The sequence below is a fragment of the Myxococcota bacterium genome, from assembly GCA_041389495.1.
Lineage (GTDB): Bacteria > Myxococcota_A > UBA9160 > UBA9160 > UBA4427 > JAWKRT01.
Genome location: JAWKRT010000001.1, coordinates 1,197,905 through 1,254,647, shown reverse-complemented (window position 1 = coordinate 1,254,647; position 56,743 = coordinate 1,197,905). Strand labels below are relative to the sequence as shown.

Here is a 56,743-nt window from a genome sequence, read left to right as displayed (position 1 = left end):
GGCGCGGGCCGGGCTCGAGCGCGAGCTCGCGCGCCTCGTCGACGAGCCCGTCGGCGAGGACGAGCTCGCGCGCGCGAAGCGGTTCCTCACGGGCAACCACGCGATCGACCGCCAGCGCAGCGCCGCGCGCGCCGCGCACCTCGCACTCGACGCGCGCTACGGCCTCGGCCCGCTCGCCGCGCTCGCCTACCCCGAGCACGTCGCGGCGCTGTCGAGCGCCGACGTGCAGCGCGTCGCGCGCCGCATCCTCGACTGGAACGCGCGCGTCGAGGCGCTCGTCCACCCCGACGCACCCGCGGCGCCGGACGTCGCCTGAGGCCGGCGGCGTCTCCGCCGCCGGTGCTCGCCTAACGAGCCGCCGCCGACGCCTGCGGCGAGTACCCGAGCGCGAGCCCGTCGCGGCGCGGGTCGCTCCCGCCGAAGTGGATGCCGGTGCGCGGGTCGATCACGATCGCCTCGGCCGCCGACCACGTCGACGCGGACCGCTCGACGTCGTGGCCGCGCGCCTCGAGCCCCTCGACCACGTCCTGCGGCGTCTCGGGCTCGACGTAGAGCGTGTCGGGAACCCACTGGTGGTGGAAGCGCGGCGCCGACACGGCGGCCTGCACGTCCATGCCGTAGTCGACGACGTCGAGGATCGTGAGCAGCGTCGTCGAGATGATGCGCGGGCCGCCCGGGCTCCCCGTCACCATGAAGGGCTTCCCGTCGCGCAGCAGGAGGGTCGGCGTCATGCTCGACAGCGGACGCTTGCCGGGCGCGATCGCGTTCGCGCCGCGCACGTCGATGAGCCCGTAGGCGTTCGGGGCGTCGGGCGCCTTCGCGAAGTCGTCCATCTCGTTGTTGAGCACGATGCCGGTGCCGGGGACGGTGACGCCCGAGCCGTACGGCGTGTTGATCGTCTTCGTCAGCGCGACGGCGTTGCCGCGCGCGTCCGTCGTCGAGAGGTGCGTCGTGCCCGCGTCGTCCTGCGGGAGCCCCGGCGCCTCGACGCGGATCGCGCTCTCGTCGCGCAGCCACGTCCAGGGCGCGCGGCGCCAGCGCGGCGGCAGGATGCGCGCGCGCTGCGCGTCGGCGTGCGCGGGCGAGAGGAGACGCTCGACCGGCACGTCGACGAAGTCCGGGTCGCCGAGGAAGACGGCGCGGTCCGCGAACGCGAGCTTCATCGCCTCGGCGATCACGTGGATCGACGCGCTGCCGTGCGCGGGCCGCGCAGCGAGATCGAAGCCCTCGAGGACGTTCAGGATCTCCTGCAGCACGACGCCGCCCGACGACGGCGGCGGGAAGCTCGCCACCTCGAGGCCGCGGTAGTGGCCGCGCGTCGGCTCGCGCTCGACGACCGCATAGCGCGCCAGGTCCTCCTCCGTGACGAGCCCGCCGTGCGCGCGCATCGTCGCGGCGATCGCGCGCGCGGGCGCGCCGTCGTAGAACGCGCGCGCACCGCCCCGCGCGACGAGCTCGAGCGTCGCCGCGAGCTCGGGCTGCGCGAGCCGCCAGCCGGGCGCGGCCGCCTCGCCCGGCGGCGGGAACTGGATGCGCGCCGTCTCCGCGAAGCGCGGGTCGTCGGCGGGCATGCGCGCGCGCATCGCCTCGATCATGGCCGCGTGGTAGGGCCCGATCGCGAACCCGTCGCGCGCGAGCGCGATCGCCGGGGCCATCACGGTCGCGAGCGGCAGCGCGCCGTAGGCCTCCTGCAGGTGCACGAGGCCCGCCACGAGCCCGGGTGTCGCCACCGCGAGCGCACCCGCGACGGATGCGCGCGCGTCGACGCCCGGCTGCACGTACATGTCGCGCGTCGCGGCGGCGGGCGCCGTCTCGCGCGCGTCGATCGCGACGATGCGCGCGGGGGTAGCGCCGTCGGCGGCGATGCGGACGAGCGCGAAGCAGCCACCGCCGAGCCCGCTCGAGAACGGCTGCGTCACCGACAGCGCGAACGCCGATGCCACGGCCGCGTCGATCGCGTTCCCGCCCGCCTCGAGCATCGCGTGCCCGGCGCGCGTCGCGTCCACCTGCGAGGTCACGACCATCCCCGCCTCGCCGCGCGCCGGGCTCGGCGTCGCCGCGCGCACACCGGGCGCGCCGGACGCGAGCAGGACGGCGAGGACGAGCGCGGCCGGGCGGCGTCGCCGCCCCTCTCGGCCGGAGGCGCCGCGCAGCACGGTGGCGCGGCGGGAGGTGGGAAGCGGAACGGAGCAGGACGACGCGGCTCGGGTGCGGGGCATGGCGGCGGAGTCTACGGGCGCGCGGTCGCGCGATCGACCGCCGAGCGGGCGCCCGACCACCGGCAGAAGCGGGGCTTCGGCCCCGTCGCCGCTCGCAGATCGGCCGCCCGCGCGTTCAACCGATCGACCTCGCGTGCCGATGGCGCCGACGGCCGGCCCGCAGCCACGGCTTCCCGGGCCCGCGCGACGACGCGAAGGAGGGAGCGATGGACGAGCTCGAAGCCAGCCTTCCCGGCGAGCGCCTCCGACGGGCGCTCGAGCGCGCGTTCGAGCGCTGGGCCTCGCCGGGCGTCCGCCACTTCGCGCACGCCTCGGCGAGCGCGCGCGCCGCGCTCGCCGACGCGATCGACCGCGCCTCCGCCGCCGACACCTTCGCGCGCGCGCAGGAATGGCTCGGAGCGGTCGCGGGAGGCCTCGCACTGCTCGGTCTGCTCGCGCTCGGCACGGGCTGCGGCGTCGACGCGAATCCCGACAAGGGCGCGAACCGCGTCTTCGCCAACCTCCGCGGCACGGGCGCCGAGCCCGCGCCGGCCGCGCGCGAGCCGGTCGACGCGAGCACGTGGGAGTGGCCGCCCGGTCCGCATCCGCACGCGACGCTCGCCGTCGCCGGCCGCGGCGAGATCGAGATCGAGCTCTTCCCCGAGCTCGCGCCGAAGACCGTCGCGAACTTCCTCGAGCTCGCGGGCCGCGGGTTCTACGACGGCGTCGCCTTCCACCGCGTGATCGCGGGCTTCATGGTGCAGACGGGCGACCCGAACACGCGCGACGACCTGCCCGACGACGACGGCATGGGCGGTCCCGGATACACGATCGAGGACGAGTTCGGCGACGCGCCGCACGTGCGCGGCGTGGTGTCGATGGCGAACACCGGTCGGCCCGACAGCGGCGGCAGCCAGTTCTTCATCGTGCAGCGCGATCGCCAGGCGCTCGACGGCAAGTACGCCGTGTTCGGGCGCGTGGTGCGCGGGATGGACGTCGTCGACGCGATCGCCGAAGCGCCCACGGACCTGCACGGGCGCTGGGGGCCGCGCGACCGGCCGCTCGAGGCGATCCGCATCGCGGGCGTGCACGTCGCGACGCCGACCGCGGACACGCACGCGGCGGCCGCTCCCGCGCACTGACGCGGCGAGGCCGCCTAGCCACCCCTGGGTCGACGGGCTAGAGTGCGCGCCCCGTGGCCCGGTAGCTCAGTTGGTAGAGCACCGCACTGAAAATGCGGGTGTCGCCAGTTCGACTCTGGCCTGGGCCACCACTTCCGCACCGCCGATGTCCGCCCCCGCCCGGGAGGCGCCCGCGTGACGAACGACGCCACCCGCCGCCCCGGAGCGGCCTTCGTACTCGGCCTCGCGATGCTCGTCGCGGGCGTCGCCGCCTTCCTCGTCCCGCTCCGCCACGCGGGCCCGTACGGCATCCCCGGTCGCGGACTCGTCGGCGGGCTGCTCGGCTTCGGGCTCGCCGCCGTGCTGCTCGCGCCGCGCATCCCGCGCGCGGCGCGCGTCGCGGCGATGGCCGCCTCGCCCGTCGTCCTCTTCCTCGCGCTCTACGGCGCGCTCGCCGAGCTCGAGGAGGTCGTCGTGCTGCACGCGCCCGACGCCGAGCTGCGGCTGTGGATCGTCGACCACGACGGAACGGAATGGGTGTCGATGTCGCGCGAGAAGGCGCGCGCGCACGGTCTCGACGGCGCGCGCCTCGAGCTGCTGCGCGCCGGCGTCACGCGCTGCGTCGTTCCGCGCATCGTCGACGACGCCGTCGCGAACCGCCGCACGTTCGACCTCCGCCAGGAGAAGTACGCCGTGCAGCGCCTCGGCGGGTGGATCGGCATGTTCGGCGACGGACCGGGTCCCGACACGATCACGTTGCGGCTCGATCCGTGCGACGCCGCGCCCGCGCGCTGAGCGTGCGCGCGCTCGCGGCGCGCGCGGCGAGCGCGAGGAGCGAGACGCCGGCGAGAACGCGCCACGGCGCGGGCGCAGCGGGAACGGCGGGCCGCGTGACCGCCTCGATCGCCTCCCGGTAGTCGGCGAGCTGCACCGCGTAGGTCGCGGTTCCGAAGACCACCGTGTCGGCCGGCTGCCCGATCCAGAGCCCGACCGTGAACATCGCTCCGGCGAGCTCCCAGACGCCGTCGCCCGCGCGCTGCGCGAACACCGCGCCGCCGGAGTCCCCCTGCACGGCCTGTGCTTCGTCGGCCGAGACGCCCTCGTCGAAGGTCGTCGCGAAGCTCGTCGTCGTGCGCCCGCCGAGGACGACCTCGTCATCGACGACGACGACCTCGTTCGTGCCCCAGCGCAGCGCGCGCCCGACGCCGCGCTCGAAGCCCGCGTGCGCCGCCATCGCCGGCGTCGTGGGCTGCCACGCGGCATCCCAGTACGCCGGCGACGCGAGCCGGGTCCAGCCCTGCCCCACCATGACGACGGGCTCGCCGACGACGGGCGGCGACGACGCGATCTCGAGCCACGGGAGGCCCGGGTCGCCTTCGATGCGGTAGAGCGCGAGGTCGGCGGGAACGCCGGGCGCCGTCTCGAGGACGATGCGCGAGCCGGGAACGGCCGCGTACGTCACGCCGAGGATCACGGCGTCGCGGTCGGGCGGGACGTGGTCGGCGGTGAGGATCCAGCCGCCGCCGAGGTACACGCCGGTGAGGTCGCCGAGCGCGGCGACGTGCGCGAAGCCCGGATCGTTCGCGGGCGGCGTCGCGTGGCCCGTGCCGTCGCCGCCCGCGGCGACGACCGCGCGCGCCGGCGCCGCCGCCGCGAGTGCGGACAGCGCGAGGACGACCGCGAGGGCGCGCACGTCTCAGCCCTTGTCGAGCTCCGGGATGACGTGCTTCCCGAGCAGCTCGAGCGACGACATCACCTGCTCGTGCGTCATGTCGTACGGGTTCGCGAGGCAGAACAGGAGGTCGCAGCCGGCGGCCTCGTAGCGCTTCGCGATCTCGATGCAGCGGTCGGGGTCGCCCACCATCGCGGCGCCGGCGTCGCGGATGTAGTCGAACGTGAGCGCGTCGGTCACGCGCTCGTCCTGCATCCGCTTCATGTCGCCCGTGTAGTGATAGGTGCCGAGATCCTTCTGGAACGTGCGCGCGTAGTCGGCCGTGGCGCCGATCAGCTCCGGCCCCTTCTTCGGGTACCAGACCATCGAGGTCTCGGCCTCGGCGAACGCCTTCGCGTTCGTCGCCGCGCAGTGCGCCATCGTGAACGTGACGACCTGGTCGTTGCGGAAGAGGCCCTTCGGCTTCTCGCAGTCGGCCTGGCCGCGTCGATAGGCCGCGATGCGCGGGATCATGTCCTCGGGCGGCACGCCGACCGCGAACGAGAGCAGGCCGACGCCCATCCTGCCGACCTCGTAGTGACCGTCCTCGCTCGTCGTCGCCGTCCAGATCGGCGGGTGCGGGCTCTGCACGGGCTTCGGCAGCACGCGGCGACGCGGCATGTCCCAGTACTTCCCGTGGAACTCGTACTCGTCGTTCGTCCAGCAGCCGACGACGTGGTCGATCGCCTCCGAGAGCATCTCGCGCGTCTCGTGGGGGTTGATGCCGAAGCCCTCGAGCTCGAGCCGCGTCGCCGAGCGCCCGGTGCCCCACTCGACGCGCCCGTCCGACAGGCAGTCGAGCGTCGCGACGCTCTCGGCCGTGCGGATCGGGTGGTTGTACGGCTTCGGCGTGAGGCGCACGCCGTAGCCGATGCGCAGCGTCGACGTGCGCGTGGCGACCGCGCCGTACAGCACCTCCGGGTTGCTGCAGTGCGAGAACTCGTCGAGGAAGTGGTGCTCGACGGTCCAGAACGAGTGGAAGCCCATCTGCTCGGCGAACACGGCCTGCTCGACCGTGTTGCGCAGCGCGGCGGCCTCCTTGCCCGGCGTCCACGGACGGGGCACCGGGATCTCGGCGAACAGGGCGAACTTCACGGCGGACTCCTTCGCTAGGCGCGACGGGCGGGAACCGACGCGCGGCGCGGCGGGCGGCCGCGCGCCGGCATTCTAGACGCGCGCGCGCCGAGCGCGGAAGCGTTCGGGCTTGCCGCGCGCACGGCCGATCGCGGAGACTCGCCGCATGCGATGCACACCGCCCTCGCGCCCGCGCGGCTCCGTGCGCGCGGCGCGCCCAGGACCGCTGCCGTTCCTGCTGCTCGCGCTCGCCGCCTGCGCGACGCCGCCGCCGCCCGACGCGCCGGCGAGCCCGCCGTTCGCGCTCCCAGCCGCGGAGCGCGCGGCGGGCTTCGAGGTGCTCTTCGACGGCGGCGGCCTCGATGCCTTCCGCGGCCATCGCAGCGACGTCGTGCCGCCCGGCTGGCAGGTGGCCGCGGGCGCGATCTACTTCGACGGGCGCCGCTTCGCACCCGATCTCCTCACGCGCGAACGCTATGCGAGCTTCGAGCTCGTGCTCGAGTGGCGCGCGGCGCCCGACGCGAACAGCGGCATCCTCTTCCACGTGACCGAGGACCACCGCGACACCTGGGAGTCGGGGCCCGAGTTCCAGATCCTCGACGACGAGTCGGACCCGCTGCACCGCACCGGCGCGAACTACGCGCTGCACCCGCCCGCGCTCGAGGCCGCGCCCGCCGGCGGCGACGGCTGGAACGAGGCGCGCATCGTCGTGCGCGGCCCGCGCGTCGAGCACTGGCACAACGGGACGCGCGTCGTCGTCTACGAGCTCGGGAGCGCGGACTGGGAGGCGCGCGTCGCGCGCAGCAAGTTCGACTGGATGCCGGACTACGGGCGCGCCGCCGAGGGCCACGTCGCGCTGCAGGCGCACGGCTCGCCCGTGTGGTTCCGCAACGTCCGCATCCGCAGGCTCGCGCCGTGACGCGCCCGATCACGCGGCGCGAGCTGCTCGCGCGCGGGGCGCTCGGCGCGGCGGCGCTCGCGGCGCCCGGGTGCGCGACGCCGTGGCTCTGGGAGGAGCGCCCGCTCCCGCCGGGCGAAGCGCCGCGCGTCGCGTGCATCGGCGTCGGCATGCAGGGCTGGATCGACTCGCAGCGCATCGCGGCCGCGGGCGCGCGCGTGACCGCGCTCTGCGACGTCGACGCGACGCCGCCGAAGTGGGTGTTCCTGCTGCGCGACGTGCGCAGGGCGTTCCCCGACGCGCGCTTCCACCGCGACTACCGCGAGATGCTCGCGGCGCACGCCGACGACTTCGACGCGGTCGTGATCTCGACGCCCGACCACACGCACGCGCACGCCGCGCTGCTCGCGATGCAGGCCGGGAAGCACGTCTTCTGCCAGAAGCCGCTCACGTGGTCGATCGACGAGGCGCGCGCGCTCGCGCGCGCGGCGCGCGCGTCGGGCGTCGTCACGCAGATGGGCAACCAGGGCCACGCGCGCGACCACCTGCGCCGCGCGGTCGAGCTCGTGCGCGGCGGCGCGATCGGCCGCGTGCAGGAGGTGCACTGCTTCACGAACCGCCCGATCTGGCCGCAGGGCCTGCGCGAGCGCCCGCCCGCGCGTCCCGTACCGGACGATCTCGACTGGGATCTCTGGCTCGGCCCCGCGCCCGAGCGGCCCTACGCCGACGGCTACCACCCGTTCGATTGGCGCGGCTTCTGGGACTTCGGCACCGGCGCGCTCGGCGACATGGGCTGCCACATCCTCGACATGCCGCTCTTCGCGCTCGACGCGGGCGCGCCGCTCGCCGTCGAGGCCGAATGCGAGGACGCGACCGACGAATCGCCGCCGACGGCGTCGACCGTGCGCTACCGCTTCGCGGCGGGCGCGCAGAACGACGAGCTCGACGTCGTCTGGACCGACGGCGGGCGCCTCCCTCCGGAGGACGTGCACCGCCGCCTCGGCATCTCGCAGCGGCGCCTGCGCGCGCACGACTGCGTCGTCTTCGGCAGCGAAGGGGCGCTGCTGTTCGACCACCTCGAGACGCTCGAGCTGCGCGCGGGCGCGCGCACCGACGCGCTGCACGACGTGCCGACGACACTCCCGCGCGTCGTCAACAACGCGGTCGAGTGGATCGACGCGATCCGCGGCGGGCCGCCGCCGCTCTCGCGCTTCGAGCTCTCGGGACCGTTCACCGAGACCGTGCTCGCGGGCAACCTCGCGATCCGCGCCGGACGGCGCGTCGCGTGGGAGGAGACGCTCGGCGGCGCGGGGCGCGCCGCCGACCTCGCGCCGTGGCTCGCGCGCGCGCCGCGCGCGGGCTGGGCGCTGCCGGAGCTCGCCGCCGATCGCGCGCCCGCCCGGGCGGCGCGCGCCTAACCTCGCTGCGCGGGCGCGACGGGCTCGAGCAGCACCACCGGGATCGTGCGCTCCGTGCGCGACCGGTACTCGTCGAAGAACTCGTACGCCGCGGTGAGCCGGGGCCAGAGATGCTCGACCTCTGCGGGCGTCGCCTCGCGCGCGACGACGTCGCAGTGACGGCGGCCCGCCTGCACGTGCGCGCGCGGCTCGGCCTGCAGGTTGCGCCACCACGCGGGCACGCGCTCGGTGCCGCCGTTCGACGCGACGACGATCCGCCGCTCGCCGTCCTCCACGTAGAGGAGCGGCGTCGTGCGGGGCTCGCCCGAGCGCCGGCCGGTGGTCGTGAGGAGCAGGATCTTCGACCCGCCGGTGCTCGCGACGAAGCGACCGTCGAGCGCCTGGTAGGCCCAGCGGTGGACGCGCGTGATCGCCGGGACGACCCAGGGGTTCGCCGCGATGAAGCGGCGCAGCGGGCGCGGCGAGAGGGACGGCACGGCGGCCGCACGGTACGCGCGCGACCGCGCGCGAGCAACCACACGCGGGCGCGGCGCGCGTGTACGATGCGCGCGCTCGCGACCGCGAAGCCCTCGAGGAGCACCCGTGTGACCCCCGCGACCGACGCTGCCGCCCCTTCCGACGCGATGGATCGCAGCGCGCTCGACGAGCGCTGGCAGCGCGGCTTCCGCTGGGTCGAGGAGCAGCTCGGCGGCACGATCACGCGCTTCGAGAGCCAGGCCCGCTGGCGGCCGGCGTGGTTCCTCGAGCTTCGCCGCGCGAGCGACGGCGCGACGCTCCCGCTCTACTGGCGCGGCGCGCGCGGCGAGTTCCACCGCAGCACGGCGCCGCTCGAGCGCGAGGGCCGCATCCTCGAGGTGCTCGAGCGCAACGGCGTGCCCGTGCCGCACCCCTACGGCGTCTGCGAGGATCCGCCCGGCCTGCTGCTCGCGCAGCTCCCGGGGCGCTTCAACCTCGCGACCGAGCCCGACCCCGCGCTGCGCGCGCGCACGCTCGACGACTACCTCCACGTGCTCGTGCGCATGCACGCGATCGATGCGCAGGAGTTCGCGCGCGAAGGCATCCGCATGCCGGCCGACCCCGTCGAGTCGTGCCTCGGCGAGCTGCCGAGCTTCGTGCGCGAGTACCGCCGCGCCAAGAACCAGCCCGACCCGATGATCGAGTTCGCCGTCGACTGGTGCCTGCGCAACGTCCCGCGCGACCGCGCGCACGTCGGCTTCGTGCACTGCGACTGCGGACAGTTCCTGTTCGACGAAGGGCGCGTCACGGGCGTGATCGACTTCGAGCTCGCCTACCTCGGCGACTCGGCCGCCGCCGACCTCGCCGGCATCCGCAGCCGCCAGCTCTCGGAGCCGCTCGGCGACATGCGGAAGATCGTCGCGCGCTACGAGGAGATCTCGGGCGCCGCGGTCGACCGGCGCGCGATCGACTACCACACGGTGCGCTTCGGCCTCACGAACCCGCTCGGCCTCGCGCCCGTGCTGGGCCGGCCCGTCCCGGAGATGAACTACGCGCAGTACCTCGCCTGGTACGTCGTGTACTCGCGCTGTCCGCTCGAGGTGATGGCGCACATCCTGGGCGTCGCGCTCGACCCGCCCGACGTGCCCGAGCCGGAGCCGACGTCGTCGCACACGGCGACGACGTTCCTCGCGAACGCGCTCGAGCGCCTGCGCGACGGGCGCGCGGGCGAGGAGCGCTACGAGATGGATCGCCTCTACCGCGTCGCGCAGTACCTCGAGCGCTCGGATCGCTTCCGTGCGGCGCTCGACGCCGACGACCTCGCCGAGGCGGCCGCGCTGCTCGGCCGCCGGCCGCGCGACCGCGCGGAGGCCGACGTCGCGCTCGAGGAGCTCGTCGCGCGCAACGCCGCGACGGGCGAACGCGACGCCGAGCTCCTGCGCTTCTTCCACCGGCGCCTGTGCCGCGAGGAGGCGCTGCTGCAGCCCACGCTCCGCGAGCTCGAGGGCGCGCGCATGGAGCCGATCGACTGACGACGATCCGCGGCCGCCGCGAGACGGCCGTGCTGTGAGGACGAGGACCCCGATGCTGACGAAGTTCGACGACTACCCGATCCACCAGACGTCGCGCCCGCTCGCCGTTCCGGCGACGGCCGATCGCAACGCGTACGACCGCTACTGGTTCAACGGCTACGACGCGGGAGGCGCGTTCTACATCGGCGTCGGCGCGGCCGTGTACCCGAACCTCGGCATCGTCGACGGCGGCGTCTCGCTCGTGATCGACGGCGAGCAGCACGCCTTCCACTGCTCGCGCCGCGCGGGCGCCGAGCGCAGCGAGATCGCGGTCGGGCCGTTCCGCATCGACATCCTCGAGCCGATGAAGTCGCTCCGCATCACGGTCGACGACAACGAGACGGGCTTCGCGGGCGAGCTCACGTGGATTCCGCGCACGTCGAGCTTCGCCGAGGCGCACCAGCACTCGATCGCGCCCGGCGGCCGCACGATGGAGGCGACGCGCTTCAACCAGTTCGGCTACTGGAGCGGCGAGCTGCGCTACGACGGGCGCACGCTGAAGATCGACCCGAAGACGACCTACGGAACGAAGGACCGCTCGTGGGGCGTGCGCCCGGTCGGCGACCGCGACCCGGGCGGCGCGCCGCCGAACGCGATGCCGCAGGTCTTCTTCCTGTGGGCGCCGCTGCAGTGGCGCGACCGCTGCACGCACGCGGGCATCTTCGAGAACCAGCACGGCATCCAGTGGCACTGGGACGGGATGGTGCTGCCGACGTACGAGGACCCGAACGCGATCCCGATGGTCGAGGACCCGAGAATGGAGCCGCTGCGCGCGGTCGACCACGAGATCGAGTACATCCCCGGCACGCGCCGCGCGCGGCGCGCCGTCGTGACGAAGACGGAGCTCTCCGGCAAGGTGAACCGCATCGAGCTCGATCCCGTGCTCTGCTTCCGCATGAAGGGCATCGGCTACTCGCACCCGACGTGGGGCCACGGCATGTGGAAGGGCGAGCTCGCGATCTCTGGCGAGAAGTGGAAGACGGCCGACGTCGACGAGCTCGCGCTCGAGAACCAGCACATCCAGCAGGTGGTGATGGCGACGTGCGACGGTGAGAAGGGCGTCGGCGTGCTCGAGCAGATCTGCTTCGGGCCGCACGCGAAGTACGGCTTCCGCGACTTCCTCGACCCGGCTCGCTAGAGGGGCGGTGCGGAGCGGTCGCGCGCGAGCAGCGGGTCGACCCAGCGCGGGTCGAGCCAGCGCATGCGCCCGAGAGTCGCGCGACGTCCCTTCTGGTTGCGCTCGGGGTTCCAGAACTCCCAGACGATCTCGCCCTCCGGCGTGATCTCGAACGCCTGGCCCTCGCCCGAGTTCGAGACGAGCGTGTTGCCGTTCGGGAGGCGCTGCGCGGAGCCGCGGCTCGCGGTGTAGAAGCTCTCCGGAGGCGATCCGCGGTACTCCCAGACGATCTCGCGGGTCTGCGGATCGACCTCGACGACGCGCGACCAGTTGCGCCCGAGGCCGTTGTCGAACACGAGCAGACGACCGTTCGCGAGCCAGCTCGCGTCGTGCGGGCCGTCTAGCACGCCGCGCCCCCACGCGAAGCGCAGGCCGCCGCCCTCCGCGCCGACGATCGCGATCGTGTCCTGGTGCCGCGACGTGAGGAGCCAGGAGTCGGCGCGGTGGAGCGGGCTCGTGCCGACGAGCGAGGGAAGCTCGATCGGATCGATCGAGTTCGTGTGCAGGAGGTCGACGTAGTCGCGCACCCCGTCGCGGCGTTCGGCGTTCGTCGCCTCGAGGTGCGCAGCGACGTCGCCGAACGCGAACGCGGCCGGGCCGCCGGCGAGCCAGTCGTGGATCGAGTGGCGCGCGAGCTCGCGCCCGTCGCCGTCGAGCTCGACGACGAAGTCGTCGCGCACGTCGACGTCGGGATCGACCGCCGGAATGCGGCGCGGCTCCATCACGAGCGCCAGGATGCGCCCGTCGGACAGCACCTCGACGTCGTGGTGCGCGCCGATCGACCGCTTCCAGCGCAGCCCTCCATCCCACGCGAAGCGAGCGACGTAGCGATCCTCGTCCTCGATCTCGGAGCGGCGCTCGCCCCGATTCGCCGCGCCGACGGCCAGCACGTCGCCACCGGGGAGCAGCTCCGCGCGCGCCCAGTACGTCCCGTCCACGTCCTCGACGCGGTGGAGCACGCGGCCGTCGGCGTCGATCAGCACGGCGGCGGCGCGGTTCTGCTCGTTGTACCAGCGATACCCGGGCTGCGTCCGCGCGCGGTCGTGGCGCACGACGCCCGAGCGCGCGGCTCCCGCGGCGTCGTTCCCCTCGGCGAACACGAGGTAGCCGAGCGAGCGCAGCCGATCGATCCTTGCGTGCGACGACTCGCGCGCGCGCGTCGTCGGCGCGCGGTAGGGAGCCGGCGCGCCGTCGTCGCCGCAGGAGATCGCGGATGCGGCGAGGGTCGCGAGGAGGCTCGCGGCCGCCCTCACGCGCGCGTCGCCGCGTCGCGGCCGCGCACGAGCACGTCGTAGGCCTGCTTGCTGTCCCAGTACTCCTGGAAGCGCGCGATCTTCCCGCCTTCGAGCTTCACGAGGAAGAGGTAGTCGTTCACGTAGTCGCGCCCGAGCTTCGTCGTGCAGCGCATCGTGAACTGGTAGACGACGTGGTCGTCCTCGGCCTCGAGGAAGAGCTCGTGCGGGTGCGACATCGTCTCGGGCCGGTAGCCCGAGTCGATCTTCTTGCCGCTGTCGGCGACGTTGCGGACGGCCTCGAAGCCGACGTGCCGGATCGTGCCCTCGTTGCCCGGGATGGGCATCGAGCGCGTCGTGATCCACGTGACGTCGTCGGTGGCGAGCGCGCGGGCCGTCTCCGGGTCGGACCACAGCGTGCGGAAGAACGTGCGGACGACGTCCTTGTTGTGGCTCATCGCGCACCTCCATCCTTATAATGCGCCGACCGGACAGCTTACCAGGAAGGAACCCCGCCATGGCGACGAACGGCGCACGGATCGACTCCGACGACCTGATCCACCCGCACCACTACGGCACGAAGGGCGTTCCGCACGACGTCTGGACGGAGCTGCGCGCGCACGCGCCGGTGTACCGCTGCGAGCCCTCGGAGCACGAGCCGTTCTGGGCGATCACGAAGCACGCGGACATCATGGACATCTCGGGCCGGCCCGACGTGTTCTCGAACACCGCAGGGCCCGTGATCCTGAGCCGCCAGCAGCTGGCCGATCGCCGCAATCCCGAGAATCCGCTCGCGACGCTGCGCACGATCATCGAGATGGATCCGCCCGAGCACCGCGACTTCCGCAAGGTGGCGAGCGGGATGTTCACGCCGCGCGGCGTGCAGCACCTCGAGCGGCTGGCCGCGGAGAGTGCGCGCGCGCTGATCGACGCGCTCGGCGCGGAAGGCGAGTGCGACTTCGTCGAGAAGATCGCGCAGCGCCACCCGCTGCGGATCCTCGCGCAGCTGCTCGGCATCGACCGCGACGACGAGGAGCGCGTGCTCGAGCTGACGCAGCAGCTCTTCGCGGGGGACGACCCCGACCTGCAGCGCAAGGGCGAGGATCGCAGCGAGGCGCAGAAGCAGCTCGGCATCGAGTTCTACCAGCTCTTCGATCGCATCGTGCAGGACCGCCGCGCGAACCCGCGCGACGACCTCGCGACCAAGCTCGCGACGGGCGTGCTCCCGGACGGAAGCGCGATGGGGCCGCTCGAGACGTTCGGCTACTACCTGATCGTCTTCACCGCGGGCCACGACACGACGCGCAACGCGCTCGCCGGCGGCCTCGCCGCGCTGATCGAGAACCCCGACCAGCTCGCCGCGCTCCGAGGGCACCCCGAGCGGGCGAAGGCCGCGGTCGAGGAGGTCGTGCGCTGGGTCTCGCCCGTCAACTACATGCGCCGCCTGCTGCTGCGCGACGTCGAGCTGCACGGCCAGAAGCTCGCGAAGGGCGACAGCCTCGTGATGTTCTACGCGTCGGCCAACCGCGACGAGGACGTGTTCGACGCCCCGTTCCGCTTCGACATCTCGCGCCACCCGAACCGCCACCTCGGCTTCGGAACCGGCGAGCACTTCTGCCTGGGTGCCCACGTCGCGCGCATGAGCTCGCGCAAGCTGCTCGAGGAGATCGCCAACCGCGTCGAGGTGCTCGAGCCCGCGGCGTCGCCGTCGCAGATCGAGTCGAGCTTCGTGGTCGGGCTCAAGAGCCTGCCGGTCCGCTACCGCTTCCGCCCCGCGACGGCCGCCTGAGCCGCGCGCGCCCGCCGCGGCTCAGTCGAGCCGCTTGCGGAAGCGCGCGATCGCGAGCGAGAGCGTGATCGCGAAGAAGACCGCGAGCGGCCAGATCTCGCGCGCGAGCTCGTGGAGCGGCGCGGCGCGCAGCAGCACGCCGCGCGCGAGCCGCACGAAGTGCGTGAGCGGCATCGCCTCCGCGAGCACGCGCGCGGGCCGCGGCATGCCGTCGAACGGGAACATGAACCCGCTCATCAGGATCTGCGGCAGGAACGACATGAAGGTGAGCTGGAACGCCTGCATCTGCGTCGACACGAGCGTCGAGAACAGCAGCCCGAGCGCGAGCGCGGCCGCCACGAAGACGAGCGCCGCGACGTAGAGGTCGACGAGCGCGCCGCGCACCGGCACCTCGAAGGCGATGCGCCCGAGCAGCAGGATGAGCGACGTCTGCACCATCCCGATCGCGACGTAGGGCGCGATCTTCCCGAGCATGAGCTCCGTCGTGCGCACGGGCGTGTTGATGAGCAGCTCGAGGTTGCCGCGCTCGCGCTCGCGCACGATCGCGACCGCCGTGAAGAGCACCATCGTCATCGTGAGGATCACACCGATGAGCCCGGGCACGATCTGCACGGCCGAGCGGCGCTCCGGGTTGTAGAACGGTCGCACGGAGAACGTCGCGGGCGGCTCGCGCAGGCCGGGCGGCACCGCCCGCGCGTCGAGCGGCAGCCGCGCGAGGCCGCTCGCCGCCTGCTGGAGCGCGGGATCCGAGCCGTCGACGAGCAGCTGCGCGGGCGGGCGATCGCGCCGCGCCACGCGGCGCTCGAAGTCGGCCGGGATCGCGACGCCGATCGACACGCGCCCCTCGCGCAGCAGGTCCTGGAGCTCGCGCGCGGTCGCGACCTCGGCGACGACGTCGACCACCTGGCTCGCGCCCGCGTCGGCCACGAGACGCCGCGACAGCTGCGTGCCCGCCTCGTCGGCGACCGCCGCGCGCAGGTGGCGCACGTCGGTGTTGATCGCATAGCCGAAGAGCAGCAGCTGGATCACGGGCAGCCCGACGATCATGCCGGCCGTGAACCGGTCGCGGCGCAGCTGCCGCACCTCCTTGCGCGCGATGGCGAGCGAGCGACGCGCGAAGCTCATGCGGCGACTCCGCGGCCGACGGTCGCCGCGACGAAGACGTCCTCGAGGCTCGGCGCCGCGATGCGCGCCGTCGCCGGCACGCCGCGCTCGTCGAGCGCGCGCTGCACCTGCGCGTCGCGGCCGGTGCCCTCGACGAGCGCGCGCAGGCGCGTGCCGAGCTGCGCGACGCTGCGCACGAAGTCGAGCGGCTCGAGCGCGGCGCGCGCGCCGCGCAGCTCGTCGCCCTCGATCTCGACGACGAGGCCCGCGAGCTCGTCCATCAGCGCGCGCGGCGCGCCGTTCGCGACGAGCACGCCCCGGTCGAGGATCGCGAGGGCGTGGCAGCGCTCGGCCTCGTCCATGTAGTGCGTCGAGACCAGGATCGTCGTGCCGGCGTCGGCGAGCCGGAACAGCGACTCCCAGAAGTCGCGCCGGCTCTCCGGGTCGACGGCGCTCGTCGGCTCGTCGAGGAACAGGAGGTCGGGGTGGTGGATCACGGCGCCGGCGAGCGCGAGCCGCTGGCGCTGCCCGCCGGAGAGCGTGCCGGCGAGCTGCGCGCGCAGCGCGCCGAGGCGGTACTCCTCGCAGAGCTCGTCGATGCGCCCGGGCGCGTCGGCGCGCGCGAGCGCGTACACCTCCGCGAGGAAGGCGAGGTTCTCGTCGACCGTGAGGTCCTCGTAGAGCGAGAAGCGCTGCGTCATGTAGCCGATGCGCTCGCGCAGGCGCGGCGCCTCGCGCGGCACGGCGAGACCGAGCACGACCGCATCGCCCTCGGAGGGCGCGAGCAGCCCGCACAGCATGCGGATGGTCGTCGTCTTGCCGGAGCCGTTCGGCCCGAGGAAGCCGTAGATCTCGCCGCGCGGGATCGCGAGGTCGAGGTGGTCGACGGCGACGAGCTCGCCGAAGCGCCGCGTGAGCTGGCGAGCTTCGATCGCGAGCGGCTCGCTCACGGCGCGAGCTCGAGCTCGGCCTCGACCGGAAGGCCGGTCGGCAGCGCGCGCGCCGCATCCTCGGTGAGATCGATCTCCGCGACCCAGGTGAGGCGCCCGCGATCGTGCTTCGTGAGCGCGTAGTACGGCGTGAACGCGGCGTCGGACGACACACTGCGCACGCGCGCGGCGAACGGCGCGTCGACGCCGTCGACGTGCACGCGCGCCGCGGCGCCCGGCGCGACGCGCGCGCGCAGCGCGGCGGGCACGAAGACGCGCGCGTAGGGCGCGCCGTCGGCGAGCATCACGGCGACGACGGCGCCCGCCGGCGGCCGCTCGCCCACCTCGAAGGGCAGCGCGTCGATCGCCCCCGCGCGCCGCGAGGCGCTGCTCGCGCAGTGCCGCGTCGCGCGCCGTGGCGCGCGCCTCCTCGAGCTGCGCGCGCGCCTGGTCGACCTGCTCGGACCGCGTTCCCGCGAGCAGGCGGTCGAGCTCCGCGCGCGCCGCGTCGCGATCGGCGCGGGCGAGCGCGAGCGCGCGGGCGCGCTCGTCCGCGAGCTCGTCGGACGCCGCTCCCGCGCCGCGCAGCGCCTCGGCGCGCGCGGCCTCGCGCTCCGCGGTGGCGAACGCCTCGCGCGCGCCCGCGAAGCGCGCCCGCGCGCGCGCGATGTCCTCGCTGCGCGGACCGCGGAGCGCTTCCTCGAGGCGCGCCTCGGCGAGGGCGACGCGCTGGTCGGCGGCCTCGCGCAGCGCCTGCAGGCGATCGGGCGCGAGGCGCAGCAAGAGCTGCCCTTCCGCGACGGTCGCGCCCTCCTCGACCGCGATCTCGACGATCGGCTCGTTCGCCTCGGCGACGAGCTCGAGCCGGTCGCGCTCGAGCGTACCGACGACGGTCGCGTCCTCGCCGCCGCACGCCGCGGCGAGCGCGAGCGCGAGCGCGAGCCGCGCGGCGAACGGCGCGCGCCGGACCGCGCGCGTCACGCCTTCGCTCCTTCGAGGAAGAGGCGTTTCGTGTGCGCGGCGAGGCGCGCGCGGAACGCGCCGTCGTAGGCGAAGCCGAGCACGCGCTCGAGCACGGGCTTGGCGATGAACGGGAACGCGACGAGCCCGAGCAGCGAGACGAGCGCGAGGTCGACGTCGAGGTCGTCGCGCAGCCGCCCGACCGCGACCTCCGCGCGGAGCGCACGCCGCACGAGCTGCGACATCGGGCGCGCATAGCCCTCGACGAAGCGCTCGCGGAAGGGCGCGTCGTCGCCGAACACCTCGCGCACGATCATCTGCGGAATCCAGGGCGCCGCGCCGAGCGCGTCGTGGACGACGTCGAGGAGCACGTCGACGGAGGCCGGCCCCGCGCCCTGCGACACGCGCGTCGCGAGCGCGGCGCTCGCGCGCGCGAGCACGCTCTGCAGCGCCGACTCGAGCAGCGCGCCGAACAGGCCGTGCTTGTCGCCGAAGTAGTAGTGGACCATCGCGGCCGTCGTGCCCGCGCGCTGCGCGACGCCGCGCAGCGTGACGGCCGCGAAGCTGCGCGCACCGAACTCGGCGCGCGCCGCGTCGAGCAGCGCGGCGCGCAGGTCGGGCGCGTCGCTCCCCGCCGCCGGCCGACCGGGCCCGCGCGCCGAGCGCGTCCCGGGGCGCGCGCCGGCGGCGCGCTTCGCGGGGCGCGCGCCAGCGGAGGGCTTCGCGGGGTCTGCGGGCTCGGCGCCGCGGATGCGCCGGGCAGGCGTTTCGGAGCGGGATCGGGGGCGCGCGGGAGGCGGCGGCGTCACGGGCCGTATTTAAACGCTCGTTCAATTCGCGCGCAAGCGGCTGGCGACACTCAGCGGCTCCGCCGCGCAGCGGCGCGCGGCTCGGCGGCGCAGCGGCGGCGCGGCGCGCGGCTCAGCGCGCGGACGCGGGAACGGGCTCGGACGCGGCAACGGGCTCGGACGCGCGCGCGGGCGAGATCCAGACGGGCGACGTCCAGGCGCGCTCCTGGATCGTGCGCTCGTGGAAGGGCTCGTCGGCCTCGCTCCAGCAGCAGGCGCCGAAGACGTCCCCGCGCGCGCCGTTCGCCTGCGCGTCGGCCGTGCGCGCCGCCGCCTGCGCGCGGCAGTCGGCGGCGAACGGATTCACGCCGGCGTCGAGGCACTGGCGCGTGCTCCAGCGGCAGGTCGGGTTCTCGAGCACGCGCGCGTAGTAGAAGGCGCGCTGCGCGGGATCGAACGCGTCGTCCTCCCACACGGTGCAGAGCGCGTCGGCGCCGCGGCCGACGGGCGCGCACGTTTCGGGGTCGACGGTCGCGCCGTTCGCCGCGTCGCCCGCGACGTCGACGATGCGCTCGTGCGTCGCGCCCGCGGCGTCGACCCATCCCTTCACGATCTGGATGCGCTGCAGGTCGGCGCCCGGGAAGGCCTGCGTGCCGGGATCCTTGAGCGCCCATGCGAAGAAGCGCGGCCGCGCGTCGCCGCCGGCCTCGAGCTCTCCGCCCGCCTCGAGCTCTCCGCCCATCGGGACGCCGCGCGCGTACGCGCGCGCGATCGCGGCATCGCCCGGCGCGTCGCACATCGAGGCGTCGAAGGCGTCGCCGAACGCGGCGAAGAAGCGCACGCTCGGTCGCGTGCCGCTCGTCGCGTACGCCTCGCGCCGGCGGAGCGCCGCGAAGATCGCATCGCGCGAGTTCTCCTCGGCCCACACCACGGCGAGCCCGCCCGGGTTGTCCTGCACGTGGTCCTGCACGTTGCGGTAGCCGGCGTCGCGCCGGCCGAGGTGCCCGACGAAGCGAGCCTCGTCCGCGCCGCCGGCCGTCGCGCTGTGCGTGTCGGTGCTCCCGATGAAGCCCATCGCGAAGGGGTTCGTGCCCGTGCGCTGGCCGAGCGCGAGCCCGTCCTTCAGCACGTTGCGCACGAGGTTGCGCGGCGCGAACTCGTCGAGCGGCGTCGGCGCGCCGCCCTCGGACTGCAGCTCGCCGTACAGGAACGCGAGCGACTGCAGGCTGTCCGTCTTGTTCTGCTCGAACGTGCAGAGCTCGTCGGCGGTGCCGACGCCGCGCCCGAGCAGCCGGTCGAAGCGGCACTCGCTCGCGCCCTTGTGCTGCACGAGCTCGACGACGGGCTCGAAGAAGAGCCGCTCGCTCGCCTCGAGCTCCGTGCGCGGGTCGCGGAACATGCGCCCGCCCGCGAGGTTCGGGTTGTGCGGGATGGCGAGCACGTCGCAGCCCGTGCCCGCCTCGATGCACTCGGCGCGCAGCCTCCGCCAGAGCTCGGGGAAGTTCGCGGTGCCCGTGTCGACCGCGCTGATCGGGCGCGCGACGACCCGATCGTTCCGGAAGATCACGTTGCGGTGCAGGTTGTCGTAGCCCGGCGTGTCCGTGTACTCGTAGCCGACGAAGGTCGTGAAGTCGCAGGCCGGTGTGCGGTCGTAGGCGTCCTCGGCCGCCTGCTGGATGCGCTCCCACATCGCGCGCAGGCGGCGGTCGCAGTCGCTGCCCGGCAGGTCGCACTGCCAGACGCGCTCCTTCACGGGCTCCGACTGGCTGATGAAGTCCGACCACCAGCCGGCCGCGACGAGCCCGGCGAGGAACGACTCCGCGCGCGTCGCGACGCACAGCGGCGTGAACGACGCGAGCGACCACTCGGCACCCGTGCAGAGGTCGATCTCGCCGAGCGTCTCGGCGTGGTCCGTGACGGCGGCGAAGTCGAGCGGCCGCCCGATCGTCGCCGCGACGATCTCGCCCTCCTCCGCACCCGGCAGCGCGATCGTCTCGCCCATCGCATAGCGATAGGCGCCCCACGGATCGTTGCGCTGGCCCGACGTGTAGGAGTCGAACGAGTAGCTCGTGTGGACGTGGAGATCGCCGAAGAGCGGCCGGCGCAGCGCGTCGTGACGCGCGCACGGCGCGCGCTCCTCGGTGCGCTCGAACGGAGCCGCAGCGGCCGCGGCTCCGCCGACGAGCGCGAGCGCGACCGCGAGAGCGAGACGCGAACGGGCCCGCACGGCGCGCGCTACAGCCGGTAGAGCCGCGCGGCGGTGTCGTGCAGCACCTTCTGCAGCGTCGCGTCGGGAAGGCCCGCGAGCGCGCGCTCGGCGTACAGGCGCGGGTGCGTGCCGGCGCTCGCGGGGCCGGGCGCCTGGCACGTCGGGTGCGGGTAGTCCGTCTCGAACAGGATGTTGTCCGGGAAGCGCGCGATCGCGTCGGCGAGGCCGCCCTCCTCGAACCAGAAGCTCGCGTAGATCTGCCGGCGGAAGTACTCGCTCGGGAGCAGGTCGTACTCCGGGTGCTCCTTGCGCACGCCGTTGTTCTTCCACTGCCAGTCGAGGCCCTCGACGACGAACGGGATCCAGCCGACGCCGCTCTCGACGCTCACCATCTGCAGGCGCGGGAAGCGGTGCGGCACGCCGCCCATGATGACGTCGGAGATCGAGCGCGCGTTGTCGATGAACGCCATCACCGACGCGCGCGCGAAGTTCGTCTTGAAGCCGATGTTCGCCGGGTCGGTCGAGACGTCCGTGAAGTCGCCTCCGCCGACGTGGAAGCTCACCGTCATGTCGTTCGCCTGCGCGGCGCCCCAGAAGCGGTCCCAGTGCTTGTCGCGCAGGAGCGGCTGGCCGTGGTCCTGCGGCTGGTTGCACATCAGGATCGCGCGGAAGCCGAGCCCCGCGCAGCGCTCGATCTCGCGCACCGAAGCGTCGACGTCCCAGAACGGCATCGCCGCGACGCCGAGCAGGCGGTGCGGATCGGCCGAGCACCAGTCGACGAGGAAGTCGTTGTAGGCCGACACGCAGTCGAGCATGAGCTGCGGATCGCCGAGCTTGCGGAACCCGCCCGAGCCGAAGCCGCCGACGTTCGGGTAGAGCACCTGCGCGTGGATCTTCTCCTCGTCCATGAACGCGAGGCGCGCCTTCGCGTCGTACATCGCCTTCGGGATCTCGGCGTAGCCGCTGCGGAACTCGGGCGGCGTGCCGTCGTGGCCGGCCATCGAGTACGCGCCCGGCATGCCGACGGGCTGGTCGCCCGCGAACCACAGGTCCTTGCCGTCGATCTGCCGGATGTGCGGGATGCGGTCGCCGTACTTCGAGGCGAGCCGCGCCGTCCACGTGTCGGGCGGCTCGGTCAGGTGCGTGTCGATGTCGATCACCTGGAAGCGGTCGAAGATCGCGGCGGCCATGCTGCCTCCGTGCGCGCACACCGGCCTCGCCGGCTCGCGCGCTCCGCGGACGTGATTGGATTCAGTCGAGTGAAAGCTTGCGGCGGACTGTAGGCGCGGCCTAGGCTGCGCGCCATGGCCGTTCCGCAGCCCGCCGCCGAGGTCGTCGCCCTGCCGCGCCGCGAGCGCCGCAAGCTCGAGCTGCGCGCCCGCATCCTCGAGGCGGCGCGCGCGCTCTTCGACGACCAGGGGTTCGACGCGACGCGCGTGGCGGAGATCGCCGAGCGCGCCGACGTCGCCGAGAAGACCGTCTTCAACCACTTCGCGACGAAGCAGCTGATGATGCGCGAGCTCGCCTACGAGGCGATCGCCGCGCTCGTCGAGCGCGTCGAGCAGGTGCGGCGCGAGCCGGGCACGACGCGCGAGCGGCTCGCGCGCTTCTTCGAGCAGGTCGCCGACGCGGCCGAGGAAGGCGGGCCGACGCACCGCGAGCTGCTGACGGAGACGATCCACGCGCTGCACGACGCGCGCGACGAGTCCGAGCAGGTGAAGCGCCTGCACGACGCGTTCGCCGGCATCGTCGGCGACGGCGTCGCGCGCGGCGAGATCACGCGCGCGCACGCGCCCGAGACGCTCGCCAACGCGATCCTCGGGTCGTTCTACTCGCTGATGTTCAGCTGGGCCCACGTCGAGGGCTTCCCCGTCCGCGAGCAGGCGCGCGCGACCGCGCGCTTCCTCGCCGACGCCCTCGCCGCCTGAGCCCGTTCCCTCGCCCGAACCACGGAGGAGCTCGCATGAGCCGCAACTTCCAGGAGCACCACACGGACCTGCCGATCCCGAACGGCTGGTTCGCCGTCGCCTTCAGCCGCGACCTCGTTCCCGGCGACGTCAAGGCGATCACGTACTTCGACAGGAACCTCGTGCTCTTCCGCGCGCGCGACGGCGCGGCACGCGTGCTCGACGCCTACTGTCCGCACCTCGGCGCGCACCTCGGCGAGGGCGGCCGCGTGATGGGCAACACCGTGCGCTGCCCGTTCCACGGCTGGCAGTTCGACGGCTCGTCCGGCCAGTGCACGACGATCCCATACTGCGAGCGCATCCCGCCGGCGGCGCGCGTGCGCGCGTGGGACGTCGTCGAGAAGAACGAGCTGATCTTCGTGTGGCACCACGCGGAGGGGAAGCCGCCGCAGTGGGACTTCCCGGTCGCGCCGGAGATCGGCCATCCCGACTGGACCGAGCCGCGCACGATGCTGCTCGAGGTGCCCGTGCACTCGCAGGACATGCACGAGAACAATCTCGATCCCGTCCACTTCCAGTTCGTGCACGGCATGCTGAGCACGCCGCCCACCGAGGTCGAGTACGGCGAGGGCGGCCGCTACGCGCGCATCCAGCACACGTCGCCGCAGGAGACGCCCATGGGCACGTTCGACATGACGCTCGTGCGCGAGTCCTGGGGCCTCGGGCTCTCGAGCGTGCGCAGCGTCGGCATCCCGGGCGCCGGGCTCCTCATGTACTCGTCGACATCGCCCGTCGGTCCGCGCATGACGCACTCGCGCTGGGTCTTCACCGTCACGAAGAACCTCGCCGACGTCGCGGGCGAGGAGTGGATCGCCAACCTCTCGGCCGGCGTGATGGACGACATGCGCATCTGGTCGAACAAGGTGCACCGCGCGGAGCCCGTGCTGTGCGAGGCGGACAAGGAGCTGATCGAGTTCCGCCGCTGGGTGAAGCAGTTCTACTCCGACCCCGCCTGAACGACGCGCGCGACGCCGCGCGCGCCGAGGAGCCTCCCATGTCCGACCGCCACCTCGTGATCTCGACCGACTGCCACGCCGGGCTCCCGCCCGAGCGCTACCGCGAGTATCTCGACCCGCAGCACCGCGAGGCGTTCGACCAGGCGCTGCCCATCCAGCTCGCGATGACGAAGCAGGCGAGCAAGCAGTTCCTCGTCGAGGACATCAACGAGGAGTGGCGCGAGGGCAACGAGCACGGACTCCACGGCGCGTGGGACCACGACGCGCGCATCGACGTGCTCGACGGCGACGGCATCGCCGGCGAGATCGTGTTCCCCGACGGCATCACCGAGATGAACTCGCCGCCGTTCGGCGCGGGCATCGGGCTGCCCACGGAGAACGTCGTGCCGGAGCTGCAGTGGGCGGGCGCACGCGCCCACAACCGCTGGCTCGCCGAGCTCGTGTCGATGGCGCCGGAGCGCCACTTCGGCGTCGCGATCGTGCCGGCGTGCTGGGACGACATGGAGACGACGCTCGCCGAGGTGCGCTGGGCGCGCGAGCACGGGCTCGGCGGCATCATGCTGCCGCCCGTCTGGGGGAAGAAGCGGCCGTACCACCACCCGTTCTACGAGCCGCTGTGGGCGCTCTGCCAGGACCTCGGCGTGATCGTGCACTTCCACTCGGGCCCGGCGCCGGCCGAGGACTACTTCGGCCCGATGCCGCCGCAGGAGGGCCAGCCGCAGCTCCCGGGCGGCGTGGGCATCTACATCTGCGAGGTCCCGTTCTGGAACGTGCGCCCCGTGACGTTCATGCTCTGGGGCGGCGTCTTCACGCGCCATCCGAAGCTCAAGGTCGTCGTCACCGAGGGCACCACCGTGTGGGTGCCGGAGTACGTCGCGCTGCTCGAGCAACGCTATGCGGAGGCGCACTACAGCGCGAAGCTCGGCGACTTCCGGAGCCACCTGAAGGGCAAGTCGCCGGCGCAGGCGTTCCGCGAGAACGTCTTCCTCGGCGCGTCGTGCATGCCGCGGCGCGAGGCCGAGCTGCGGCACGAGATCGGGCTCGCGCAGATCGGCTGGGGCAGCGACTACCCGCATCCCGAAGGCAGCTGGCCGTTCACGAAGCGGCAGATGCACGACACCTTCGACGGGCTCCCCGAGGACGACGTCGCCGCGATGCTCGGCGGCAACGCGGCGCGCTTCTACGGCTTCGACGTCGAGAAGCTCGCGCCGCTCGTCGCCGAGATCGGGCCGGAGAAGCGCGGGTTCGCGCGGGGCTGAGCGCGGCGCGCGTTCGCGGCTTCCTGCGGCGGCGCGCATCCCGTAGGATGCGCACGCGATGGAGCTCATCTTCGTCCGACACGGCGAGCCCGTCTCGGTGCGCACCGCGGGCGAGCCCGCCGACCCGCCGCTGTCCGAGCGCGGCAGCTGGCAGGCCGACCGCGTCTCCCGCTGGCTCGCCGCCGAGCCCGTCGACGCGCTCGTCACGAGCAACAAGACGCGCGCGCAGCAGACGGTCGCGCCGCTCGCCGCACAGCGCGCGCTCGCGCCGCGCGTCGTCGCCGACCTCGACGAGATCGACCGGCGCGCGCCGATCTACGCGCCCATCCAGCACCTCGCCCGCGAGTTCCCCGACTACTGGCAGAAGATCGTCGACCAGCGCTGGGACGAGATCGGCTGGGACGCGCCCGAGGTCTTCCGCGACCGCGTGCTCGCCGCGTACGAGGCGCTCGTGCGCGAGCGGCCGGGCGAGCGCGTCGTCGTCGGCTGCCACGGCGGCGTGATCGGCGTCGTGCTCTCGCACGTGGTCGGTGTCGCGACGCCGTTCGCGTTCGCGAACCTCCCGTTCGCGTCGATCTCGCGCGTCGTCGTCGACGCGAACGGCCGCGCGCAGGTGCGCAGCATCAGCGAGGTCGGCCACTTCGACGCGACGCGCACGCGCGTCGTCGGCCCGGACGGCGAGGGCTTCGCGGGGCGCGGCTGGCAGGACGCCGCGCGCGAGCTCGGAAACGGCGCGCCGCAGCGCGCGCACGACGGGGAGGACGCCCATGGCGACTGAGAGCGAGGCCACCGAGCGAGCGCGCCGCGTCGCGGACGGGACGGCGTGGAAGGAATTCTGCCGCGCGCTCGAGGCGTGCGGCGAGGTGATCCTCGGCCCGTCGACGCCGGACGACGCCTTCGATCGCGCCGAGGGCTTCCGCTACCTGACGCGGCTCGTGCGCGCGTCGCTCGAGTCGAACGTCGAGTCGAGCGACCCGCAGTTCCCGCGCTTCTTCCAGCTCTCGAACGAGACGGTGAAGATCGGCAACGACAACCCGGACAACGTCTACCACAACGCCAACCTGTCGGGTGCGCACGACTACCGCATCCACGGCAGGCGCGGCACGACGCCCTACATCAGCTGGGCTTGTTATGGCGGCGGCTACGGCGAGGACGGCCGCATGACGCCGACCGGCCAGCTCGACAGCTCGCAGCTCGAGGTCGAGCCCGACGGCAGCTTCGAGATCGTCGTCTCGGCGAAGCCGCAGCCGAACGCGAAGAACTGGCTGGCGATGGACCCGAGCACGACCAACATGGTCGTGCGGCAGACCTTCCACGTGCGCGCGGACGAGGAGCCCGCCCGCTACGCGATCGAATGCCTGAACCCGACGCGCGACGACCGGCTCGACCCGGCGTCGCTCGCGCTGAAGCTCGGCGCCGCCGCGAGCTTCGTCCGCGGCACGTCGCAGCTCTTCGTCGACTGGATGCGGATCTTCGAGAAGCACGTCAACCAGCTCCCGGCCGATGACCAGACGCGCTGCCAGAACGCGGGTGGCGACAAGAACATCCACTACAAGAACAGCCGCTGGGAGCTCGGGCCCGACGAGGCGCTCGTGATCGAGGCGCCGGAGATCCCGCGCTGCTCGACCTGGAACTTCCAGCTCGGCAACTTCTGGATGGAGTCGCTCGACTACCGCTACCACCGCGTCAGCGTGAACAAGTACACGGCCGCCTACGAGCCCGACGGCTCGGTGCGCGTCGTCGTCGCGCACCGCGACCCCGGCCCGAAGTACCCGAACTGGATCGACACCTGCGGCCACGCGCGCGGCGCGATGCTGTGGCGCTGGATCGAGGCGGATTCGCACCCCGACGTCCACACGCGCGTGGTGAAGTTCGCCGAGCTGTGAACGACCTCGCCGCGCCGTTCCTCGGCACGAGCGCCTGGATCGACGCGCCGGAGGATCCGCGACCGCCGCTCGCGGGCGACGCGCGCGCGGACGTGGCGATCGTGGGCGGCGGCCTCACGGGCCTCTCGACGGCGATCGCGCTGCGCGACGCGGGCGTCGACGTCGCACTCGTCGAGCGCGCGTTCTGCGGCGCCGGCGCGAGCGGGCGCAACGCGGGCCACCTCACGCCGACGATCGGCAAGGACATGCCGACGCTGCGGATGATGTTCGGCGAGGAGCGCGCGGGCGCCCTCGTCCGTTTCGCCGACCACTGCGTGGCGCGCACCGAGGCGCGCATCGCCGAGCTCGGCATCGCGTGCGACTACCAGCCGTCGGGCAACGTGATGGCGGCCGTCCACGCGAGCCAGGAGCGACGGCTCCGGCGCGCGGCGGACGCGGCCGCGAAGGCGGGCGCGCGCGTCGCCTTCCTCGAAGCCGACGCGATGCGCGCGCGCGGCCTGCCCGGCGCGTTCCTGTGCGGGGCGCACGAGGCCGCGGGCGGGACGCTCGACCCGGGCCACCTCGTGCGCGGACTGCGCGCCGCCGCGCTCGCGCGCGGCGTCCGCCTCCACGAAGGCACCGAGGTGCGAGAGGTGGTGCCCGGCGCGAAGCCCGTCGTGCGCACGCGCGACGGGAGCCTCGAGGCCGACCGCGTCGTGCTCGCGACGAACGCGTGGACGCGCACGCTGCGCGGACACGGGCGCGAGATCGTCCCGCTCTACGTCACGCTCTTCGAGTCCGCGCCGCTCGACGACGCGCACGTCGCGGCGCTCGGCGGCTGGCCCTCGCGCGAGGGCGTCTACACCGCGCACGAGGCCCTCGAGAGCTATCGCCTGACGTCGCGCCGCACGATCGTCGGCGGCTCGAAGGCGCCGCGCTACGCGTTCGGGAGCCGACCGCGGGAGCGCGTCGCGGGCGCGCACGCGGGCACGCAGCGCGCCGTCGCGCGCGCGTTCCGCGACCGCTTCCCCGAGCTCGCCGACGTCCCGATCGCGCACTACTGGGGCGGCTGGATCGCGATGACGCTGTCGTTCCTGCCGTCGATCTCGCCGCGGCCGGCTCGCGGCGTCGTGCACGCGGCCGGCTTCAACGGCCACGGCGTCGCGCAGGCGACGGCCACGGGCGAGCTGCTCGCGTCCGCGCTCGCCGGCCGGCCCGACCCCTGGCTCGACATCGTCGCCGACTGCGCGCCGGCGCTCCCGCCCGAGCCCGCGCGGTGGCTCGCGGCGCGCGGGCTCCTCGCGGTCGTCCAGGGCCTCGACGCGATCACGGACCGGCGCGTGCGCGCGCGCGCGGGCCCGCGCGGCGCCGCGCCGCCGCGACGAGCGCGTTGAAAGAGGAGCCGCGTGCCGCCAGACTCGGCGGCGCCCGCGCGCGCGACGCGCGCGGCGAGGAGGATCGCGAGATGTCCGAGCCCGCTCCCCGGCCGCCCGAGGGCACGCCCGTCCCGCCGCACTCGCCGCTGCGCGAGTACTACGGCGCCGACGCCGAGCGCCATCGCTACGTGATGGATCTCTTCAATCGCACGGCGCGCCACTACGACACGATCGAGCGGATCTTCGGGAACGGCGGGCTGCTCTACCGGCGCCTCTCGATGAAGGCCGCCGGCATGAAGCCCGGCATGAAGGTGCTCGACATCGCGATGGGCACGGGCGCCGTCGCGCGCGGCGCGGCGCGCAACGTCGGGCCGTCGGGCCTCGTCGTCGGCGTCGACCCGAACCCCGGAATGCTCGCGGAGGCCGGCAAGACGTTCCGCGGCCCGCGCGTGCGCGGCGTCGGACAGGCGCTGCCGATCCGCAGCGACGAGTTCGACTTCGTGACGATGGGCATCGCGCTGCGCCACGTCTCCGACCTCGTCGCGACGTTCCGCGAGTATCTCCGCGTGCTCAAGCCGGGCGGCCAGCTCTGGATCCTCGAAGGCCACGTCCCGAAGTCGCGCATCGGCCACGGCCTCACGCGCTTCGCGTGGAAGACGGTGATCCCGGGCCTCACGCTGCTCGCGACGCGCGACCGCGAGGCGAAGCTGCTGATGGACTACTACTGGGACACGGTCGAGCAGGCGGTGCCGCCGGAGAAGATCGTCGCGGTGCTGCGCGAGGCGGGCTTCGAGGACGCGCGCTCGAACGTGATCGTGCCGGGCGCCTTCATCGAGTACCGCGGGCGCAAGCCCGCCGCGCCCGCGCGCGCCGACGCCGCCGCCTAGCGAATCGCCTCCCGCCGCTCGCGCCACAGCGCGGGGTCGACCGCCGCGGCGGCCGCGCGCGCGTCGAGCGCGAGGCCGGCCTCGCGCGCGAGGTGCGAGGCCATCCGCGCGGCGACGCCCGTCGGGTCGCACAGCAGCGCGGCGTGGTCGACGCGCAGCACGCGCGCGCCGAGCGCGTCGAGCGCTGCGGCGCCGCGCGCGGCGCTCGACGCGAACGCGCGGCGGAGCGCGGCGTCCTCGGGCTCGGTGTCGCCGGGCGTCGCCGGGTCGCGCGCGGCGCGCGCCAGCATCGCGGCCTGCGAGGCGAGCACCTCGCCGAGGTCGCGCTCCATCCAGATCGCGACGTAGCGCTCGCCCGCCGGCAGGTGGCGCAGCAGCGGCGCCACGACCTTCACGGCGCGGCCGCGCGCGCGCGCGACGAAGGCGGCGTCGCGCGCGATCGCCCTGACCGGCGCGTACTCGAGGTAGCCGCGCGGGTTGCTCGCGTCGGGCGGGCGCGCGTCGTCGACGAGCAGGGGCACGCCGCCCGCCGCGAGCATCTGCATCGCGAGCGAGGTGCCCGCGCGCGGGAGGCCCGTGACGAGCACGACCGCGTCGCGCGCGGCCGCGTCGCCGCTCACGCGCGGGCGGCGCCGTCGCCCGCCGGCGACAGCACGAAGACCGGAATCGTGCGCGTCTTCGCGCGCCGCTGGTACTCCGCGTACACCGGCGCGCGCGCGCAGATGTCGCGCCACAGCCGCTCGCGCTCGTCGCCCGTCGCCTCGTGCACGCGCACGCGGTGCGCGCGCCGGTCGATGTGCACGGTCGCCTCCGGCGTCGCGCGCAGGTTGTGCGCCCACTGCGGGTCGACGCGCGTGCCGCCGCGCGAGCCGACGATCGCGAGCGGGAAGCGCGCGAGCGCCGGGTCGGCGCCCGCGCCCTCGCCCGCCGCGAAGAAGGGCAGCACGACGCTGCGCGCCCGCCCCGTCCGGCGTCCGGTCGTCGTGAGCACGAGCGGCTTGTTGTAGGGCGCGCCGTAGGCGCGCGAGAAGAGCGCGTTCACGAGCGAGTGGCCGGTCGCGCGCGCGACCAGGACGTCGACCTCGCGGCCGAACTTCGAGGCGCCGAAGCGCACGACGAGGTCGGTGCCCGTCACGCGCGCAGGCTCTTCACGATCCACTCGCTCGCGAGCGTCTGGTTCAGCGACGCGAAGTCGGCGTAGTGGACGAGCTCCTCGGCCGAACGGCGCAGCACGTCGCCCGAGCCGAAGAGCCGCTTCGGGTCGAGCCACTCGTCGAACTCGCGCCAGCGCTCCTCGACGATCGCGCGGTACGGAGGCGCGCCCGGCGTGAGCGCGCGCGCGACGGCGTTGCGCACGTACGACCAGCGCGTCGGGTGGAGCTCGAAGCTGAACGGCGTGTGCTCGTCGTGCCAGCCGCGGAAGAAGGCCTCGTCGGTGAGCCGCTCGGGCTTCGGGAAGGTGACGATCTGCGTGACGCCCGGGCTCCGCTCGCCGTCCTTCCAGGTGCGGTCGACGCACGCCTGCGGCACGGACTCCGTCACGAGGTAGGCGTCGACGCGGCCGCCGAGCGCCTCGAGCGCCGCCGTCACCGGCGCGCGCGCATCGAGCGAGTCGAGCCACACGGACACGACCGATGCGTAGGTGGCGCCCTCTCCGAACAGCTGCTCGGGGCGCACGCGCGGGTCGGTCGCGAGGTCGGCGACCTGCGCGGTCAGCGCGAGCGCGCCGGCCTCGAGAATCGCCGGTGCCGCGGTGGCGAGCAGCGCGTCGCGATGGGCCTCGATCGAATCGCCCGCGCGCCGGCGCAGGACGTAGACGAGCTTCTCCATCGCACGGCCCTCCCATCCACAGGCTTGCGCCGCACAGCCCGGCGCCGCGCAGCCCGGCGCCGCACAGCCCGGCGCCGCGCGCCGTACAGCCCGGCGCCGCGCATCCTACGCCTCCGCGTCGAGCCGCAGGTACATGAGCTGGCTCGCGCGCGCGAGCAGCTGCCGGTCGACGTCCCACAGGTCGATCGTCGACGACGCGTAGCCGTCGCCCGCCCAGTGCGTGCGCGCGTCGGCGAGCAGCCACTCGCTGCGCGTCTCGCGGAAGATCTGCACGGTCAGGTCGCAGCTCGGCGCGAAGAACGTCGGCCCTCCCGGCCCGACGGCCTGCACCACCGACGGCGGCATCGTGTCGCAGACGGGGACGTAGGCGAGCGGGTCGAGCACGCCGTCCTCGCGGAGCGGCGGCACGCGGTACCGCATCCAGCGCGACGCGCGCGCGCGGCCCGGCTCCCAGCCCGTCTCCCACGACGAGCGCACGTTCCACTGCCGCACCTCGAGCTGCTCGAAGAACGGCGACCGGAAGCGCGCGTGCTCGGCCGGCGGCTCCTTCGGCGGCGCGGCGTCCTGCGGCGCGACCCAGTCCGGGGGGCGCACGTCGGTGAACGAGAACCCGCGGCGCGCGCCGCCGAAGACGGCCATCGACACGTGACCGGGCTCGTCGCTGCCGACGTTGCGCAGCGTGGCGCGCAGCTGCGACATGCCGCGCCCGGCGCGCACGACCTCGACCTCGGCCTCGATCTCGCCGTCCGCGACCGGCGACGCGAAGAGCGTCGTGAGCGTGCGCGGCGCGTGCGCGGGGCGCCCGAGCTCCTCGCGCATCGCGCGCAGCGCGATCGCGCTGGCGACGCCGCCGAAGGGGTACACGTGCGCGTTCCAGCTGCGCGGGAGGACGCCGCGGTAGAGCGCGCTCGCGCCCGCGGCCGTCGTCGCGCGCACGCGCTCGAGCCGCGTGTCGTCGAGCAGCGAGGCCGCCGCGGGGCGCGTCGGCGCGGCGCCCGCCTGCGCGCGCGGCGCGTCGTCGAGGTCCATGGGGTGTCTCCGGAATGGGCGGCCGGGGCGCGCGGCGGCGCGAACCTAGCAGGCGACCGGCCCGACGAGCGACCCGCGCCGCCGCTCCCAGCCTCGCGTCCGCGCGTCCGCACGTCCGCACGTCCGCGCGCGCTTCCCGCGCGTGCCGACCGGGCGCGCGTGGTACGGTGCGCGCCCGCTCGAAGTCGCGAGGTCCGCCGTCCGTGTCGCCCGCACCGCCCGACGACGCCTCGCGCCCAGGCTCCGCGCCGCTCGCCGCTCCCGCCGGCGAGCCGCCGCCGAGCTCCCGCTACGCGCACTACGTGCTCGGCGTGCTCACGCTGATGTACGTCTTCAACTACCTCGACCGCTGGGTGCTCTCGATCCTCGTCGAGGACATCAAGGCCGAGTTCGGGTCGTCGGACGCGCTGATGGGATTCCTGCTGGGCCCGGGCTTCGCGGTGTCGTACACGCTGCTCGGCCTGCCGGTCGCGCGGCTCGCCGACCGCCACTCGCGCCGCGTCATCCTGTCGATCGCGTTCGTGACGTGGAGCGCGATGACCGCCGTCTCGGGCGCCGCGCGCAGCATGTTCGAGCTCGCGGCCGCGCGCATCGGCGTCGGCGTCGGCGAGGCCGGCGGCACGGCCCCCGCGCACTCGGTCCTCGCCGACTACTTCCCACCGGAGCGCCGCACGTTCGCCTTCGGCGTCTTCCAGCAGGGCGTGTCGCTCGGCCAGCTCGCGGGGCTGCTCGCCGGCGGCTGGCTCGCGACCGCCTTCGGCTGGCGCGAAGCGTTCTACGCGCTCGGCGTCGCGGGCGTCGCGGGCGCCGCGCTCCTGTTCTTCACGGTGCGCGAGCCCGTGCGCGGGCGCTTCGACGGCCTCGCCGCGCACGGCGCGGACGCCGACGCGACGCCCGGCATCGTCGAGGTCTTCCGCTACCTCTGGCAGCGCCGCAGCTTCCGCGGCATCGCGATCGGCGCCGGCATCGCGTCGTTCGGCGGCACGGGGTTCGGCGTGTGGATGCCCGTGCTGCTCGCGCGCGTGCTCGGCGTCCCGAAGCTCGAGATCGGCCTCGAGTTCGGCGTCGCGGCCGCCGCGTCGGCGGGCGTGGGCGCCATCGGCGCGGGCTGGCTCACCGACCGTCTCGTGCGGCGCGACGTGCGCTGGCTGATGTGGATGCCCGCGATCTCCGTCGCGACGTCGCTCCCCTTCCTGCTCGGCCAGTCGCTCGCGCCGACGGCGGACGTCGCGATCGCGATGGCGATCCCGTCGGGCCTGCTCGGCGCGGGGTGGGCGCCGGCCGCGTACGCGGCCGTGCAGCAGCTCGCGCCGCCGCGCATGCGCGCACTCGCGGCCTCCGTGATCGTCTTCTTCATCACCCTGCTCGGGCAGGGGCTCGGGCCGCAGGCGGTCGGCTGGCTGAACGACGCGTTCGCGCCGCGCTTCGGCGACGCGGCGATCCGCGCCTCGATGTGCGCGGTGCTCGCCTCGTACGTCGTCGCGTTCGCGGCGCTCGTCGCGGGCGCGCGCAGCCTGCCGCGCGATCTCGCGGCCGCGCGCCGCACCTAGGGCGGCGCGCGACGGCGCGCGCCCGGTGGGACGACGGGCGACGCGGTAGAGTCCGCGCCCATGCCCCACCCCCGGCCGCTCCGGCTCGCGTTCCCGCTCTTCACCCCCTCCGTTCGCACGGCACTCCTCGTCGGCGCACTCGCCCTCGCCGCTCCGCTCGCGCCCGTCGTCGCGGACGCGGCCGACGCGCCCGCCGACGCCGACGCCGCGGCCACCCCGGCCGCCGACGCCGTGAAGGCCGACTCCGGGGGCGCGGCCGTGAAGGCCGCGCGCAGCGCGCCCGACGCGCCGTTCGCGATCCGCCCGTCCGTGCAGAACGAGCCGCGCGCCCAGACCGACCCCGCGTCGGGCGACCTCGTCATGATCGGCTACGAGCTCTCGGCGCTGCTCGCGCAGTCGACCGGCGTGCACCCGCGCGACATGATCGGCGAGGGCGGCGTCGACCTCGGCAAGCGCTACGACGTGCTGCTGCGCGCGGGCCCGCAGAAGGACCGCAACCTGCGCGAGGTCTTCGCCGCCGGTGTGCCGGCCGCGCTCGGCCTCGAGCTCGAGCGCCGCACCGAGAAGGTTCCCGTCAACCGGCTGCGCCGCCGCGCGGGCGACCCGCCGCTCGCGCCGTCGACCGCACCCGCGCCGCGCGCCGAAGTCGGCAAGGGGCGCATCGCGGCGACGCGGCTGCCGATGGCCGAGCTCGTCGCGCTGCTGCGCTGGCGCTCGCCCCGCCCCGTCCTCGACGAAACGGGGCTCACCGGCGCGTACGACTTCGTGCTCGAGTGGGACGAGTCGGCCGGCACGCCCGCGCTCTTCTACGCCCTCCAGGACGTGGGGCTCGAGATCGTTCCCGACGAGGGCGAGTTCGCGTTCCTGGTGGTGCGCCCGAAGCCGTGACGGCGCTGCGCCGCGCGCGCGTGCGCGCCCGCGGCACGCGGGCGATGGCGCGCGCCGCGATCGCCGCCGCGTCGCCCGTCGGCGGCGCCTTCCCCGCCGCGAGTGCCGCGCTCGCCCTCGCCGCCTTCGCCGCGTGCGCCGCGCTCTCCGGCTGCGGCGACGCGCCGCCGATCCCGCCGCCGCCGCCCGGACCGCCGCGCTTCGCACACCGCTTCCTGCCGGCGAGCGACGCGTGGATCCCGGAGTCGCAGGTCCCGCGCACGCCGCAGGACGAGCCGCACATGGTGATCTGGGAGCTCAGCGAGCACGCGCCCGACGTCGCGCCGACACCGGCGCAGGAGGCCGCGGCGCGCGACCTCGTCGCGCGTTGCCGCGCGGCCGCCGAGGCGCACGGATGGTTCGCCTTCGAGAAGGGGCTCGCCGACGGCTACCACCTGCTCGCCGGCGATCGCCGCCACTACGTGAACGAGGAGTACCTGTTCGACGGTCGCGTGCTCGACTGCGAGCGCCCCGAGTTCCTCATGTACTACGGAACGCCGCAGGGCAAGCTGCTCGCCGGGGTGATGTTCTACGCGAGCGCGCTCGACGCGCGCGGACCGCAGATCGGCGGGAACCGCACGCTCTGGCACTACCACGTGTGGAAGATCCCGATGTGCCTGCGCGACGGGCTGCTGATCGTCGACCAGGCGCGCGGCGGCGCGTGTCGCGAGGGCGAGCCCGCCCATCGCAGCCCGGAGATGCTGCACGTCTGGTTCCTCGACCATCCCGACGGCCCGTTCGCGACCACGATGTGGCTGTCGCGCGAGGACCTCGAGGCCGCGGACCTCCCGCACGCGGCCGGGCACTGACGTGAGGGCGCGCCGCGCGCGCCGGACGCGGCGCGCCGCGCCGCTCGCCGCACTGCTCGCCGCACTGCTCGCGGCGCTGCTCGGCGCGAGCGCGGCGGACGCGGACGCGGGCGCCGACGACGCGCGCGCCGAGCCCGCCGACGGGCGCGTAGCCGATGTCGCGCTGACCGGTGTCGCGCCCGCCGACGACGACCCCGACGACCCGGTCGACGAGGACGAGCTGCGCGCGCGCCTGCTCACGAGCGACCGCGGCTGGCGCTTCTGGCGCGAGCGCCCGGCGTTCGACGCCGCGGTGCTCGAGGAGGACGTCGAGCGCGTCCGCCGCTTCTACCGCAGCCACGGCTACTACCACGTCGAGGTCGCGTCGCGCGTCGCGTGGAACGACGAGCGCACGCGCGCGCGCGTCGAGATCGCGATCGATCCCGGCGCCCCGACGACGCTCGCGTCGTTCGACCTCGACCTCGATGCGCCGGGCCTCGATGCCGAGGCGCGCGAGGCGGTCGCGCGCGCGGCCGCGCTCGCGCCCGGCGGCCGCTTCAGCCCGCGCCGCTACGAGCGCGCGCGCGACGCGCTGCTCGCGGCGCTCGCCGAACGCGGCCACCCGCGCGCGGGCATCGAGGGCGGCGCGCGCGTGCTGCTCGAGGAGCGCGTCGCGCACGTCGAGTGGCGCGTCGAGCCGGGCCCGCTCGTCGAGGTCGGCGAGGTGCGCATCGAGGGGCTCGACCGCGTCGACGAACGCCACGTGCGCAAGGCGCTCGCGAAGCTCGGCGAGCGCGGCGTGCGCACGGGCGATCGCTATGCGCCGAGCCGGCTTCGCGCCGCGCAGCGCGCCGTCGCGGACCTCGGCCTCTTCCGCAGCGTCGCCGTCCGCCCCGTGCAGCCCGAGGGCGACGCGCTCGCCGCGCAGGACGCGTCGGCGCACGCGACCTGGCCCATCGAGGTCGCCGTGCAGGAGCGGCCGCGCCGCGGCATCCGGCTCGGCGGCGGCTACGGCACCGAGGATCGCTTCCGCGTCCGCGGCGAGTGGGAGCACCGCAACCTGTTCGGCGAGGGCGAGCGGCTCGAGGTGTCGGGCAAGTACTCGTCGCTCGTCGCGGCCGGTCGCGTCCGCTACCTCGACCCGAGCTTCATCGAGCCCGACGTCGAGGCGGAGATCCCGGTCGCGTTCGAGCACGAGACGGAGCCCGCCGCCGACGTCGACCGCGCGTGGGGCGCGATCGAGCTGCGCGTGCCGGTCGGCGGGGGTGTCGTCGCGCGCGCGGGCTACCGCTTCGAGCGCGCGGAGGTGGTGAAGCGCTTCGCGGACCTGCGCGCGTTCGACCCCGCCGCGCCGCTCCAGCCCGACACGTTCCTGCTCGGCTCGGCGACGCTCGGCCTGCGCCGCATCCGCGTCGACGACCTGCTCGAGCCGACGCGCGGCACGTCGTTCGACCTCGAGCTGCGGCCGACGCTGCGCGCCCTCGGGAGCGACGTCGACTACCTGCGCTGGCGCGCGAGCGCGAAGACCTACGCGTCGTGGCGTCGGCTCGTGCTCGCGCTGCGCTTCGAGATCGGCGCGATCCATCCGCTCGGCGGCACCGGCGAGTTCGACGTCCCCGTGTTCGAGCGCTTCTTCACGGGCGGCAGCACGAGCGTGCGCGGCTACGACTACCATCTCGTCGGGCCGCTCGACGCCGAGGGCGACCCGCTCGGCGGGCTCTCGTGGGCGGAGGCGGCCGCCGAGCTGCGCTTCCCGATCTGGGATCCCGTCGGCGGCGTCGTGTTCGTCGACGCCGGCGACATCGAGCGGCGTCCCGCGCACTGGGGCCGGGACGTCTTCCCGGGCGCGGGCGCCGGCCTCCGCATCGCGACACCGGTCGGCCCGCTGCGCTTCGACGTCGCGTTCCCGCTCGACGACGGCGCGCGCATCGACCGCTACGAGATCCACTTCTCCGTGGGGCACGCGTTCTGATGCCGACGACGCGACGCGACGACGAGCGAGCCGGGCCGCAGGACGGCGCGCCGACGCGCGCGCGGCGCGCCGCGCGCGCGCTCGGATACCTGCTCCTCGCCGCCGTGCTCGCGCTCGGCGCGGTCGCGCTCGCGATCACGGCGGTGCGGAGCGGCGTCGGCCGCGGTGCGCTGCGCGAGACGGTCGAGCGCGAGGTCGGCGACGCGCTCGGGGCCGAGCTCGAGATCGGCGAGCTCGCGGGGCGCCTGCTCCCGGACGCCCGGCTGCGCGACGTCGAGATGCGCGTCGACGGCGAGCCTGCGATCGCGTTCGACGAGCTCGTCCTGCGCTTCGACGTCGACACCGCCGTGCGCGACCGTCGCATCGCGATCCGCGAGCTCGAGCTGCGCGGCCTGCGCGTGCGCCTCGCGCGCGACGCGGACGGCGGCTGGAACCTCGCGCGGCTCGGCGCCGACGGCGCGGAGGCGCCGCCCGCCGCCCCCGGCGCGGAGACCGGCGACGCGACGCCCGTCGCGGCGTACCTCGAGCGCGCGCGGCTCGTCGGCGCGCGCGTCGAGCTCGTGCTCGCGCCCGATCGCGCGCCGATCGCGATCGACGTCGACGGCGAGCTCGCGGAGCTCGCCTGGCCGCTCGACGCCGACGCCATCGAACGGCTGCGCGCGAGGCTCGTCGCGCGCATCGCACCGCTCGCGACGTCGGCGGGCGATGCGGGCGGTGCGGGCGGTGCGATCGCAACGGGCGGTGCCGTCGACGCGGGCGATGCGGCGACCGGTGCCGCGGGCGCGCGCGGCGACGGCGACGGCGCGCTGCGCGTCGACGTGCGCGACGGGCTCCTCACCGTCGCGGGCGAGGGCCTCGCGCTGCCCGCGCCCGCCGCGCCCGACACCGTCGCGGCGCGCGTCGACGACGACGCGCGCGCGCCGCTCTCCGACTGGTGGGACGGCGCCCGCGACGCCGACGCGCACGTCGCGCTGCGCCTCGCACGGGTCGATCCCGAGGCGCTCCTCGGCGACGCGCGCTTCGCCGGCGCGCTCGACGCGCGCGTCGGGCTCGCGATCTCGCGCCGCGCGGGCGCGCACGCCGCGGCGGTCGATCTCGCGCTCGCGCCGGGCGAGGTCGCCGGGCTGCGCGTCGAGGGCGGCGCGCTGCGCGCGCGCGCGACCGACGCGAGCGCCTGGGAGGTCGAGGCACTCTCGCTCGACGCGCCGCCGCTGCGCGTGCGCGGGAGCGCGCGCGGCGACGACCGCGCGCTCGCGGCGCTCGCGCTCGACGTCGACGTCGACGATCTCGCCGCGCTGCCCGAGCCCGCGCTCGCGGCCTGGCTCGGCGCCGATCGCGAGCCGGGCTCGCTCGCCGGCGCGGCGCGCCTCGCGCTGCGCGCACACGGCGCACTCGCCGCGCCCGTGCTCGCCCTCGACGCGGACGCGCGCGGGCTGCGCGTCGCCGGCCTCGCGCTCGGCGACGTCCGCGCGGAAGCCTCGCTCGCCGAGCCGTCGGGCGCGCGCGGCGCGCGCCGCGGCGCGGTCGACGTGCACACGTCGCTCGCGCGCGCCGTGCACGCGGACGCGGTGATCGCGGGCGACGGCGTCGATCGCGTGCAGGTCGACGCTCTCGACGTCGACGTCGCGCGCGTCGCGGCGCTCGCGGGCGGCGCGGTCGCGCTGCGCGGCGCGGCGACGCTCGGGCTGCAGCTCGCGCACCCGCTCGGCGACCCGACGGGCGCGCTCACGCTCACGTGGCGCGACGCGGCGATCGAGGGCGTGCCGCTCGACGGCGTGTTCGCGAGCGCGCGCGTCGCCGGCGGCGCGCTCGACTTCGACGCGTCGCTGCGCGAGGTCGGCGAGCGGCGCGTCGCGATCGCCGCGCGCGGCGAGGCGCGGTGGCCGGCGGGCGGCGACACCGCGCGCCTCCTTCGCGCCGAGACGACGCGCGTCGCGATCGAAGGACGGGGCCTCGACGTCGCGATCGCCGCGCCCCTCCTCCCGCGCACGCTGCGCGCGCCCGGCGGCGAGCTCGACGTCGATCTCGCGATCGCGGGCGGTGGGACTGCCCCCGACGTGAGCGGTCGCGTCGTGCTGCGCGACGGCGGCATCGACGTGCCGCTCGCGCGCCGTCGCTATGCCCCGATCGAGGGAGCGTTCTCGCTCGCCGACGGCGTCGTCCACGTCGAGCGGCTCGCGATCGGCCTGCCGAAGGACCGCGACGGAGAGGGCCCGGAGCGGCGCGGCCTCGCGACGATCGAGGGCGACGTCGCGCTCGACGGCCTCGTCCCTTCGTCGCTCGACCTGCGCGCCGACCTCGACGGCTTCCGGCTCTCGAGCGCGCCGATCCTCACGACGGACGTGCGCGGCCGGCTCGCCGTGCACGGGCCGCTCGACGCGCTCGCGATCGAGGGCGACGTGCGGCTCGAGGACGCCAGCGTGCGCCTGCCCGACGAGGACGACCGCGCGCTGCGCGAGATCCAGGTGATCGCCGCGTCGTCGCAGGACACGGCCGCGAGCGAGTTCGCGGAGACGCGCGCGCGCGACGGCGCGTACGCGCGGAGCCGCGTCGACGTGCGCATCCGCGTCCCGCGCAACACCTGGGTGCGCGGGCGCGGCGCGGAGGTCGACCTCCAGGGCGACGTGCGGCTCGCGAAGCGGCCGCACGACGCGCTGCGCGCGGTCGGCGAGGCGCGCGTCGTGCGCGGCTCGCTCGACTTCCAGCGCAAGCGGTTCGACCTGCGGCGGGGCGTCGTCACGTTCGACGGCGGCGACGACCCGGGCGATCCCGTGATCGACTTCGAGGGCGTGCACCGCGTGCGCGACGTGAACGTCGTGATCGAGATCGCCGGACGTCTCTCCGACCCGCCACAGCTCGTGCAGCTCGGCGGCGAGCCGCCGATGTCGCGCGACGAGGCGCTCGCCTATCTCGTGTTCGGGCGCCCGATCGACGAGCTCGCGCAGGCCGAGCGCGGCCAGGTGCAGTCGGCCGCGCTGTCGGTCGCCGCGAGCCTCGCGGCGGGCGAGTTCGGGCGGCTGATCGCGGACGCGGGCATCGTCGACACGCTCGACATCGAGATCGGCGAGGACGGCAGCGCGCAGGCGCTGCGCGTGGGCAAGTACGTCGGCGACCGCACGTTCGTCCGCTACGGGCAGACGTTCGGCGACCAGAGCGAGCAGGAGCTGCAGATCGAGTACCGCTTCACGCGCCATCTGAGCGTCGAGAGCCAGATGAGCACGACCGGCGAAGCGGGCGCCGACCTCATCCTGCGAGCGGAGTACTGAGCCCCGGCACCGGCGGACGATGGCCCGGCTTCGCGAGGACGATCTGCACGCAGCCGATGTGGCGCTCCTCGAACCCGGCCTCGCAGTAGGCGAGGTAGTAGCGCCAGGTGCGGAGGAAGGCGTCGTCGAAGCCGAGCTCGCGCAGCTCGGGCTCCGCGGCGTCGAAGCGCGCGCGCCAGCGGCGCAGCGTCTCGGCGTAGTGCGCGCCGATGTCCTCGAGCGCGACGAAGCGCAGGTCGGTGGCGCGCGCGACGCCGCGCGCGATCCGCTCGACCGAGGGCAGGCAGCCGCCCGGGAACACGTACTGCTTGATGAAGTCGACGTGGCGGCGCGCGGCCTCGTAGCCCTGGTCGCCGATGACGATCGCCTGGAGGGCCATCGCACCGTCGGGAGCGAGACGCTCGCTGCACGCGCGCAGGTAGCCGTCGAGGAAGGCGTCGCCGACCGCCTCGATCATCTCGATCGACACGAGGCGGTCGTAGGTGCCCGCGAGGTCGCGGTAGTCGCGCAGCAGGAGCTCGATGCGCCGGCCCGCCGGATCGCGCGCGAAGCGCGCGCGCGCGCCCTCGTACTGCGCGCGGGAGACGGTCGTCGTCGTGACGCGCGCGCCGTGGCGGCCCGCGGCGTGGAGCGCGAAGCCGCCCCAGCCCGTCCCGATCTCGAGCACGCGCTGCCCCGGCGCGAGCGCGAGCCGACGACAGAGGCGATCCATCTTCTCGACCTGCGCCTCCTCGAGCGTCGCGTCCGGCGCCGGGAAGACGGCGGACGAGTAGGTCATCGTCGGGTCGAGCATGCGCTCGAAGAGCGCGTCGCCGAGGTCGTAGTGAGCGGCGATGTTGCGGCGACTGCCGCGCCGCGTGTTGCGCGCGAGCGGCGCGAGCAGTGCGCGCCCGGCCGACGCCGCGCGCGCGAGCGGCCCGTCGAGACCGCCGAAGAGCGCGGGCTCGGCGACCACGACCCGCAGCAGCGCCGCGAGGTCCGGCGACGACCAGTCGCCGTCGATGTACGCGCGCGCCGCGCCGAGGCTCCCCTCGCGGACGAGACGCGAGTAGAAGCGCGGCGCGTGCACGTCGATGCGCGCCGCGCGCGACGCGTCGGGGCGACCGAACGCGAGCGCCGCGCCGTCTTCGTGCCACGCGACGCGCGACGCCTCGAGGCGCGCGAGCTTCGCGTGGAGCGCCGCGCGCACGCGCTCCTGCAGCCGGCTTCGCGCTTCGCGGGACGCGCGGTCGGCGGTGGGTCGGAAGGCGACGTCGGTCTGCGTCACGAGACGGGCTCCTCGGCGTCCGCGGGCCGTGCGGCGAGACGGCGCGGATGCGGGTGGAAGGGCGCGCCGAGCAGGGCGATGCGGAGCGCGCGGGCGTAGATGCCCGCGAGCGTCGCGAGCGGCGCGCACGCGCCGCGGCGTCCCTCGGCGAAGGGGCGTCGCGCGAGCCGGAGGCGCGCGGCGAAGCGCACGCCGTCGCTCCCCACGTCGTCGATCGCGACGTCGAGCGTCTCGCCCGGAAGCGAGAGCCGGAAGCGGTGCGCGACGTCCATGCCGAGGAACGGCGACACATGGAACGTCTTGCGGACGGAGACGTCGAGCGCGGCGCCGCCGGGCGCGGCGGCGCCCGCGTCGGGCGCGAGCACGTAGGTGTGGCGCTCGCCCCAGGGCGTGTTCGAGACGTCGGCGACGACGGCCTCGATCGCGTCGCGCGAAGGCGACAGGCAGTAGAAGAAGCTCACGGGGTCGAAGCGCACGCCGAGCTGGCGCAGCTGCGTGAGGAGCGCGATCGGCCCGCGAGGCCGCGCGCCCGTCCGGCCCTCGACGAGATCGCGGATCGCGACGTCGAGCGGCGTCGCCGCGTCGCCGGGGTGGTCGGCGCGCCGGAAGCAGCGGCGCGCGAAGCGGCGCGTCGACACGAGGCCGTCGCGCACGAGCATCGGGATCTCGTCGAGCTCGAGCCAGTACATGCGGACGCGCGGCTCGAACGCGTGCGCGGGGTGGCGGCGCGCGTGCACGACGGTGCCCGTGTAGAAGGCGCTCCTCACGCGCCGCGCCCCGCGCGCGAGCGCCGCCGCGCATGGGCCTCGAGCGCGGCGACGGCCCGGTGCGCGCTCGCGACGCCGTCCTCGTGGAACCCGTGTCCCCAGTAGGCGCCGGCGTAGTAGGTGTGCCGTTCGCCCTGGAGCTCGCCGTGTCGCGCGCGCGCCGCGACGGCGCGCGCATCGAAGACCGGGTGCGCGTACTCGAACCGGCCGAGTACCGCGTCCTCGCGGACGGGCTCGCTGGCGTTCAGCGTCACGAGCAGGGGACGCGGCGTGTCGAGCCCCTGCAGGAGGCTCATGTCGTAGGTGACGGTCACGCGCTCGCCGTCCGCGACGGGAACGCGGTAGTTCCACGCGGCGCGCGCGCGGCGCGCGCGCGGGAGGTGGGATTCGTCGGTGTGCAGCACGACGTCGTTCGCCTGGTACGCGATCGCGCCGAGGACGTCGCGCTCGCGCGCGGTCGCGTCGGCGAGGAGCGCGAGCGCCTGGTCGCTGTGGCAGGCGAGGACGACGGCGTCGAAGCGGTACGCGCCGCCCGCTTCCGTCGCGACCTCGACGCCTTCGGCGTCGCGTCGGATCGACGCGACCGGCGCGCCGAGCCGGACGCGCTCGCGGAAGCCCTTCGCGAGCGCGTCGACGTAGCGGCGCGAGCCGCCGCGCACCACGCGCCAGCGCGGGCGATCGGAGAGCGTGAGCAGGCCGTGGTTCGCGAAGAACTCGAGGAACGCGCGCGCCGGGAAGGCGCGCACGTGCTCGGCGCGCACCGACCAGATGGCGCCGCCCATCGCGAGCAGGTGGTCCTCGCAGAACGCGGCGCCGTAGCGCTCGCGCTCGAGCCAGTCGCCGAGCGACACGCCCTCGAGCGCGTCGTCCTCGAGCGCGCGCGCGGCCGTGCGGTAGAAGCGCGCCGCGTCGCGCAGCATCGCCAGGTAGCGCGGCCGCAGGAGGTGGCGCGGCGACGCGAGCAGGCCGCTCCAGCTGCCTCCCGCGTACTCGATTCCCGTGCGATCCGAGCGGAAGCCGAAGCTCATCCCGGTCGGGCGCGTCTCGACGCCGAGCTCGCGCAGGAGCGCGGTGAAGCGGGGATAGTTGCGCTCGTTGTAGACGATGAAGCCGGTGTCGACCGCGACGGCCACCCCGTCGACCTCGACGTCGACCGTGTGCGCGTGGCCACCGAGCCACTCCGATGCCTCGAAGAGCTCGACGTCGTGCGCCTCGCACAGCCGGTGCGCGCACACGAGGCCCGCGACGCCGCCGCCGACGATCGCGACCCTCACGCGCGCCGCTCCGTCGGGCGCAGGAGGTAGTGGCCGACGAGCCATTCCTCGCCGTCGCGGAAGGCGAACAGCTCGGCGCACGCCATGAAGAACATCCGCCAGCGCTGCAGCGCGCGCGCCGCATCGACGTCGGCGCCGCCGGCGGCGGCGAGCACGCGCCGGAGCGCGTCGCGCTGCGCGTCGGCGCGCGCGAGCCAGGCCTCGGCCGTGCGCGCGTAGTGCGTGCCCGAAACGCGCCAGCGGGCCTCGACCGCGAGCGCTCCGCCCACGGCCTCCGGCAGGTCGAAGGACGGCATGATCCCGCCGCTGAAGAAGTTCCGCGCCATCCAGTCGGTGCCGCCCTCGTCCTCGAAGCGGTACGGGTGGGCGCGGTGGCAGAAGACGTGCTGGAAGAAGCGCCCGTCGGGCGCGAGCCAGCGCGCGATGCGCGCGTAGAGCGCGTGCCAGTCGCGCACGTGCTCGAACATCTCCACCGAGACGACGCGGTCGAAGCCCGCCGCGGGGAGCTCGAGGAGCGCCGCGTCCGCCGTCCGCACCTCGACGTTCGCGAGGCCCCGCTTCGCGCAGCGATCGAGGAGGAACGCGCGCTGCGTGCGCGAGTTCGAGACCGCGAGCACGCGCGCGCGCGGGAAGCGCTCGGCGACGAAGGTCGACAGCGAGCCCCATCCGCAGCCGAGGTCGAGGACGCGCATGCCGTCCTCGAGACCCGCGCGCTCGCACGTGAGCGCGAGCATCTCCTCCTCGGCGCGCGCGAGGTCGCCGTGGTCGTCGGCGAACCACGCGCAGCTGTACTTGAGGCGCGGACCGAGGACGCGCTCGAAGAGCTCCGCCGGCACCTCGTAGTGCTGTCGGTTGGCTTCGGCCGCGTGCGTGAGCACGGGCTGCGCGCGCATCGCGCGCGCGAACTCGCGCGCCGAGCGCGCGGTGCGCGCCTCTCCGCGCGCGCGCAGCGCGACGATGCGCCGGATCGCGAAGCGGACGATCGCGTCGGGAACGCGGCCCGCTTCCGCCAGCGCGATGCCGCGCCCGACGACACCGCCCGAAGCCGGCTCCCGCTCCCGATCGCTCGTCGCCACGCGCCGCCTCCTCGCGAGCGCGCACCCTAGGTCGCGGCCCGCGACCGTCAAACGCGCGATGCGCGGAGCGACTAGACGTGGTTGCGCAGCATGAGCTCGCGCGGATGCGGGTCGAGGAAGACCTGCCCGAGCAGGTAGTCGACCTCGCACGCGCGCGCGTGATGGCGCAGCAGCGTGAGCGGCACGACGAGCGGAACGAGGCCCGCGCGATAGTCGTCGACGAGCTGCGCGAGCTCGCGGCGGTCGTCCGACGAGACGCGACCGCGGAGGTGGCCCGTCATGTGGTGCAGCGCGTTCGCCACGCGACCGCGCGAGGCGAGCCGGCGGAGCGCGCCCATGAAGCCCGCTTGATAGGCGTCGCGGAAGCCCGCGCGCGGGAGCTCGCGCACGCGCGCGACGAGCCGACCGAGCTCGCGGTAGGACTCGTTCGAGTGCGCCATCACCTGGATCTTGTGCGCGGTGTGGAAGGCGACGACGTCGCGCGCCCGCCAGGGCCCGGCGAACAGGTCCCGCACGCGTCGATAGGCGAACAGGCGCTCGATGAAGTTCTCGCGCAGGCGCGGATCGTGGAGACGCCCTTCCTCCTCGACCGGGAGGTCGGGCATCGCCTCGAGCAGCGCGGCGGCGAAGAGCCCGCGGCCGTCGCGGCGCACGGGCTGGCCTTCGCGGTGGACGCGCACGCGCTCCATCCCGCAGCTCGGCGAGTCGCGCTTGAGGACGTAGCCGGCGAGGTCGAGCCCGCGCAGGTCGCGCACGCGGGCCCGCGCCTGACGCTCGAGCGCCCGCGTGCGGTCGCGGCGCGAGCGCGTCTCGAGCGCGCGGAGCGCCCCGCCCTCCTCCACCAGCTGGATCGACGGGCGCGGCGTGCCGAGGCCCGCCTCCACCTCGGGACACACGGGCACCCACTCGACGAACGGGCCGAGCTGGTCGACCAGGAACGCGTCGCGCTTGTGGCCGCCGTCGTAGCGCACGCCGTTGCCCAGCAGACACGACGAGACCCCGATCCGAAGGCGCGCCTCAGCCATGCGTCGTCCACGCTCCCGCGGCGATGCGCCGCCCGATCTCGGCCGCGCGGAAATCGAAGATGCGATCGAGCCGCGCGCGCACGAGAGGGTGCGCGAGGTCGCCGAGCGGCGACAGGGGAAGCGCGTAGTGCACCGTGTCCCGCATGCGCGTCGCGGCTCCGCCGTCGATGTCCTCGAAGCGGTGCTCGTGGCGCCAGAGCGCGAACGGGCCGCGGCGCTCCTCGTCGACGAAGCCGTGCGGCGGATCCCAGCCCGTGATCTCGGTCGTCCAACCGAACGGGACGCGGAAGAGCGAGAGGCGGTATTCGATGCGCGCGCCCGCGCGCATCGCGATGGGCAGCGGCGTCACGAAGCGGAAGCGCAGCTCCGGCGGGGTGATCGCCTCGAGGTTCCCCGCCTCGGCGAAGAACGGGAACACCGCGTCGCGCGGGAGCGGCAGGTCCTGCGCGCGCTCGAGCGTGCGGACGCGCCGCGTCACCGGCGGGCCTTCGCGCGACGCCTCGCGGGCTTCGCTCTGGTCGCGCCCGCGCCCGGCGCGCGGCCGATCGCGCGGCGGTAGCGCGCGAGCGCGCGCTCGCGCGCCTCGGCGTGGTCGACGCAGGGAGCGGGGTAGTCGCAGGCGGCGCGCGCGTCGGCGTCGGGCGCGTGGATCTCGCGCGCGTCGAGGCGCGCGAGCTCCGGTACGAAGCGCCGCACGTAGTCGCCGTCGGGGTCGAAGCGCCGCCCCTGCGACGTCGGGTTGAAGATGCGGAAGTAGGGCTGCGGGTCGGTGCCCGTCGACGCCGACCACTGCCAGCCGCCGTTGTTCGACGCGGGGTCGCCGTCGACGAGGCGCTCGAAGAAGAGCCGCTCGCCGCGGCGCCAGTCGATGCCGAGGTCCTTCGTCAGGAAGCTCGCGACGATCATGCGCACGCGGTTGTGCATCCAGCCCGTCGCCGCGAGCTGCCGCATGCCGGCGTCGACGATCGGGAAGCCCGTGCGACCGTCGCGCCAGCGCGCGAAGAGCGCGTCGTCGCCGTCCCACTCGAGCGCGTCGAAGTCCGCGCGGAAGGACCCGCGCGCGATGCGCGGGTGCTCCTCGAGCTGCGCGGCGTAGAAGTCGCGCCAGCAGAGCTCGCCGACCCAGCGCGCGGCGCCCTCGCGCAGCCGGGCGTCGCACGCCGCGGCGTCGGTCGCGGCGCGGATGCAGTCGCGCGCCGACACCGCGCCGAACCGCAGGTGGGGCGAGAGCCGCGACGTGCCGTCGACCGCGGGGAGGTCGCGCGCCGTCGCATAGCGAAGCAGGCCGCGCTCGACGAAGGCCTCGAGTCGCCGCCGCGCGGCGGCCTCGCCCGCGACCGGGATCGACGCGCGCTCGTCCGCGGCGGACGCCGCCGCGCCGCCGCGACGCTCCGCGCGCGCGAGCCCCGCCGCGAGCGTGCCCGCACGCGCGTCGCGCACCGCGCACGGGCGCGGGAGGCGCGTCGCGCACGGCGCGCCGAGCCCTTCCTCGGCGAGCCGCGCGAGCCACGCGCGCTGATACGGCCCGAACACCTGGTACAGGCCGCCGCTCTTCGTGCGCAGCTCGTCGGCTCCGAAGACGACCGCGTCCTTCGGCGCGAGCACCCGCACGCCCGCGCGCTCGGCGCGCGCGCGCACGCGCGCGTCGCGGCTCGCGCCATAGGGCGTCGTCGCGCGCGCGAACGAGAGCCACTCGGGACGCGCGCGCGCGAGGAACCGGTCGAGCTCGCGCACGGGCTCGCCGCGCAGGACGTGCAGGGCGTGGCCGCGGCGTGCGAGCTCGCGCTCGAGGCGCTCGACGCCGTCGAGCAGGAAGCGCACGCGCGGCGCGTCGGGCGGCGCCGCCGCGAGCAGGCGCGGGTCGAGCACGAACGCGAACGCCACCTCGTCGCAGCGCGCGGCGAGCGCATCGATCGCCGCGTTGTCGCGCAGCCGGAGATCCGATCGGAACCAGTGGACGCCGCGCGTCACGCGCGCCCGCGCGCCGACGGCGCGGCACAGCGGTCGCCGTCGCACGCCGGTGCGCGACGGCCCGGGAGGTGCGGCCGGACGAGCGCGAAGAGCGCGTAGAGCGCGTCGAAGAGCGGACGCAGACCGCGCCAGCCGGTGGGCGCGAGGAGCGCGCCGAGGCCCACTTCCGCCCAGGCCGCGCGCAGCGCATCCATGCCGGTGCGCCACGCGCCGTCGGCGGTCCGCGCATGGAGCCGGCCCATCAGCGCCGCGCGATCGAGTCCGATCGCGGCCGGGTCGAAGTCGGGCGCGGCGATGTCGGTGAAGCGCAGTCGACCGGCGCGATCGCGCGCCGACAGCCACGCGACCTCGCGCGCGCAGAGCGGGCAGTCGCCGTCGAAGAACACCTCGAGCCGCGCGGCGCGCGGCGGCGCGCGGCGACCGGCCGCGGCACCCCGCGACGCGGACACGGATTCGACAGCGGCGAGGTCGTCGTTCATGCTGCCGCGCATCATGACTCGCCGCGCACGCCCGTCGAGCCCGCCATGAGCCGGGCCGTCCGCTCCGCCGCCGAGGAGCCGTCGTACTCGATGCGCGACGTCGTGCGGGCGACCGGGCTCTCGGAGCACGCGCTGCGCGCCTGGGAGCGGCGCCATCGCGCGATCGAGCCGCAGCGAAGCCCGGGCGGAACGCGTCGCTACTCGTCCGAGGACCTCGCGCGCATCCTCCTGCTCAAGCGGCTCGTCGACGGCGGCGCGCGCATCGGCGAGCTCGCCGCGCTCCCGCACGACGCGCTGCTCGAGCGCGCCGCGGCGCGCGAGCGGCGCGCGGCGCCCGACGATCCGCCCTGGGCCCCGGCGCTCGAGGCGCTGTCGCGCTTCGATGCCGAAGCGGCGCAGCGCCTGCTCGCGCACGAGCTCGCGGCGCGCGGCGCCGTCGGGTTCGCGACGCACGTCGCACTGCCGCTGCTCGCGGAGCTCGGCGAGCGCTGGCACCGCGGCGAGGCGGGCCCCGCGACCGAGCACCTCGCGACCGCACTCGCCCGGCACCTGCTCGGCGACGCGGTGCGCGCGCGCGCGCGCGGGCCGGAGACGACGACCGTCGTCTGCGCGACGCCGCAGGGCGAGCGCCACGAGCTCGGGCTCGTCGCCGGCGCGATCGTCGCGGATGCGGCGGGCGCGCGCGTCGTGTTCCTCGGCGCCGACCTCCCGCCCGGGGAGATCGCGCGGGCGGCCCGCGCGGCGCGCGCCGACGTCGTCCTGCTCGCGCTGACGGCGCTGCCCGAGGCCGCGAGCGCGCCCCAGCTCGCCACTCTTCGCGCCGCCCTGCCCGCGCGCACGGAGCTGTGGCTCGGCGGCCCGGCCGCCGCGGCGCCGCGCGGTCCGGGCGTCCGGATCCTCCGCGATTTCGAGGAGCTCGACCGGCATGTGCGGATGCGAGTCCGCGCCGGGCCGGCCGCGGACGGCGGTGCGGCCACCTCGATGGTCTAGATTTTTTCTTGACATTCTCGCGTTCCTCGCCGATGCTGCCCGCCACGCGCCCAGGGCGGAGACGGGAGGTTCGCGATGACCCGGAACGAGGCGACGCAGCCGCGATCGAGCGCCGAGGGCGGAGACGCCGTCGGCCGCTACCTGCGAACGATCGGCCAGATCCCGGTGCTCGACGCCGACGCGACGAGCGCGCTGTGCACCGAGATGCGCGCGCGCGCCGCGCGCTTCCGCGAGCTCGCCTACGCGCTCCCCGACTTCGCCTCGGCCATCGTCGACGACTGGCGCGCGCGGCTCGAGGAAGGACACGTCACGGGCCGCATGAGCGCGCGCCACCGCGACGGAACGGGAACCGACTACAGCGGCGAGATCGATGCCGCGCTCGCGCGCGCCGAGGCCGAGCTCTGCCGCGCGCAGGCGCCGAACGCCGCGGCGCGCGCGCGCGTGGCGAGCGCGCTCCACGACGCCGGCCTGTCGCTCGAGCTCGTCGTGCGGCTCTTCCGCGCGAGCCTCGCGGCGCGCGAGCGACGCCGCCTCCCGGCCGCGTGGCGCGAGGCCGCGCGCGAGCTCGACCGCCACGCGGAGCTGAAGAACCGGTTCGTGCGGCACAACCTGCGGCTCGTCGTGTCGATCGCGAAGGGCTATCGCGGCCGCGGGCTCGGCTTCTTCGACCTCATCCAGGAAGGCAACGTCGGCCTGATCCGCGCCGTCGAGAAGTTCGACCACGAGCTCGGCTACAAGTTCTCGACCTACGCGGTGTGGTGGATCCAGCAGGCGATCGCGCGCGCGGTGCGCGTGCAGCCGGAGACGGTGCAGACGCCCACGCACGTCGCGCAGCGCGCGGCGCGCGTCGAGCGCGCACAGGCTGCGATCTTCGCGCGCGAGGGCCGGCGCGCGACGGCGGAGGAGCTCGCCGCGCGCGCGCGCACGAGCGCCGAGGAGGTCGAGGTGCTGCGCACGGCGCGCGCGCACACCGTGTCGATCGAGGCGCCCGTCGCGGGCACGGACTCGCTGCAGCTCGCCGACCTGCTCGCGGACGAGGAGGCCGGTTCGCCGGTCGACGATCTCGACCGCGAACGCATCGCGCACGTGCTCTGGAACGCGATCGAGGACCTCCCCGATCGCGAACGCACGATCCTCCGCTACCGGTTCGGGCTCGAGACGGGCGACGCGGAGACGCTCGAGCAGGTGGGGCAGCGGCTGTCGCTCTCGCGCGAGCGCGTGCGGCAGCTCGAGCGCGGCGCGCTCGCCGCGCTGCGCGCGAACGCTGCGGTCGCCCCGCTCGGCGTGTGCCTCGAGGCCGTCGCGCCCTGACCGGGCGGCGCGCTACGGCGCGAAGACGTTGCCTCCGCCGTCCGTGCCGCCCGACACCGTCGTCTGGAACTGCACGACCGTGTTGTCGCGGTAGACGCCGACGCCGCCCGCGTTGAAGCGCAGGCCGAGCGTGCCCGCGCCGACGCTCGCGTTGGAGATCGTGTTCCGCTCGAGGACGGCGGCCGTGTTGTTCGAGGAGTAGATCGCGTTCTCCGCCGACTCGGTGACACGGTTGTCGGCGACGACCGAGGCGTTGCCCGTCATGCGGATGGCGTACGAGGCGAAGCCACCCGGCGCCGCGGCGGTGTTGGCGACCTCGTTCCCGACGACGCGCGCGTCGCTCGTCGGCTGGCAGAAGATCCCGTAGACGTCGCCGGCGTCTCCGGCGGTCGAGCCGCCCGTGCGCGTGATGCGGTTCCCGCGGATCTCGACGCCGCCGAGGCCGCTCGCATCGATGCCGCGCTCGAGGCTCCCGTCGATGGTCATGTCCTCGATGCGGATCGAGTAGCCGAGCCCGACCGACACGACGCCGTTGCGGAACCCGACGAGGCGCCCGTTGCGCACGACGACGCGGGAGACGTCGGAGATGCGCACGCCCGTCGCGTCCGTCGCCGCGCCGGCCCCGGACGCGTCGATGCCGAGCCCGTTGAAGTCGAGCGTCACGTCGGACGACTGGATCTCGATCGCCGCGCCGCTCGAGAGCGCGCGCTCGAGATCCTTCTTCAGGCAGTACACGCCGGGCCGCGAGATCACGGTCGGCACCCGCGAGATGGCCTTGCAACGCACCGTCTCGGCGTGCGCCGCCGGCGCCGGCGCGAAGATCGCGAGAACGAACGCGAGCGCGACGATCGAGCCCGTCGCGCCCCTCACCGAACGAGCGACCCACGACATGCGACCCCTCCTCGCGCGCGGCTGCGCGCAGCGAGGTGGATAGCTCGCGGCCCGCCCGCCGTCAGTGACGCCCCGCAGTGACGGGCGCGTCGAGCGCGGCGCCGCGCGTCTCCGGCAGCCACCGCAGCAGGAGCGGAAGCACGGCGAGGTGCGCGAGCCCGAGGAGCGCGACGGCCGGCCCCGTCGCCCCGAGGCGCAGCCCGAGCGCGCCCACGAGCCCGGGCGCCGCGATCATGCCGAGCCGCCCGACGACGTTGCTCGCGAGGCCGTTCGCGGTCGCGCGCAGCTCGGTCGGGAACAGCTCGGCGGTGATCGTCTGCGCGATCGACCACATCCCGCCGAGCGACGCCATCGCGAGGTACCCGGCGACGACGAGCGCCCGCGCGTGCGCGAGGTAGGCGAGCGCGGAGGCGCCGGCCGCGAGCACGAGCACGCAGGCGAGCGCGCGCCGGCGCCCGAAGCGATCCATCGCGACGCCCGCCATCGCATAGCCGGCGAACTGGAGCACGCCGCCGGTCGTGAGCCAGAGGCTCACGTCTCCCGGCGTGAAGCCGCGTTCCTGCTGCGCGTAGAGCGCGAACGGGAAGATCGCGCAGGCGTTCCAGAAGTTGATCGAGAGCCAGACGAGCGCCGCGGCCGCAGCCCGTCGCCAGCGAGCGGGCGCGACGAGCGCGGCCGCTTCGCGCAGCGCCCGTGCGGGCGTGCGCGGCTCGAGGCGGTGGAACGCCGGCGGCTCGCGCAGCCACGCGACGTAGAGCGGGAGGAGCGCGATCGGCGCGGCGCCGAGGGCGTAGAGCCCGCGCCACCCGAAGCCGAGCTCGACGCTCGTCGAGAGCAGCGCCGCGGGAACGATCGCGCCGACGCTCGCGAATGCGCCCATCGACGCGTTGAGCCTCCCGCGCCGCGCAGCGGGCATCTCCTCCGAGAGGAGCACGTAGGCGAGCGCGAGCTCCGTCACCATGAACATCCGCGCGACGACCTGGCAGGCGGTGAACTCGCCGAGCGTGCGCGTGGCCGCGGTGGCGAGACACGCGAGCGTGTAGCCGGCGAGCGCGAACAGGAAGGTCGGCCTGCGTCCGACGCGGTCGGCGAGCGCGAGCGGAACGAATCCGAGCAGCGCGCCGACGTTGATGACCGAGAGCATCGAGAAGAGCGCCTCGTTCGCGACGCCGAGCTCGGCTCCGAGCTGGTGGAGCACGGTCGTCGTGACGAGCGTGTCGAAGCCCTCGAAGAAGGTCGCGATCGACACGAGTCCGAAGAGCCGCCGTTGGTAGGTGTCGAGCGCGCCGGCGGCCATCGCGGCGATTCTACGCGGCGCCCGCGGAGGCCACGAGCGGTCGCTTGCCGAACGTCGCGCGGCGAGCGCATACTCGCGCGACCGTCCACGAGGCGGCGCGCCCGCACCGAGCCGCAAGGCGGACGCGCCGGAGGAGCCCGCGATGCCCGATCGAGCCACCGCCGCGCGCCGCGCACCGCAGCCGTCCGCCGCGCGCGCGGGCGGCGCGAGCGACGCGAGCCGCGACGCCGTCGCCGGCGAGCAGGCGCGCTGGGAGCGCGACGTGCGCGCGCCCTGGGTGCGCGCGAACGGCGAGCGCCTCGGCGAGTTCCTCACGCAGGCGATGCGCTGGCCGGTGAAGGCGCTGTACACGCCGGCCGACCTCGCGGAGATCGGCTTCGACTACCTGCGCGACGCCGGCTTCCCGGGCGAGCCGCCGTTCACGCGCGGCACGTCGCCGAACGGGTACCGCAGCGATCTGTGGCGGATGCTCCAGGTGAGCGGCTTCGGAACGGGCGACGAGTGGGCGAAGCGCGGCCGCGCGATGCTCGACGCGGGGCTCGACGGCCTGATCCTCGAGTACGACCTGCCGACCACGAACGGGCTCGACTCCGACCACCCGCTCGCCTCCGGCGAGGTCTGTCGCGCCGGCACCGCGATCGACACGCTCGCCGACATGGAGGACGTGCTCGACCTCCCCTTCGACAAGCTCCGCTACCTCACGTCGGTGTGCAACGGGCCGCAGCCCGTCAACCTCGCGATGATCATCGCCGCGCTCGAGAAGCGGGGCGTCGACCCGTCCTGCTTCACGCTGCAGATGCCGAACGCGATCCTGATCGAGTACACGTGCGTCGGCCGCTACATCTTCCCGCCGAAGCACGGGCTGCGGATCGCCACGGACGTCATCGAGCACACGATCCGCAACCATCCCTACTGGGTGCCGATCTCCGTCGTCAGCGCGCAGCTCTACGCCGCGCGCGCGAACCCCGTCCAGGAGCTCGGCTTCTCGTTCGCGATCGCGCTGCAGTACCTCGACAGCGTGCTCGCGCGCGGCTTCGACATCGACGAGGTGGCGCCCTACTTCAGCTTCATCACCGGCGTCGACATGGACTTCTTCGAGGCCGTCGCGAAGCTGCGCGCCTATCGGAAGGTGTGGGCGCGGCTGATGAAGGAGCGCTACGGCGCGCGCAAGCCGGAGTCGCTGCAGCTGCGGCTCATGTCGTCGCCGGGAACGATGTCGCTCACGCTGCAGCAGCCGCTCAACAACATCGCGCGGCTCGGCATCCAGATGCTCGCCTGCGCGATCGGCGGCGGCGCGCACGCGATGACGACGCCCCTCCACGACGAGGCGCACGCGCTCCCGACGCAGGAGGCCATCGAGGTCGGCGCCGCGATCCAGAGCATCGTCGCGCACGAGACGGGCGTCGCCGACACGATCGACCCGCTCGGCGGCTCGTACTACGTCGAGGTGCTCACGCGCCGGATGGAGGACGCGGTGATGCAGACGATCGCCGACGTCGACGCGATGGGCGGCGCGCTCGCGGCGATCGAGCGCGGCTACTTCCAGAAGGAGCTCGCGAAGCAGCAGTTCGAGCGGCAGCGCCAGATCGAGGACGGGTCGCGCAAGCTCGTCGGCGTGAACCACCTCGCGAAGGCCGGCGAGAAGCGCGGCATCGAGATCTTCGAGCTCGACCCGGGAGCGGAGCGGCGGCAGATCGAGCGCCTTCGCCGCGTGCGAGCCGGCCGGGACGACGGCCGGGTCGAGCGCGCGCTCGCACGCGTGCGCGACGCCGCCCGCGGCAGCGACAACCTCGTGCCGCCGATCCTCGAGGCCGTGAAGGAGTACGCGAGCGAGGGCGAGATCTGCGACGTCCTGCGCGAGACGTACGGCACCTACCATCCCGATTCGCTGACGTCGGGGGTCTGAGCGCGTCGTGAGCCGCCGCATCCGCGTCCTGCTCGCGAAGCTCGGGCTCGACAGCCACACGATCGGCGTCACCGTGATCGCGCGCGCGCTGCGCGACGCGGGCATCGAGGTCGTCTACACGGGGCTCAAGCAGACGCCCGAGTCGGTCGTCGCCGCCGCGATCCAGGAGGACGTCGACGTCGTCGGCCTGTCGAGCCTGTCGGCCGCGCACATGCAGCACTTCCCGCGCGTCGTCGAGCTGCTGCGCGCGCAGGGCGGCGGCGACAAGCTGCTGATCGCGGGCGGCGTCATCCCGGACGAGGACGCCGAGCGCCTGCGCGAGATCGGCTTCGCGCGCATCTTCACGATGGGCGCCGACTCGCGCGAGATCGTCGACTACATCCGCGGCTGGGCGGAGTCGCAGGCGTCGCGCGCGTCGTGAGCGGCGCGGGCCGCGCGCCCGGCCCGCCCGGCGCACCCGCCGAGGACGGCTCCGCCGCCGAGCGCGAGGCCCGCGCGTTCGCCGAGCGCGCCGCGCGCGGCGACGTCGCGGCGGGCGCGCGCGTGATCCGCTGGCTCGACGACGGCGACGCGCGCGGCAGCGCCGCGCTGCGCGCGCTGCTCGCGCGCACCGGCCGCGCCTACCTGCTCGGCATCACCGGGCCGCCGGGTGCCGGCAAGTCGACGCTCGTCGACGCGCTCGTCCACGCGCTCCGCGCCCGCGGCCTGCGCGTCGCGGTCGTCGCGATCGATCCGACGAGCCCGTTCTCGGGCGGCGCCATCCTCGGCGACCGCGTCCGCATGCAGCGGCACGCCGCCGACCCCGGCGTGTTCATCCGCTCGATGGCGACGCGCGGCCAGCTCGGCGGCCTCGGACGCGCCACGTACGAGGCCACGTGCGTGCTCGACGCCATGGGCTACGAGGTCGTCGTCGTCGAGACCGTCGGCGTCGGCCAGGACGAGCTCGACGTCGCGCGGCTCGCGCACACGACGGCGGTCGTGAGCGTTCCCGGGCTCGGCGACGAGATCCAGGCGATCAAGGCGGGCGTGCTCGAGATCGGCGACGTCCACGTGCTCAACAAGGCCGACCGCGACGGCGCCGACGACACGGAGCGGCAGCTGCGCACGATGCTCCACCTCGCGCGCGACGACGAGGCCGCGCGCGCGCGGCGCCGCGGCTGGGAGCCGCGGCTCGTGCGCACCGTCGCCGCGCGCGGCGAGGGGCTCGCGGAGCTCGTCGACGCGCTGTTCGCGCACCGCGACCACCTCGCCGAGAGCGGCCTGCTCGACGAGCGCGTGCGCGATCGCGACGAGCGGTTCGCGCTCGAGCTGCTGCGCACGCGCGCCGCCGAGCGCGCGCTCGCGCGCGCGGGTGCGGCCGCCGCTGCGCCGGGCCGCGACCCGTACGCCTGGGTCGAGGGCGTGCTCGCCGCGGCCGGCCTCGGCGACGAGCGGAGCCCCGCGTGATCCGCACGATCGCGTTCATCGCGCGGCGACCCGACCTCGCGCGCGCGAGCTTCAGGGCGCACTACGAGGAGCGGCACGCGCCGCTCGCGCGGCCGCTGCTCGACGGCCTCCGCCACTACGTGCGAAACCACCTCGCGGGCGCCGGCGACGACGATCTCGGCTTCGACGCGATCAGCGAGTTCGAGTACGCGAGCGACGCGGAGTTCGAGGCGATGCGGGCGCGGCTCGCGTCCGCCGAGGGCGACGCGGTGCGAGCGGACGAGCTCGCGTTCATGCACAAGCCGGGAAACTCGTTCTTCGCCTCGACGCTCGCGGGCGCGGGCGGCGCCGCGCGCCCGCCTCCGGGCGACGCCGGCAAGGCGATCGCGCTCGTGCGCGCGCGGCGCGGCGAGACGCGCGCGGCACTGCGCGCGCGCTGTCTGGCGGCTGCGCGCGCGCTCGAGGACGCGGGCTTCGCGCGCGCGACGCGGGTCGACGTCGCGTGCGACGGCGACCCGCTCGGCGCTCCGCGCTTCGACGCGCTGCTCCACGCGTGGTCGCCGGACGGCGGGAGCGACGCGCTCCGCGCCGCGCTCGACGACGCGCTCGACGACGCGCTCGAGGGCGCGCGCGTCGTCGCGGTCGAGGAGCGGGGCGAGGCGCGCGCGGACTGAGCGGCGCGCGGTCAGGACGTGGCGAGCCCGGCCAGGCGATCCTTCTCGAACACACCGCCCTTCAGCACCGCGAGCACGTTGTC

The 56,743-nt window shown here is 74.9% G+C and carries 53 protein-coding genes and 1 tRNA gene (2 of these 54 cut by a window edge); 27 read left to right on the top strand and 27 right to left on the bottom strand.

Annotated elements, in window-relative coordinates; translation table 11 throughout:
- Window positions 1-316, top strand: the end of a protein-coding gene (locus tag R3E88_05580; protein ID MEZ4215929.1) for a pitrilysin family protein. The gene continues 2,279 nt to the left of window position 1, outside the view; 316 of the gene's 2,595 nt are visible here — the last part of the coding sequence; the start codon falls outside the window, past its left edge; it ends in the stop codon at window positions 314-316.
- 31 nt (window positions 317-347) lie between these two features.
- On the opposite strand, the gene ggt is transcribed toward R3E88_05580, so the two are convergent.
- Window positions 348-2,219, bottom strand: coding sequence for a gamma-glutamyltransferase (gene ggt, locus R3E88_05575; GenBank protein ID MEZ4215928.1), 1,872 nt, complete (start codon window positions 2,217-2,219; stop codon window positions 348-350).
- A gap of 206 nt (window positions 2,220-2,425) precedes the next feature.
- On the opposite strand from ggt, the gene R3E88_05570 reads away from it, so the two are divergent.
- The 3 genes from R3E88_05570 to R3E88_05560 all read left to right on the top strand — a co-directional run bounded on the left by R3E88_05570 (window position 2,426) and on the right by R3E88_05560 (window position 4,114).
- Complete coding sequence (locus R3E88_05570; protein ID MEZ4215927.1) at window positions 2,426-3,340, top strand: peptidylprolyl isomerase; 915 nt, start codon at window positions 2,426-2,428, stop codon at window positions 3,338-3,340.
- A gap of 55 nt (window positions 3,341-3,395) precedes the next feature.
- Window positions 3,396-3,471, top strand: a tRNA-Phe gene (locus R3E88_05565).
- Window positions 3,472-3,514: 43 nt separating this feature from the next.
- Window positions 3,515-4,114 (top strand): hypothetical protein, encoded by a 600-nt coding sequence (locus tag R3E88_05560; protein MEZ4215926.1) that lies wholly within the window; start codon window positions 3,515-3,517, stop codon window positions 4,112-4,114.
- Here R3E88_05560 and R3E88_05555 read toward each other — a convergent pair.
- Both R3E88_05555 and R3E88_05550 read right to left on the bottom strand, forming a co-directional pair.
- On the bottom strand, window positions 4,071-5,012 hold the full coding sequence (locus R3E88_05555) for a trypsin-like peptidase domain-containing protein (GenBank protein ID MEZ4215925.1): 942 nt from the start codon (window positions 5,010-5,012) through the stop codon (window positions 4,071-4,073). The genes R3E88_05560 and R3E88_05555 overlap by 44 nt on opposite strands.
- A gap of 3 nt (window positions 5,013-5,015) precedes the next feature.
- The gene (locus R3E88_05550; GenBank protein MEZ4215924.1) at window positions 5,016-6,125 is read right to left on the bottom strand and encodes an LLM class flavin-dependent oxidoreductase; all 1,110 of its coding nucleotides are present in this window, start codon (window positions 6,123-6,125) and stop codon (window positions 5,016-5,018) included.
- Window positions 6,126-6,270: 145 nt separating this feature from the next.
- Here R3E88_05550 and R3E88_05545 point away from each other — a divergent pair, with 145 nt between their 5' ends.
- Window positions 6,271-7,023, top strand: coding sequence for a DUF1080 domain-containing protein (locus R3E88_05545; GenBank protein ID MEZ4215923.1), 753 nt, complete (start codon window positions 6,271-6,273; stop codon window positions 7,021-7,023).
- Window positions 7,020-8,420 (top strand): Gfo/Idh/MocA family oxidoreductase, encoded by a 1,401-nt coding sequence (locus R3E88_05540; protein ID MEZ4215922.1) that lies wholly within the window; start codon window positions 7,020-7,022, stop codon window positions 8,418-8,420. Before R3E88_05545 ends, R3E88_05540 begins: the two co-directional genes overlap by 4 nt.
- Here R3E88_05540 and R3E88_05535 read toward each other — a convergent pair.
- Window positions 8,417-8,896 (bottom strand): nitroreductase family deazaflavin-dependent oxidoreductase, encoded by a 480-nt coding sequence (locus tag R3E88_05535; protein ID MEZ4215921.1) that lies wholly within the window; start codon window positions 8,894-8,896, stop codon window positions 8,417-8,419. The genes R3E88_05540 and R3E88_05535 overlap by 4 nt on opposite strands.
- A gap of 108 nt (window positions 8,897-9,004) precedes the next feature.
- Here R3E88_05535 and R3E88_05530 point away from each other — a divergent pair, with 108 nt between their 5' ends.
- Together R3E88_05530 and R3E88_05525 are read left to right on the top strand one after the other, a co-directional pair.
- Window positions 9,005-10,408: a phosphotransferase gene (locus tag R3E88_05530; GenBank protein ID MEZ4215920.1), complete on the top strand. Its 1,404-nt coding sequence runs from the start codon at window positions 9,005-9,007 to the stop codon at window positions 10,406-10,408.
- A 52-nt stretch (window positions 10,409-10,460) separates the two neighbouring features.
- A complete protein-coding gene (locus R3E88_05525) occupies window positions 10,461-11,585 on the top strand; it encodes a hypothetical protein (protein ID MEZ4215919.1) in 1,125 nt (374 codons plus the stop codon).
- Here the strand turns inward: R3E88_05525 and R3E88_05520 are convergent.
- Window positions 11,582-12,877 (bottom strand): arylsulfotransferase family protein, encoded by a 1,296-nt coding sequence (locus R3E88_05520; GenBank protein ID MEZ4215918.1) that lies wholly within the window; start codon window positions 12,875-12,877, stop codon window positions 11,582-11,584. The two genes, R3E88_05525 and R3E88_05520, sit on opposite strands and share 4 nt — an antisense overlap.
- Window positions 12,874-13,314, bottom strand: a complete 441-nt coding sequence (locus tag R3E88_05515) for a nuclear transport factor 2 family protein (GenBank protein ID MEZ4215917.1) — start codon at window positions 13,312-13,314, stop codon at window positions 12,874-12,876. The genes R3E88_05520 and R3E88_05515 overlap by 4 nt, the downstream gene beginning before the upstream one ends.
- A gap of 59 nt (window positions 13,315-13,373) precedes the next feature.
- Here R3E88_05515 and R3E88_05510 point away from each other — a divergent pair, with 59 nt between their 5' ends.
- A complete protein-coding gene (locus R3E88_05510; protein MEZ4215916.1) occupies window positions 13,374-14,645 on the top strand; it encodes a cytochrome P450 in 1,272 nt (423 codons plus the stop codon).
- A gap of 21 nt (window positions 14,646-14,666) precedes the next feature.
- On the opposite strand, the gene R3E88_05505 is transcribed toward R3E88_05510, so the two are convergent.
- From R3E88_05505 to R3E88_05480, 6 genes are all read right to left on the bottom strand, one after another.
- Entirely contained in the window at window positions 14,667-15,770 is a 1,104-nt protein-coding gene (locus R3E88_05505; protein MEZ4215915.1) for an ABC transporter permease, read from the bottom strand.
- Window positions 15,767-16,681, bottom strand: coding sequence for an ABC transporter ATP-binding protein (locus tag R3E88_05500; GenBank protein ID MEZ4215914.1), 915 nt, complete (start codon window positions 16,679-16,681; stop codon window positions 15,767-15,769). Before R3E88_05500 ends, R3E88_05505 begins: the two co-directional genes overlap by 4 nt.
- Window positions 16,682-16,695: 14 nt before the next feature.
- Entirely contained in the window at window positions 16,696-17,193 is a 498-nt protein-coding gene (locus tag R3E88_05495) for an HlyD family secretion protein (GenBank protein MEZ4215913.1), read from the bottom strand.
- 462 nt (window positions 17,194-17,655) lie between these two features.
- Entirely contained in the window at window positions 17,656-18,447 is a 792-nt protein-coding gene (locus R3E88_05490) for a TetR/AcrR family transcriptional regulator (protein ID MEZ4215912.1), read from the bottom strand.
- Between the two features lie 112 nt (window positions 18,448-18,559).
- The gene (locus R3E88_05485) at window positions 18,560-20,653 is read right to left on the bottom strand and encodes a DUF3604 domain-containing protein (protein ID MEZ4215911.1); all 2,094 of its coding nucleotides are present in this window, start codon (window positions 20,651-20,653) and stop codon (window positions 18,560-18,562) included.
- 8 nt (window positions 20,654-20,661) lie between these two features.
- On the bottom strand, window positions 20,662-21,825 hold the full coding sequence (locus R3E88_05480; protein ID MEZ4215910.1) for an amidohydrolase family protein: 1,164 nt from the start codon (window positions 21,823-21,825) through the stop codon (window positions 20,662-20,664).
- 114 nt (window positions 21,826-21,939) lie between these two features.
- On the opposite strand from R3E88_05480, the gene R3E88_05475 reads away from it, so the two are divergent.
- The 7 genes from R3E88_05475 to R3E88_05445 all read left to right on the top strand — a co-directional run bounded on the left by R3E88_05475 (window position 21,940) and on the right by R3E88_05445 (window position 28,945).
- On the top strand, window positions 21,940-22,563 hold the full coding sequence (locus R3E88_05475; GenBank protein ID MEZ4215909.1) for a helix-turn-helix domain-containing protein: 624 nt from the start codon (window positions 21,940-21,942) through the stop codon (window positions 22,561-22,563).
- A 35-nt stretch (window positions 22,564-22,598) separates the two neighbouring features.
- Entirely contained in the window at window positions 22,599-23,558 is a 960-nt protein-coding gene (locus R3E88_05470; GenBank protein MEZ4215908.1) for a Rieske 2Fe-2S domain-containing protein, read from the top strand.
- 38 nt (window positions 23,559-23,596) lie between these two features.
- On the top strand, window positions 23,597-24,817 hold the full coding sequence (locus R3E88_05465; GenBank protein MEZ4215907.1) for an amidohydrolase family protein: 1,221 nt from the start codon (window positions 23,597-23,599) through the stop codon (window positions 24,815-24,817).
- 58 nt (window positions 24,818-24,875) lie between these two features.
- Window positions 24,876-25,595, top strand: a complete 720-nt coding sequence (locus R3E88_05460) for a histidine phosphatase family protein (protein MEZ4215906.1) — start codon at window positions 24,876-24,878, stop codon at window positions 25,593-25,595.
- Window positions 25,585-26,703 (top strand): DUF1214 domain-containing protein, encoded by a 1,119-nt coding sequence (locus R3E88_05455; GenBank protein MEZ4215905.1) that lies wholly within the window; start codon window positions 25,585-25,587, stop codon window positions 26,701-26,703. Before R3E88_05460 ends, R3E88_05455 begins: the two co-directional genes overlap by 11 nt.
- Entirely contained in the window at window positions 26,700-28,076 is a 1,377-nt protein-coding gene (locus tag R3E88_05450) for an FAD-dependent oxidoreductase (protein MEZ4215904.1), read from the top strand. Before R3E88_05455 ends, R3E88_05450 begins: the two co-directional genes overlap by 4 nt.
- Window positions 28,077-28,147: 71 nt before the next feature.
- Window positions 28,148-28,945, top strand: coding sequence for a class I SAM-dependent methyltransferase (locus R3E88_05445; protein MEZ4215903.1), 798 nt, complete (start codon window positions 28,148-28,150; stop codon window positions 28,943-28,945).
- On the opposite strand, the gene R3E88_05440 is transcribed toward R3E88_05445, so the two are convergent.
- The 4 genes from R3E88_05440 to R3E88_05425 form a co-directional block, all read right to left on the bottom strand.
- Complete coding sequence (locus R3E88_05440) at window positions 28,942-29,565, bottom strand: hypothetical protein (protein ID MEZ4215902.1); 624 nt, start codon at window positions 29,563-29,565, stop codon at window positions 28,942-28,944. The genes R3E88_05445 and R3E88_05440 overlap by 4 nt on opposite strands.
- A complete protein-coding gene (locus tag R3E88_05435; protein MEZ4215901.1) occupies window positions 29,562-30,080 on the bottom strand; it encodes a nitroreductase/quinone reductase family protein in 519 nt (172 codons plus the stop codon). The genes R3E88_05440 and R3E88_05435 overlap by 4 nt, the downstream gene beginning before the upstream one ends.
- Window positions 30,077-30,775, bottom strand: coding sequence for a hypothetical protein (locus R3E88_05430; protein ID MEZ4215900.1), 699 nt, complete (start codon window positions 30,773-30,775; stop codon window positions 30,077-30,079). Before R3E88_05430 ends, R3E88_05435 begins: the two co-directional genes overlap by 4 nt.
- 105 nt (window positions 30,776-30,880) lie before the next feature.
- A complete protein-coding gene (locus tag R3E88_05425) occupies window positions 30,881-31,804 on the bottom strand; it encodes a thioesterase family protein (GenBank protein ID MEZ4215899.1) in 924 nt (307 codons plus the stop codon).
- Window positions 31,805-32,007: 203 nt separating this feature from the next.
- On the opposite strand from R3E88_05425, the gene R3E88_05420 reads away from it, so the two are divergent.
- Genes R3E88_05420 through R3E88_05400 form a run of 5 tightly spaced genes read left to right on the top strand, consistent with a single transcriptional unit; the run spans window position 32,008 to window position 40,307 of the window.
- The gene (locus R3E88_05420; protein MEZ4215898.1) at window positions 32,008-33,354 is read left to right on the top strand and encodes an MFS transporter; all 1,347 of its coding nucleotides are present in this window, start codon (window positions 32,008-32,010) and stop codon (window positions 33,352-33,354) included.
- Window positions 33,355-33,414: 60 nt separating this feature from the next.
- Window positions 33,415-34,242, top strand: coding sequence for a TIGR03435 family protein (locus tag R3E88_05415; protein ID MEZ4215897.1), 828 nt, complete (start codon window positions 33,415-33,417; stop codon window positions 34,240-34,242).
- A gap of 44 nt (window positions 34,243-34,286) precedes the next feature.
- A complete protein-coding gene (locus R3E88_05410) occupies window positions 34,287-35,090 on the top strand; it encodes a hypothetical protein (GenBank protein ID MEZ4215896.1) in 804 nt (267 codons plus the stop codon).
- A 1-nt stretch (window position 35,091) separates the two neighbouring features.
- Complete coding sequence (locus R3E88_05405) at window positions 35,092-37,041, top strand: BamA/TamA family outer membrane protein (GenBank protein MEZ4215895.1); 1,950 nt, start codon at window positions 35,092-35,094, stop codon at window positions 37,039-37,041.
- Complete coding sequence (locus R3E88_05400) at window positions 37,041-40,307, top strand: translocation/assembly module TamB domain-containing protein (GenBank protein ID MEZ4215894.1); 3,267 nt, start codon at window positions 37,041-37,043, stop codon at window positions 40,305-40,307. Before R3E88_05405 ends, R3E88_05400 begins: the two co-directional genes overlap by 1 nt.
- Here the strand turns inward: R3E88_05400 and R3E88_05395 are convergent.
- The 8 genes from R3E88_05395 to R3E88_05360 all read right to left on the bottom strand — a co-directional run bounded on the left by R3E88_05395 (window position 40,285) and on the right by R3E88_05360 (window position 48,166).
- The gene (locus tag R3E88_05395) at window positions 40,285-41,574 is read right to left on the bottom strand and encodes a cyclopropane-fatty-acyl-phospholipid synthase family protein (protein MEZ4215893.1); all 1,290 of its coding nucleotides are present in this window, start codon (window positions 41,572-41,574) and stop codon (window positions 40,285-40,287) included. The two genes, R3E88_05400 and R3E88_05395, sit on opposite strands and share 23 nt — an antisense overlap.
- Window positions 41,571-42,341, bottom strand: a complete 771-nt coding sequence (locus tag R3E88_05390) for a DUF1365 family protein (GenBank protein MEZ4215892.1) — start codon at window positions 42,339-42,341, stop codon at window positions 41,571-41,573. Before R3E88_05390 ends, R3E88_05395 begins: the two co-directional genes overlap by 4 nt.
- A complete protein-coding gene (locus R3E88_05385; protein ID MEZ4215891.1) occupies window positions 42,338-43,615 on the bottom strand; it encodes an FAD-dependent oxidoreductase in 1,278 nt (425 codons plus the stop codon). The genes R3E88_05390 and R3E88_05385 overlap by 4 nt, the downstream gene beginning before the upstream one ends.
- Window positions 43,612-44,634 (bottom strand): cyclopropane-fatty-acyl-phospholipid synthase family protein, encoded by a 1,023-nt coding sequence (locus tag R3E88_05380; protein MEZ4215890.1) that lies wholly within the window; start codon window positions 44,632-44,634, stop codon window positions 43,612-43,614. The genes R3E88_05385 and R3E88_05380 overlap by 4 nt, the downstream gene beginning before the upstream one ends.
- A gap of 128 nt (window positions 44,635-44,762) precedes the next feature.
- Window positions 44,763-45,716: a DUF523 and DUF1722 domain-containing protein gene (locus R3E88_05375; protein ID MEZ4215889.1), complete on the bottom strand. Its 954-nt coding sequence runs from the start codon at window positions 45,714-45,716 to the stop codon at window positions 44,763-44,765.
- Entirely contained in the window at window positions 45,709-46,194 is a 486-nt protein-coding gene (locus R3E88_05370; GenBank protein MEZ4215888.1) for an SRPBCC family protein, read from the bottom strand. The genes R3E88_05375 and R3E88_05370 overlap by 8 nt, the downstream gene beginning before the upstream one ends.
- Entirely contained in the window at window positions 46,191-47,687 is a 1,497-nt protein-coding gene (locus R3E88_05365; GenBank protein ID MEZ4215887.1) for a deoxyribodipyrimidine photo-lyase, read from the bottom strand. Before R3E88_05365 ends, R3E88_05370 begins: the two co-directional genes overlap by 4 nt.
- Window positions 47,684-48,166 carry a DUF393 domain-containing protein gene (locus R3E88_05360; protein ID MEZ4215886.1) on the bottom strand — a complete coding sequence of 161 codons (483 nt, stop codon included), beginning with the start codon at window positions 48,164-48,166 and terminating at the stop codon, window positions 47,684-47,686. The genes R3E88_05365 and R3E88_05360 overlap by 4 nt, the downstream gene beginning before the upstream one ends.
- A 45-nt stretch (window positions 48,167-48,211) precedes the next feature.
- Between R3E88_05360 and R3E88_05355 the strand changes: the two genes are divergently transcribed.
- Both R3E88_05355 and R3E88_05350 read left to right on the top strand, forming a co-directional pair.
- Window positions 48,212-49,156, top strand: a complete 945-nt coding sequence (locus tag R3E88_05355; GenBank protein ID MEZ4215885.1) for a MerR family transcriptional regulator — start codon at window positions 48,212-48,214, stop codon at window positions 49,154-49,156.
- Window positions 49,157-49,231: 75 nt separating this feature from the next.
- Window positions 49,232-50,467, top strand: coding sequence for a sigma-70 family RNA polymerase sigma factor (locus R3E88_05350; protein ID MEZ4215884.1), 1,236 nt, complete (start codon window positions 49,232-49,234; stop codon window positions 50,465-50,467).
- A gap of 12 nt (window positions 50,468-50,479) precedes the next feature.
- On the opposite strand, the gene R3E88_05345 is transcribed toward R3E88_05350, so the two are convergent.
- Complete coding sequence (locus R3E88_05345; GenBank protein ID MEZ4215883.1) at window positions 50,480-51,358, bottom strand: right-handed parallel beta-helix repeat-containing protein; 879 nt, start codon at window positions 51,356-51,358, stop codon at window positions 50,480-50,482.
- A 61-nt stretch (window positions 51,359-51,419) separates the two neighbouring features.
- Window positions 51,420-52,655, bottom strand: a complete 1,236-nt coding sequence (locus R3E88_05340; GenBank protein MEZ4215882.1) for an MFS transporter — start codon at window positions 52,653-52,655, stop codon at window positions 51,420-51,422.
- 142 nt (window positions 52,656-52,797) lie between these two features.
- Between R3E88_05340 and R3E88_05335 the strand changes: the two genes are divergently transcribed.
- Genes R3E88_05335 through R3E88_05320 form a run of 4 tightly spaced genes read left to right on the top strand, consistent with a single transcriptional unit; the run spans window position 52,798 to window position 56,660 of the window.
- The gene (locus R3E88_05335) at window positions 52,798-54,561 is read left to right on the top strand and encodes a methylmalonyl-CoA mutase family protein (GenBank protein MEZ4215881.1); all 1,764 of its coding nucleotides are present in this window, start codon (window positions 52,798-52,800) and stop codon (window positions 54,559-54,561) included.
- A gap of 7 nt (window positions 54,562-54,568) precedes the next feature.
- Entirely contained in the window at window positions 54,569-54,982 is a 414-nt protein-coding gene (locus R3E88_05330; protein ID MEZ4215880.1) for a cobalamin B12-binding domain-containing protein, read from the top strand.
- Window positions 54,979-56,007: a methylmalonyl Co-A mutase-associated GTPase MeaB gene (meaB, locus tag R3E88_05325; GenBank protein ID MEZ4215879.1), complete on the top strand. Its 1,029-nt coding sequence runs from the start codon at window positions 54,979-54,981 to the stop codon at window positions 56,005-56,007. The genes R3E88_05330 and meaB overlap by 4 nt, the downstream gene beginning before the upstream one ends.
- The gene (locus R3E88_05320) at window positions 56,004-56,660 is read left to right on the top strand and encodes an EthD domain-containing protein (protein ID MEZ4215878.1); all 657 of its coding nucleotides are present in this window, start codon (window positions 56,004-56,006) and stop codon (window positions 56,658-56,660) included. Before meaB ends, R3E88_05320 begins: the two co-directional genes overlap by 4 nt.
- An 11-nt stretch (window positions 56,661-56,671) precedes the next feature.
- On the opposite strand, the gene R3E88_05315 is transcribed toward R3E88_05320, so the two are convergent.
- Window positions 56,672-56,743: the 3' end of an amidohydrolase family protein gene (locus R3E88_05315; protein MEZ4215877.1), read on the bottom strand. It continues 1,248 nt past the right edge of the window; only the last 72 of its 1,320 coding nucleotides appear in the window; its start codon lies beyond the right edge, outside the window — the gene reads right to left on this strand; its stop codon occupies window positions 56,672-56,674.

Bases quoted from the DNA above. Each gene is read 5' to 3' on its own strand.
- ggt (MEZ4215928.1), bottom strand. From the start codon at position 2,219: ATGCCCCGCACCCGAGCCGCGTCGTCCTGCTCCGTTCCGCTTCCCACC.
- R3E88_05570 (MEZ4215927.1), top strand. From the start codon at position 2,426: ATGGACGAGCTCGAAGCCAGCCTTCCCGGCGAGCGCCTCCGACGGGCG.
- R3E88_05545 (MEZ4215923.1), top strand. From the start codon at position 6,271: ATGCGATGCACACCGCCCTCGCGCCCGCGCGGCTCCGTGCGCGCGGCG.
- R3E88_05525 (MEZ4215919.1), top strand. From the start codon at position 10,461: ATGCTGACGAAGTTCGACGACTACCCGATCCACCAGACGTCGCGCCCG.
- R3E88_05515 (MEZ4215917.1), bottom strand. From the start codon at position 13,314: ATGAGCCACAACAAGGACGTCGTCCGCACGTTCTTCCGCACGCTGTGG.
- R3E88_05510 (MEZ4215916.1), top strand. From the start codon at position 13,374: ATGGCGACGAACGGCGCACGGATCGACTCCGACGACCTGATCCACCCG.
- R3E88_05505 (MEZ4215915.1), bottom strand. From the start codon at position 15,770: ATGAGCTTCGCGCGTCGCTCGCTCGCCATCGCGCGCAAGGAGGTGCGG.
- R3E88_05480 (MEZ4215910.1), bottom strand. From the start codon at position 21,825: ATGGCCGCCGCGATCTTCGACCGCTTCCAGGTGATCGACATCGACACG.
- R3E88_05475 (MEZ4215909.1), top strand. From the start codon at position 21,940: ATGGCCGTTCCGCAGCCCGCCGCCGAGGTCGTCGCCCTGCCGCGCCGC.
- R3E88_05470 (MEZ4215908.1), top strand. From the start codon at position 22,599: ATGAGCCGCAACTTCCAGGAGCACCACACGGACCTGCCGATCCCGAAC.
- R3E88_05465 (MEZ4215907.1), top strand. From the start codon at position 23,597: ATGTCCGACCGCCACCTCGTGATCTCGACCGACTGCCACGCCGGGCTC.
- R3E88_05460 (MEZ4215906.1), top strand. From the start codon at position 24,876: ATGGAGCTCATCTTCGTCCGACACGGCGAGCCCGTCTCGGTGCGCACC.
- R3E88_05455 (MEZ4215905.1), top strand. From the start codon at position 25,585: ATGGCGACTGAGAGCGAGGCCACCGAGCGAGCGCGCCGCGTCGCGGAC.
- R3E88_05445 (MEZ4215903.1), top strand. From the start codon at position 28,148: ATGTCCGAGCCCGCTCCCCGGCCGCCCGAGGGCACGCCCGTCCCGCCG.
- R3E88_05430 (MEZ4215900.1), bottom strand. From the start codon at position 30,775: ATGGAGAAGCTCGTCTACGTCCTGCGCCGGCGCGCGGGCGATTCGATC.
- R3E88_05425 (MEZ4215899.1), bottom strand. From the start codon at position 31,804: ATGGACCTCGACGACGCGCCGCGCGCGCAGGCGGGCGCCGCGCCGACG.
- R3E88_05415 (MEZ4215897.1), top strand. From the start codon at position 33,415: ATGCCCCACCCCCGGCCGCTCCGGCTCGCGTTCCCGCTCTTCACCCCC.
- R3E88_05410 (MEZ4215896.1), top strand. From the start codon at position 34,287: ATGGCGCGCGCCGCGATCGCCGCCGCGTCGCCCGTCGGCGGCGCCTTC.
- R3E88_05400 (MEZ4215894.1), top strand. From the start codon at position 37,041: ATGCCGACGACGCGACGCGACGACGAGCGAGCCGGGCCGCAGGACGGC.
- R3E88_05375 (MEZ4215889.1), bottom strand. From the start codon at position 45,716: ATGGCTGAGGCGCGCCTTCGGATCGGGGTCTCGTCGTGTCTGCTGGGC.
- R3E88_05360 (MEZ4215886.1), bottom strand. From the start codon at position 48,166: ATGAACGACGACCTCGCCGCTGTCGAATCCGTGTCCGCGTCGCGGGGT.
- R3E88_05355 (MEZ4215885.1), top strand. From the start codon at position 48,212: ATGAGCCGGGCCGTCCGCTCCGCCGCCGAGGAGCCGTCGTACTCGATG.
- R3E88_05350 (MEZ4215884.1), top strand. From the start codon at position 49,232: ATGACCCGGAACGAGGCGACGCAGCCGCGATCGAGCGCCGAGGGCGGA.
- R3E88_05345 (MEZ4215883.1), bottom strand. From the start codon at position 51,358: ATGTCGTGGGTCGCTCGTTCGGTGAGGGGCGCGACGGGCTCGATCGTC.
- R3E88_05340 (MEZ4215882.1), bottom strand. From the start codon at position 52,655: ATGGCCGCCGGCGCGCTCGACACCTACCAACGGCGGCTCTTCGGACTC.
- R3E88_05335 (MEZ4215881.1), top strand. From the start codon at position 52,798: ATGCCCGATCGAGCCACCGCCGCGCGCCGCGCACCGCAGCCGTCCGCC.